This is a genomic window from Pasteurella canis, from assembly GCF_900454865.1.
GTDB lineage: Bacteria > Pseudomonadota > Gammaproteobacteria > Enterobacterales > Pasteurellaceae > Pasteurella > Pasteurella canis.
Window position 1 is genome coordinate 922,743 of sequence record NZ_UGTV01000015.1, and the last position, 57,671, is coordinate 980,413.

The window sequence follows — 57,671 nt, forward strand, 5'->3', positions numbered from 1 at the left end:
AGACTCAACAACATTAGAAATTTCCTTTGAAGTTTTATGGGCGAAGAATACCATAAACCTTTTTTCTTCCATAAATATTTTTATCTATTTACTACTTTTTACAGTAAAATAAAAATAATTTGATTTATAACTTAGGATTTTATTATGACAACCTCTGCATCTTTATTTCAACGTGCACAACACACTATTCCTGGTGGCGTAAACTCACCAGTAAGAGCCTTTAAGGGCGTTGGTGGTACTCCTATTTTCATTGAAAAAGCACAAGGTGCTTATATTTTTGACACAGAGGGAAAACAATATATTGATTATGTCGGTTCGTGGGGACCTATGATTCTGGGGCATAATCATCCCACTATTTTAAATGCTGTAATAAAAACTGCAGAAAATGGTTTAAGCTTTGGTGCACCGACACTATTAGAGATCGAACTTGCTGAATTGGTTTGCTCTCTTATTCCATCTATGGAAATGGTTCGTATGGTCAGCTCAGGGACTGAGGCAACGATGTCTGCCATTCGGCTTGCTCGAGGTTATACTAAGCGAGATAAAATCATTAAATTTGAAGGTTGTTACCACGGGCATGCTGATTCATTATTAGTAAAAGCAGGATCGGGGGCGCTCACGTTAGGACAGCCAAACTCTCCAGGTGTTCCAGCTGATTTTGCTAAACACACCTTGACCTGCCAATATAATGATCTTGAATCTGTCAAACAAGCATTTATACAATTTCCGAATGAAATTGCTTGTATCATCGTTGAACCTGTTGCTGGCAATATGAATTGTGTTCTACCTAAACCACATTTTTTACAAGGTCTACGAGAACTTTGTGATCAATATAATGCGGTATTTATTATTGATGAAGTTATGACAGGCTTCCGTGTTGCTTTAGGCGGAGCACAGTCTTATTACAATGTAAAACCCGATTTGACTTGCCTTGGCAAAGTCATTGGAGGTGGTATGCCAGTTGGCGCATTTGGTGGTAAAAAAGAAATTATGGAATATATTGCACCAACAGGTCCAGTTTACCAAGCAGGGACATTATCTGGTAACCCAATTGCCATGGCAGCTGGATTAGCTTGTTTAAATGAACTCAAACAACCAGGTAATGAACAACAGCTTACAGTACAGACTGAAAAATTAGCTTTAGGTCTAAAAACATTAGCAAAGAAACATCAAGTACCTTTTGTCGTTAATTACGTAGGCGGTATGTTCGGTTTATTTTTCACAGACCAAGAAGAGGTATCTTCTTATCAGGATGTCATGACATCTGACATACAAAAATTTAATAGTTTTTTCCATAATATGTTAGCAGAAGGTATCTACCTTGCACCTTCTGCCTTTGAAGCGGGCTTTATGTCTTTAGCCCATTCAGAGCAAGATATTGAACGTACTTTACAAGCTGCTGATATTGCGTTCGCCGCTTTAGCGGGTAATTAATCACAAAATATGACAAAAACAGACCGCACTTTTGTAAAGCAAATCTAAAGTGCGGTCATTTTTTCAGTGGCTTTACTGACTTTTTAGTGCAAGACTTGATAAAGTCGATCTTTCAATTTTGCTCTTTCAGTTGCAGTAAGCGCCTTATTCTGATGATTAGTCAAAATAAAGAAATCTTCAGCTCTTTCACCAATTGTGGTAATTTTTGCATTCAGCAAATTCAATTTTAACTCACTAAATACTTGGCTCACTTTAGCTAATAAACCCGTTTGATCTAGCGCAAATAATTCCATTTCAGTCTGTTCTGGACGGTTTTCTTTTAAAAAACGGATCTCTGTTTTTACGTTAAAATGAGCTAATTTAGGATTAGGCAATACTGTATTTTTTATCGGCTGAGTTGTGCTAAGTGCTTTAGTAAGTGCTTTTTCTAAACTACGACGACGCTCAAATTTTACTAATTGACCATCTAATTCGGTCACAATAAAACTATCAAAGACATATCCATCATGACTCGTTATAATTTGTGCATCATGAATACTAAATTTTTTTGCTCCAATTGTGGTCACGACGTTATTAAATAAATTAGGTTGATCTTTACAATACACAAAAACCTCTGTTCCACCCTCTGAAAATCGATTACTAATTTTCACTAATAATTCTTGATTTGACTCACATAATAATTGTGTATGCCATGCAATTTGTTTTGGTGTATTACGCAAAAAATATTCATCTGGACATCTTTGCCAGATTGCTATGATTTGTTGTTCGTTAATTTCCGTATTCTGAGCTAACAATGCTAATGCTTGCTGACGATGTGTATCAATTTTTTGCTGATGATCAAGTAAACAATCCATACCTTGATCAAATTGTTGACGGGTAAACTGGTATAAAGTAGCAATTAATGTACGTTTCCAGCTATTCCATAATGTTTCATTCGTTGCACAAATATCAGCAACAGTTAAACAAGTCAAATAATCTAAACGGACTTGGTTTTGTACTGTTTCTGCAAAATTTAATACCACTTCTGGATCATGAATATCACGTCTTTGTGCCGTCACGGACATTAATAAATGTTCTTTTACTAACCATACTAATGTCTGAATCTCACGCTGATCAAAACCATGTAACTGAGCAAATTCTGCAACATCAATAGCCCCTAATTCAGCATGTTCCCCTCCCCTCCCTTTTGCAATATCATGAAATAATGCAGCAATATATACTAAAGTGCGGTCGTTTAATCGTGGAAATATTTGACTGCACACAGGATGTATTTGCTGACTTTCGGGATCTAAAAAATGCTCTAACTTCAATAAAGTGCGTAACGTATGTTCATCAACAGTATAACAATGAAATAAATCAAATTGCATTAACCCTGCTATATGATGCCATTGTGGTAAATAAGCATTTAATACTCCATATTTGTGCATAGGTACGAAAGCTCGCTCAATAGCTTTAGGTTGATTAAATAAACGTAAGAATTTTTCTCGTGCAATCGGATAATCACTCAGGCATCTATCTAATTGCTTAAGTGAAAGGTGTAGCTGACGCAATGTTGAAGAATGTATTTCAGCTTGATGATATTGGGTTAAATGAAAAAAAAGATCGAGAATTATTTCAGGTTGTTGTATAAAAATCTGAGGCTGTCTTAAGCAAATTGCATTATTTACGCGTTGAAAATAACTATCTAAGATTTGTATTTGAACAGTATCGTCAGTTTGTAAAAAATGTTCATGATAATGTTTAACTAACAAATCACTTAATAAAGAAATTGTTTGTAGTGCTTGAAAAAATGCTTTCATCATCTTCTCTACACCATGATTTGATGAAGCATCAAATCCCAATAATTCGGCAACTCGGATTTGCCTCTCAAACAAAAGGCGATTGTCATAGCGTTTTAACATTAAATGTAACGCAAAACGTACTTGGAATAAAAACTGCTGACTTTCTTGTAACAACCCATATTCTTCAGGATAAATAAAGCCTGATTTTAAAATATCATCTAAATTTTTAGCACCAGTATGGCGTAATGCTATCCAATACAATAAATGTAAGTCACGTAATCCACCTGGACTATGTTTAATATCTGGTTCAAGGTTGTAACTGGTATTATTATAACGTTGATAGCGTAAAGTACGTTCTTCTGTTTTGGCATAAAAGAAAATATCGCATGGCCAAAAATCAGCTTGTTGTACAAGATTCATTAATTGCTTAAATTGCGTTTTATTACCAATTAAATAACGAGCTTCTAATAAATTGGTTGCAATAGTGATGTCTTGTTGTCCTTCAATGTTGCATTCAGATAAAGTACGCACTGCATGTCCCACATCAAAGCCACTATCCCATAAAAATTGAACAAATTGACTAATTTGATGACTTGTTTTCTGATCAAGCGCTTGTTCAGCTAAAATTAAAAAATCTAAATCTGATAGCGGAAACATTTCTTGACGACCATATCCCCCAACCGCAATAAGCGTTAACTGTGAGTTATCCGCTAATTGAAATCGTTGCCAAAGGTCACACAAAAGCTGGTCACAAAACAGGGTGCGATTCGCAATGAGCTCATATACTGAAAAACGGGCAAAATGTTGTTGCTCAAATTGTTTTAAATTTTCCTTCTGAATTTTAACCGCACTTGCTTGCAACTCTATCACTGGGGAATATGAAAAAAGCATACTTGCCTCAATATTAATATAAAAAATGGCTGAAAATTCAGCCATATTATCTAAGAGATTATTACAAATTCACCATAATACGTTCAATACGTCCTGTCGCGATTTCTTCATCACGAATTGTCATCACTTCACAACCAGTTTCAGTCACAACAAGTTGATGTTCATACTGTGCTGAATGACTACGGTCTTTGGTTTTCACAGTCCAGCCATCTCCCATTAAACGAACTTCTTTTTTACCAGCATTGATCATTGGCTCAATAGTAAACACCATACCCGGTTGTAATATAACACCACCATCATCTGCATAATAATGTAAAACTTGTGGCTCACAATGAAACTCAGATCCAATACCATGTCCACAATATTCTCGTACCACACTAAATCCTTGGCTTTCAGTATATTTTTGTACAGCACGACCAATCTCATTTAAACGAATACCTGGCTTAACAGTTCTCAAGCCAACATATAAAGCTTCTTGTGCTGCTTCACAAAGTTTCTGACTACGTACATTGGTTTCACCCACAATATACATTTTGGAGTTATCGCCAAAATATCCATCTTTGATCACAGTCACATCAATATTGACAATATCACCGTGCTTTAAAATTTTATCATCGCGCGGAATCCCATGACAGACGACTTCATTAATAGAAATACAAGTCGCTTTAGGAAAGCCATGGTAACCAAGACAAGCTGGAATAGTTTTTTGCTGCTCAACCATATATGAATGGCAAATACGGTCTAATTCTCCAGTGCTTACACCTTCTTTGACATAAGGTTCAATCATCACTAATACATCTGAAGCTAATTTACAAGCTTCGCGCAATTTCACAATTTCTTCTTCTGTTCTTAATGGAATTGCCATATTAAAATTTCTCTCCATAAAACTGACTTGTACAAGAATTATAACATTATATTCCTTAAAAATCCTTGATAAATTCTTGAACGGATTAGTCGGTTATTAGATAATACACAAATTCAGTTGAAATTATAGCGAGATAAATTATGACAGATATTTCTGTGCCATTAACCTTTACCGATGCGGCTGCAAATAAAGTAAAAACACTCATTAGTGAAGAAGAAAATCCGAACTTAAAATTACGTGTTTATATCACAGGCGGTGGTTGTAGTGGCTTCCAGTATGGCTTCACATTTGATGAAAAAGTTAATGACGGAGATCTCACTATTGAGAAATCAGGTGTACAATTAGTTATTGATCCAATGAGCCTACAATATCTTATCGGCGGAACAGTCGATTATACAGAGGGTTTAGAGGGCTCTCGTTTTATCGTTAATAATCCTAATGCTTCAACAACTTGTGGCTGTGGTTCATCATTCAGTATCTAATATGGATTTTCAATTTACTTCTCAGTTAGGCTCAATTATCGTGAAATGTTCTATGGAACACGAGGCGATAGCTAATTGGTTTAATAGTGAAGTGCGGTCAGATTCTAATAAAATTCAAGACCTACTTCATCGACTCCAACTACTTAAAGCACAAGAGGAATTTACTTTAATTGGTCACGAATATACGCTTTTTGTTAATCAAGAGGAAATCATGGTTCTTGCGAATAATTTGATGATTGAAAATGATCAACCACTTGAAGATGACTTTCATTATTATGATGAAGAAAGCATCGCTTTTTGTGGAACGGATGATTTTATTCATTTATTACAAGCTTATTTAGATTTTACTCAACCATAATTCTTCGACCTCATTCGAGAATGCCCTATGTCAAAAGTAAAAAAAGCCAAATCGACACGAAAAAAATCTTGGTTCATATTATTCATTAAACTCGCCTTCACTTTGACCTGTCTATTAACTTTCTATGCGGTGTATTTAGATTGGCAAATAAGAACTAAAATGAATGGGCAAATTTGGCGCCTCCCAGCTGAAGTATATAGTCGCATTGAGAGTATCCGCCTTGAAGATCACCTAACATTCGAACAAGTAAAACAATTATTACTTGATAACGAATACCGCCAGACTAAGCTGATTGCAGCACCTGGTGATTTCAAAGTTGAAGACAATACTATCGTGTTATTACGCCGAGCATTTCCTTTTCCTGTACAGCCTGAAGCACAGCGTGTTTTTCGTCTACGCTTTCAAAATGAGCACTTAAATGTTATTGAAGATTTAATTAACCAACATACTATTCCAGAATTTCGCCTCGCACCTAAATTAATTGCAATGCTACAATCAGACAAAGAAGAACGTCTTGCAATTACCTTACAAAATTATCCACGTTTGCTCATTGATGCTCTGTTATTAACTGAAGATCGTCGATTTTACCAGCACGAAGGTATCAGTTTACTTGGCATTGCACGTGCAACAATAACCAATATCCAAGCAGGACATACCGTTCAAGGTGGCAGCACCTTGACTCAGCAACTAGTCAAAAATCTTTTTTTGACGAATGAACGAACATTAACCCGCAAACTAAATGAGGCTTTAATGGCGGTCATTTTGGATTGGCGTTATGATAAAAATCGTATTTTAGAAACTTATCTGAATGAGATTTATTTAGGACAAAGTGGTGATATACAAATTCATGGTTTTGAATTAGCTAGCTATTTTTATTTTGGACGATCGACACGTGAAATTAGCCTTGATCAGATTGCGTTATTAGTTGGGATGGTAAAAGGCCCATCTTTATACAATCCTTGGCGTAATCCTAAGAATGCGATAGAACGCCGTAATGTTGTGTTAGCGTTGTTACGAGATCATAAAGTGATCGGCAACGAACTGTACCAAATGTTAATTCAACGACCATTAGGCGTACAAGAACGTGGGCAAATAACACGTAAATATCCAGCATTCATTCAAACACTACAAGCCGAACTACGTGAACAATTAGGTGAAAATAAGGCTAGTAATTTATTAGGCGCACGTATTTTTTCGACGTTAGATATCAAACAACAAACTCATGCCGAAAATGCTGTTGTCAATGCGACATCGACTTTGCAAGCTAAGCATAAAAATCCTCATTTACAAGCAGCTATGGTTATTGCTGACTATCGTTTAGGTGAAGTACGTGCATTAGTAGGTGGTTTACAAACACAATATGCGGGGTTTAACCGTGCATTAAGTGCCAAGAGACAAATCGGCTCCTTAGTGAAGCCTTCTATCTATTTAGCTGCACTTGCCCAACCCGAGCATTTTCGCTTAAATACTCCTATTCAAAACCAGCCAATCACAATTAATATTAAAGGTAGCCCACCTTGGCAACCACGTAATTACGATCGCAAATACAGTGGTCCAGTGATGTTTATGGATGCCTTAGCTCGCTCATTAAATATTCCAACTGTGAATATCGGTATGCAAGTTGGTTTAACTAATGTCATTGAAACACAGCAAAAAATGGGGTGGGATAAAGTAAAAATTCCAAAAGTACCATCAACTTTATTAGGTGCTTATGCTATTTCACCTTATGAAGTTACTCATTTATATCAAGTCATTGCAAACCAAGGTCAAAAAATTCCATTAGTGACGATTGACAGTGTCACTGATCAACAAGGTAATTTATTATATCAACGTCGTTTAGAACCAGAACCTGTCGTGCCAGCAGAAGCAGCTTACCAGACACTGTATGCTATGCAACAAACCGTTGAGCGAGGCACTGCACGTAGCTTGCAAACGCAGTTTGCCCATTTACACTTAGCAGGAAAAACAGGTACGACAAATGACGCACGTGATACATGGTTTGTTGGGATTGATGGCACACATATTGCCACAGTTTGGTTAGGGCGAGATGATAACGCTGAAACAAAATTGACAGGCGCTTCTGGAGCATTACAAGTATATAGAGACTACTTACAGCGTAATACTACACGTCCTCTGAATTTAGCCTCATTAGCTACAATAGAGTGGATAGGTATTAATGAACACGGTGCTTGGGACTGTACAAGTACACGTAAAATTCCTGTGTGGAGAAATAAAGAGCAATCTTTCTGTCAAACGACTGAATCTATACCATATAAACAAAATATTTGGGATGTATTAGGTCCAGAATACCAATCGCCAAACCTACCTGCTCCAGTAGAAGAAGCAACGGCAAATTAATACACAAAGTGCGGTTAAAATTCTGAAAATTTCAACCGCGCTTCATATTGCACAATAAATGACTTACAAGTTTTTCAGTTTATCCAAAGATGGAGCAAAATAGTAACTACCTGTCACGGCTTTAGTAAAGCCTAACAAGCGATCGGTTTTACCGTCTTTTTCACCAAACATATTCAACAACTGCTGTTCAATATTATATAAAGTTGCACAATAAGCAATAAAGAATAAACCATGCTTACCACTCGCTGTACCATAAGGTAAGCTCTGACGTAAAATCTTTAACCCAACACCATTCTCTTTTAAATCTGTACGTCCTACATGAGATGTATCTAATTTGTTATCTAATTCAACACTATCAGGCTTTGTACGACCAATAACAGTTTCCTGTTTTGCTGTCGTTAGCTTTTCCCATTTAGTTAAATTGTGTTCATAGCGTTGTGTAAATACATAACTGCCATCAATATCATCGCCTTGTGCAATTAATGCCACTTCAGCACGCTTAGCATCCTGTGGGTTTTCAGTACCATCAACAAATCCTGTAAAATCACGCTCTTCAATCCAGCGGAAACCATGAATCTCCTGTTGAACATCAATTGCATTTGCAAACGCTGCCATAGCTGCTTGTGCAACAGAAAAGTTAACATCTGGACGTAATGATTGAATGTGAACTAATAGATCATATTGTGTCGCAGGTGCAGAAGCATCGCCTTTACCTAAAGTCATAAAAGGCTTTAATTCTTGCGCACTCTTTTCGCCTGCTAATTGTTTCCAAACTTTATCACCAAATGCGACAACTGCACCCAATCTAGTATCTGGAAATTGTTGTTGTAATTGGGCTAACTTTTCACAAAACTGACGACTTGCCTCTGGAATTGCAGCTAAGTTTGTAATATTTGCCTCTAAATAAATTGCTGCTTTACAATGTTCTAATAATATACCACTTTGCGCTGTCATGTTATTCTCTCTCTATCAAATCTAAAAAGTGACTCAAATTATAAGCGGTTATGCGTTTTTCAACAAATAAAGTTAGATAAAAGATCATAACCGCTTAGATTAAACTAATAGTGGACAGCTGAACCAGTTGAAATCATTTCTAATTGCATATTTTCACTAAATAATAAGATATCATGGTTTCCTAAAACAGTTGCAGAATCACCCTCAATAGATAATGCCGTGCCTTCTGGTAAGGCATATACTTTTGAATTAGGATTAACGATCAGAAATTCAGCTAGCCTTTCCTCTCGACTCTCACCATTATGTCCTTGTGGCTTACCAGAAATAAAATGTGGATTTATTTGATGTGGAAATAAATTTAAGGCATCGAATGATGGAGGATAAGTAATTGGCATATCATTAGTTGTCATAATAGAACAACCAGCAACATTTGCTCCCGCACTCCAACCAAAATAAGGCGTGCCCGATTCAACTTTAGCACGGATTGCTTCAATCAAGTTATGCTCATACATCCCTTTTAACAAACAAAACGTATTCCCACCACCAATTGCAATCACATCAGCTTGCTCAATCATATCTACATGTTTTGCTGTGCGATGAACAGAAACGATATTCACTTGAAGTTCAGCTAGTGCTTTTTGTACTTTTGCTTCATATTCATCATAAGATTGACGTACACCTGCATAAGGAATGAAAGCGACTGTTTTCCCCTGATAATCAGCTAAAAATTGTTTTAACCACGGGATCGTATGGACTAAATAATCGGTTTGTTGGTATTTAGAACCACTCATTAATAACATTTTTTTCATCATAAGCCTCGCTGTATTTTACACTTAATTAATGCTCTCATTATGCAATGCCTCTCAAGAAAGATAAAAATAAAGTTATGTATTTCGTGAGCGAAATCACACAATCCTGTTGTGATGTTAAATTTCCGTTAAGTCAAATTTAAGAACTCTGATAAAACTTGTGCTTTCAATCACATTTTCAATATGTTCTGTTTATTTTTGTTGCGAAAAAAACTCATAAGCGCATAATTGCATTAACGAAGATAATAATCACTATCATTTAGGTTAGTTATATGAGCCGTTTTCACTGGATACGATATATTTTTTTCACTGTTATAGTTTTTCTCTTTTCTACTGCACAAGCCAAAGATAATTATGCACAATGGGTACAAGATATTGAAAGTCGCCTAGATAAAACTGCATTGTTATACCAGCAAAACAATATTGATGATGCGCGTACTGAAGTACAGATGGCGTATTTTGAAGTTTTTGAAAATCTAGAAGGTCCAATCCGAATTAATTTCTCCGCACAAAAAAGCTATCAAATGGAAGCCACTTTTGGCGAGATTCGTAAAATGATTGGTGAACAAAAACCACTTACGGAAATACAAAATAAAATTGATGGATTAAAAGCGGAGCTGCACGCTGTCTTGCCAGCTCTGACAGAAGGACATCAACTCAATGCTTCTGGACAACATGATGTTTATACTAATCAACACATTGCACAACATTGGCAACAAAGTTTTAAAATCATTGATGATTTATTAGCACAAGCTATTACAGCTTATGAAAATAGTGATTTTACTCAAGCTAAAAAACTCGTCCAGCAAGCACAATATGATGGTTTTAAAAACTCAGAAATGGAAATGTCAATTCGTCAAAACCGTTCAGCCGCAATTTCTGCAGGAATTAACCAACAGTTTTATGATTTGATCCGTTTGAGTGATAAACCTGATCAAATAAATCATCTAGGCTACCAAATCACAGTATTACTGCAAGATATTGAAGAGCAATTACCTGATTTACCAACCACACGTGAGCATCAAGTTGCACAATCATCAGCAGTGCAACTCACTGATGATACACTAAATCAAGATTGGAATAAGATCACGACTGAAATCAATCAAGGTATCCAACAAGCTATTACATTATATCAACAAGGTGATAGTAAAAAAGCAATGCTTACAGTACAAGATACTTACTTTGATGTGTTTGAAAGTAGTGGTATGGAAAATAAAATTGGCTCGCGTGATAGCCAATTTAAAGCTAAGCTTGAAGGCTATTTCACTCGCTTAGTCAGCTTAATTAAAGCGAATGCCAGCATAAATCAATTACAAGAACAGGCTACAGGTTTAGCACAAGACCTGAATAATGCAGTAGATATGCTACAAGGTGAAAACCAAAGCCATTGGTCGATGTTCCTTTATAGCTTACTGATTATTTTACGTGAAGGTCTAGAAGCATTACTCATTGTAGCTGCAATTATCACTTATTTGATCAAAAATAATCATCAAGACAAACTCCCTGTGATTCGCCAATCTGTATATATCGCATTAATAGGTAGCTTAATTACTGCAGCAATATTCCAGTTAGTCTTTTCAAATGCGGGTGCTAGCCGAGAGCTATTAGAAGGCTTCACTATGATGATCGCGGTAGTCATGTTATTCATGATGAGTTATTGGTTACTTTCTAAGGTTGAGGCACAAAATTGGAAACGTTATTTAGAAGGTAAATTATCTACTGCCCTAACTACAGGATCATTAGTTGGTTTATGGCTAACTAGCTTTTTAGCGGTCTATCGTGAAGGTGCCGAAACTGTCCTGTTTTATTATGCTTTAGCTGGTGATGCCACAACTGCTGTGAGTTATTTCTATCTTTTGGCGGGCTTTTTTGTTGGCATTATTATTCTGGCAATTTGCTACTTCATCATGCGCTATACCGTCGTGAAATTGCCATTAAAACCATTCTTTATGTTCACTGGCATATTTATGTATCTCATGGCATTTGTTTTTGCAGGAAAAAGTGTTCTTGAGTTAATTGAAGGTAAATTATTTGAACCCACCCTCATTACAGGTATCCCTGAAATTAGTTGGTTAGGTATTTATCCTTATGTTGAAACATTACTACCACAAGTTGTTCTAATTTTTGCAGCAATTTTTGCTTTGTTCTATATGAAGTATCAAAGTAATAAAGCTATTTAATATTATATATCAATACTTAAAGATTGAGAGGAGATTGAGTATGAAAAAAGCACTTTTCACAACAACCTTGTTAGCTAGCATTTTGGCTGCACCATCCGCATTGGCATTTAAAGAATATCCAATCGGTGAGCCAGTTGAAATGAATGGTATGGAAATTGCAGCAGTATATCTACAGCCAGTAGATATGGAGCCACGTGGTATGGGGCTGCCTGCAGCAAAATCTGATATTCACTTAGAAGCAGATATCCATGCGATTAAAGGTAATGTGAATGGCTTCGGTGAAGGTGAGTGGATGCCATATTTAACTATCAACTATACTTTAGTAAATACGGATACAGGTGAAAAACAAGAGGGAACATTTATGCCAATGGTAGCTGGCGATGGTCCACACTATGGTTTAAATATTAAAATGATGGGTGTAGGTAACTACAAATTGACATACCACATTGAGCCACCACCAAAAGCAGGTATGCACCGCCACACTGATGAAGAAACTGGTGTGGGTCGTTGGTGGAAACCATTTGATGTAAACTATGAATTTAAATACACAGGTTTAAATTGATAAAAAGATAAGGTGCGTGATAAACGCACCTTCGCTATTTGTTATCTACTCTTTTATATTTCCAATGACTATTTCCACATCAAAATAGTCATTGGAAATATTAGTATTTTCACTGAAATATCATTTCGGGCTGAATTCTACACGGATATATTATGAATTATTTTTTTACATTTTTATTGCAAAATCTACTACCTTTTGCCTTACTCCTTGGTTGTGCTTGGTCATATTATCCGCAAGTTAAAACCAAACCGCTTATTTGGATTTCTATCATCAGCTTTACTTTAGGAGTGATAACAATTCTTCATCTGCCAAGAAGTCAAACTGTCAATTTAATCCTAACAAGCTTTATCCTAGTTAGCCTAATTTTGTTTTATATTTGCCAATTTTTTCACACCTATAAAATAGCCTATCTATGGCACGTACTACTAACATTTATCGCAGGAGTTTTTTGGGGAAAAGATCCTAATCTTTCTGCAATTACCAACACCGATGTTATCAATACTGATTTTATTTTGCATAGTAGTGCAATTATTCTTGGCATCCTACTCTGCTTATTCGTTACAATCTGGATTAATATTTTATTAAAGCAATGCAAAATACAAAACAGACTAACTGTACTCTCTTATTTTATTACAACATTAGTGACATTACTTCTGATTACACCACTATTTGGCGATCTACTACTGACTTTAATGAAATTACAGATAATAGACTTAACAAAACCACGCCTTAGCTTCGTTGCTAAATCAGGTAATATAGCCAACTTCTTTAACTACATTCATACTGTCATATTATTTATTGTTATTCTTGCGTTTACTATCAATATTCACTTCGTGCGAAAACATGCGATGCAACAGGAGTCTCAACCGATCGAAAAACGCAAAAAACAAGCCGCACTTTTAGTGTCACATCGCTTAATTTTTTGGGGCATAGTCATCATTTTCTTAATATTAAGCACTCAACTTTACTGGGATAAAATCGCCTCCCAACCGCCACGTTTATCTGAAGCAACACCTGTTCAAATGGATAACAATAACCAAGTTTCTATTCCAATTGAGAAAGTAAAAGATGGTAAACTCCACCGTTTTGTTTGGATTGCTGATGATGGTAAAGCAGTACGCTTCTTCTTAATTAATCGTTTACCCGATCGCCTCAGTTTAGCCGCTGTATTTGATGCCTGTATTTTATGTGGTGATCAAGGATATGTGATGGAAGGCGATCAAGTCGTCTGTGTTGGCTGTGGTGTAAGAATGTTTATTCCTTCCATTGGTAAACCAGGTGGTTGTAATCCTGTCCCTATTGAAAATTGGCAACAAAATGATACACATGTGATTATTACGAAAAAAAGTTTAGAAGAGGGATTAAACTATTTTTCTACTATCGTCGAAATTGATGTTATTGATCCTGTTGATCATACTCAACTAAAAAATACGAAAACAGAACATAAATATAGCTATGAAGGTAAAACCTACTTCTTTGCTAATGACAAAAACCTCAATTTATTCCGCGAAGAGCCAGAAAAATATCTCAAAATTGAAGGAGGTCAATAATGTTAACTCGTATGCTCATTCAGTCTTGGCGCTTTGGTTTAAAACGTAAATTACTGGCTATTGTTACCATTTTCCTCGCTGCGGGCTTAGTCTCTGCCTTACTCGCAGTCTCTATTGATATTGGCGATAAAATGGCTCGCGAGCTAAAATCTTATGGGGCAAACATTTTAGTTGAGCCTGCCAGTAGTGCTATCCTGCCGCAAGATGTAAATGGAGCAAGCTCACTGGCAAGCCAAGACTTTCTTGACGAAAAAGAATTAGCCAATGTTAAAGACATTTTCTGGCGTAATAATATTGTTGGTTTCGCTCCACTTTTAAATGCAGAGGTACAGGCACAAAAAATCGATCAAAATGCAGTGCAAACAGTCCAAATTTTAGGCACATTCTTCGACCATCAAATTGCCATTCCCGATGAAGAGGATTATCACACAGGACAAAAGATCATTAGTCCATATTGGAAAGTTCAAGGCGAATGGGTAGATGATCGAAAAGATGATTTCACTGATCTCATCCCTGCTCTAATTGGTGAACAATTGTCAAAAACAACACAATGGCAACAAGGCGATCAAATACAACTTAACTATCAAGAGGCTGAATTTACTCATCAATTACGTGTTGAAATTAAAGGTATTCTTGCTACGGGTGGACAAGAAGAAAAACAACTTGTCCTGCCATTAAGTGCGGTACAAGATCTACTAGGTTTACAAGGTAAAATACAAGCAATTAAAGTATCGGCGCTTACCGTCCCTGAAAATGCACTTTCACGTAAGGCACGTGCAAATGTCGATGGACTAGATGCTGAAGAATATGACCGTTGGTATTGTACAGCCTATGTTTCCTCTATCTCACACCAACTTGAAGAGGCTATTTCAGGAGCTATAGTGCGTCCAATCTGGCAAGTTGCAGCATCTGAAGGTGTAGTCATTGAAAAAATTCAACTACTACTCGCTGTAGTCACAATTGCTGCCTTAATTGCTGCTGCAATGGGAATTGCCTCATTAATGACTACAACCATCATTGAGCGAAGCAAAGAGATTGGTTTGATGAAGGCTCTTGGTGCATATCAATGGCAAATTGTACTCTTATTTTATTGTGAAGCTATCATTAGTGGATTATTAGGGGGTATTGCTGGTTGTATCGCAGGTTGGGGATTAGCAAAATTTATTGGTACCACATTATTCGGTGCACCACTAGATTTTGCATGGATTGTGGTGCCTTGCGTATTAGTACTCTCAATACTTATTGCTCTAATCGGTACATGGTTCCCTGCACATCGTATTGCACGCTTGTATCCAGTGGAGGTGCTTTATGGTCGCCAATAAGTCAAAATCTATGTTTTGGCGTTTAATTTTACGCGCTTTACGTTTACGCTTGCAGCGTGTATTTATCATCTTTGCAGCCTTAACCGTTGGTGCCAGCATTGTCACCGCAATGGCTGCCGTCTATTTTGATATCAATACGAAAATGAGCCAAGAGTTACGTACTTTTGGGGCGAATTTCTATATTGGACCAACTACCAGTGGCTTAATTCAAGAACAACAATTACAACAAATCCTTACTCAAGCGCCGCAAGGTTTTATCACTGCAGCAAGCCCCTACTTATATGGTATTACACGCAGTGAACTAGAAAAAATTGTCCTCATGGGAGTATGGTTTGAAGATATGAAAACTTTAGCGCCCTACTGGCAAATTACAGGCTCACAAATTGGCGTCAATTTTGATGACCGTAATGCAATGATTGGTAAAACATTAGCAGAACGCTTAAATTTAAAAGTGGGAGATAAAATTACACTTAGTAAAAATGCTGTAGAAAAGCAGAGTTTTAATATTAAAGCTATCATTGAGTCAGGTGATGCTACTGACAATATGTTAATTGTCAACTTAGAATTTGCTCAAAATTGGTTAGAAAAAGAAGGGCAAGCAACAAACGCCTTATTAAATGTTAAAAATGATCAAGGACAAGTGGAAGCCTTTGCAACACAATTACAACAACATTATCCTGATTTAGAAATTCGCCCTATTCGTAAAGTTTCTGCTTCTGAAGGGCAAATTTTAGATAAAATTAAAGGCTTAATGGGTTTAATATCAATCGTTATCTTAATTCTTGCCACATTATGTGTGAATACAACATTAATTGCGATTGTTGGTGAACGAGCGAAAGAATTTGCATTACAAAAAGCATTAGGCGCTAAACAACAAGATATTATTAGGCAAATTGGCACAGAAACATTCATTATTGCACTTTGTGCTATTATCACGGGATTAATCATCGGCTATTTACTAGCACAAATTCTAGGATTGACTGTTTTCAAAGCCTATATTGATATGCGATTACCTGTTATACCTATTACGATTATCTTATCATTATTAGTCGCATTCATTGCTGTCATTGTACCAACACGACGCGCTTTAGATATCCAAACTGCCAATGTATTAAAAGGCGAATAATGTGCTATAACACGATTGTAAAAATATAATACAGTACAGCAGAAAACCTCCTGTAGTACTCACTTAGCAAAAGGTAGACTATGTCAAACTATGTCATTGAAACACAGCATTTATACAAACGATTTGATCAAGTGACCGCACTTGAAGATATCAATATCCAAATAAAAAAAGGTGAATTCGTTGCAATTATGGGGGCTTCTGGCTCAGGTAAAACTACATTAATGAACATTCTCACAGGCTTAGATACAGCGTCTGAAGGGAAAGTTATCTTAGATGGTATTGATGCGGCACAACTTGATGAGGTTGGTCGGCAACGTTTTCGGGCTGAAAAAATTGGTTTAGTATTTCAACAATTTCATTTAATCCCATATCTCACTGCACTTGAAAATGTCATGCTAGCTCAACACTACCATAGCGTGATTGATGAAGAGACAGCCAAAGTAGTACTAAAACAAGTAGGGCTAGATCATCGTTTTGATCATCGACCAAGTCAGCTATCAGGTGGGGAACAGCAACGAGTATGTATTGCCCGAGCATTAGTTAACCAACCACCTGTCATCTTCGCAGATGAGCCAACGGGAAATCTGGATGAAAAAAACGAACAACTCGTGCTAGATTTATTGATTGAATTGAATAAGCAAGGTAGAACTGTTGTCATGGTGACGCATAATCCAGAGCTAGGCAAGTTAACACATCGTACAATTTTCTTACAACATGGTAAATTTCTACGAGAAGAACATAATGAAAATTAATGACCTTCTAACTGCATTACTCAAACTCATACTGCTAAGTGTGGTCTGTTTTTCTTTGATGTCATGTAAAGAGCAACAAGCTGTTGTTGGGCAATCCGCTCCAGATATTGCAGCATTTGATTTACAAGGGAATAAAGTGAGTCTCTCTGATTGGAAAGGAAAAACGATTATCCTTAATTTCTGGTCTGAAACTTGTGGAATTTGTATTAATGAATTGAAATCATTTGAACAATTTATGCAAAATTACCCTAACAATAATTTACATATTATTGCAATGAATATTGATGGTGAGAAAATAGATACTCAAGCTACTGTAACTAAAAGGAAAATTCAGCTTCCAGTAGTTAAAGATCAGCTTAAGATCAGTGCAGAACGCTATCAATTAATTGGTACCCCCACCTCTTTCGTTATTGACCCAGAAGGGAAAATCCTTTATAAATTCGAGGGCTTAATTCCCCCTAAAGATTTACATTTACTCTTTAAAGGCTAAATAATGAAAAAAATTTACTCTACTCTATTAATTATGAGCTGCGCAATTTCAACAGCACAAGCAGAAGTAAGCGCAGAACGTGGAAAGCAATTATTCAAACCTTGTGCATTTTGTCATGGTAATAATGCGGAAAAATCAGCATTAAATCAATCACGGCCACTAAAAGACTTAGCGGCAAACGAGATTATCAATGCGTTAAAAGCGCGTAAAGATGGGCAAGTTGTAGGTGCTGGCAATGCCGCTAAATCTCGCTTATCTGATGAAGATATGCAAAGTATCGCGAAATTTATCGAAACATTAAAATAGAATTAACTTTGATGGCGTAATAATAGTACGCCATTTTCTTACACTTTCAGCTAAACAAAATCGTATGACCCGAATTAATCTTGTATCACCAACTGAACTTTGCGACCAGCACTTACTTGCAGAACATCGTGAATTAACTCGTATACCGAATGCAGTGGCAAAAGGAAAATATGATTTAACTGGTCAACCCGATGATTATAAATTAGGTACTGGACATGTTCGTTTTTTCTTTAATAAACTCACTTTTCTAAAAAAACGTTATGATTTATTACATCACGAATGTAAAGCACGTGGTTTTAATGTGCAATACATTTGGCCACAGAACTTACCTACTGATAAAAAATTGTGGTTAGATTATCAGCCAAGCGAACAGGCATTAAAAATAAACCAAGCACGTATTTTAGAAAGAATGCCTGCTAAAGCTCGATTTACACCTGCAAAATTATAGTTTAAATAACCAATCGTCTTCCTTTGGCATTTGCAAATAAAAACCTTGCTGTTGAATCTGTTCTAATACTTGTTTTTTATCTGCATTAACCAAAAGTTTATTGCCTGCGAGATTAAACATCATCACAAAAATAGGCACACCAAACGCCTCTCTTAATCCTTCTGGTACAGGATCAAATTGATCTCGCTTAGCAACATATAAATATGTCCCAACTCTTCGTTGACTTTTATAAATTGCACATAACATTGATTTACTTCCAATTTTGGCAAAAAAGATTTGCTGATCCTAACACAATTCTTTATGATTAAAACAGACAATTTGTTTATTTGGACTCAATTATGGCACAGGATATTGTAGAATTTCGCACAGGACAATTTTCATCAATTTTTATTACATTAAATAGCTCAAGTCTTACCGTCATCAAACGTTCATTAGCCCAAAAAGTCAAATCATCGCCATCTATTTTCCAAAATATTGCCGTTATCCTTCAATTTACATCCGCTCTTGAAAAAGTGAATTTAGAGATTCTAAAATCGCTTTTCGCAGAATTTAATATCCAAATTATTGGCGTATCTGATTGGAAAAACCACCTACAAAAAGAACTCATTATAGCAGCTGGTCTTCCTTTATTAGGAAAAAGTGGAGAATTTTCTGATATCTTACCTGAACCACGTTATTTACCCGTCAAAATCATCGATCAACATGTTGAAAATAAACAAGTTATTTATGCTAAAAATAGTGATTTAATTATTCATGGTAATGTTGAGCAAGGTGCTGAGGTCGCTGCTGATGGAAACATCCATATTTATGGAAAACTGTTAGGAAGAGCAATGGCTGGTGTAAATACTAATTCAGGCTCTGTCTATACTCAATACTTAAACGCTGAATTTATTGCCGTCAGCAGCCGCTTCCTATATCAAGAAAAGATACCTGCAGAATATCTATATAAAGCAGTACGTATTTTTGCTGAAAAAGATAAATTAAACTTTCAATATTTACTCAGCCAATAAAATAAATCAAAAAACCACCTTTTTCAAGGTGGTTTTTATCACTTAGAATTATTGTTTCGGTAAAACAACTTCTTCTGCTTTTTCTTTTACCTCTTCTTTCATTTCAGCTGCTTTTTCCGCTGTAGCATCTTTTGCTTCCGCCATCGCTGCTTTCGCTTCTTCCATTTTAACCGCAGCAGCTTCTTTCATTTCTGTGGCTTTTTCTGCTGCAGTCTCTTTTGCCTCTGTCATCGCTGCCTTCGCTTCTTCCATTTTAACAGCAGCAGCCTCTTTCATTTCTGTGGCTTTTTCTGCTGCAGTCTCTTTTGCTTCTGTCATTGCTGCTTTCGCTTCTTCCATTTTAACAGCAGCAGCCTCTTTCATTTCTGTGGCTTTTTCTGCTGCAGTCTCTTTTGCTTCTGTCATTGCTGCTTTCGCTTCTTCCATTTTAACAGCAGCAGCTTCTTTCATTTCTGTGGCTTTTTCTGCAGCGGAATCTTTAACTTCTTTTGCGGCTTCAACTACTGAGTTTTTCACTTCACCCGCTGCACTGACTACGGTCTCTTTTGTTTCAACAACGCTAGCTTTTGCCTTCTCTACTTCTTGACTCGCTTTGCTATCTTTATCAAAACAACCTGTTACAGTTAAACTCGCACCTAATACTAATGCAGCTAATACTGATTTTTTCATCATTTCTCCTAAACTTTACTAAAGTTTTCAAATAAAAAACTCACAAAGAATATCACTTTGCTGGATATAGTGTGTATTAAATTACATAAAAAAGAAATCATTATTTACATTTTTTACGAAACAAAAAATAATTTTTACAACAGTAAAATATTTGAATGAACAAATAACAAATTGAATTTAATGAAAAAATAGATAAATCTATTTATTTTATGTGAAGTAATGTAAATAATTGAACTTTCAAAATTGTTTAAATTTAATACAAAAATATTGAATACCATTACATTATCTTATGATAATGAATTATTCTGGATATTTTGTCTTTACTACAGTCCCCATCTCACCATCCCATTCAATTTGTGCAATAGTTGAAGGATAAAAGCTCACTGAATTACGCCCACATAATGCGGCAACAATTTCCCCCACTAAAGGTAAATGTGAAACGAGCAGAACAGATTCAATGCCTTGTTCAGCTAAAACACTAAGATAGCTCACGACAGTATGTGCATTGCCATAAGGTGTAATTGCATCCCAAGTTTCAACTTTGCTTAATAGCTGATCATTATGGATTTGATTGATCTGTTCAAAAGTTTGTTGTGCCCTAATATAGGGGCTCACAATTACATGTCCTAAAAGTGCGGTCGATTTTAGCCAAGTGCCTTGTGCAATAGCTTGCTGTATTCCACGACTATTCAAACAACGATCTTTATCGGATCTTGACATCAATTCTGCTTCACCGTGACGCATCACAAAAATATCCATAGAAAATTCTCAATAAGACAAAAACAAACTGAGCACAATAAGGCTCAGTTGATAAACCATGAAATGATCAATTTGTGCGAACAGCATCCGCAATTTCTTCTGCACATTGTTGAGCAAGCTCTCCATCTTCACACTCGACCATTACTCGAATTAATGGCTCAGTACCTGATTTACGTAATAAAATACGCCCTTTCCCAACAAGTCTTTTTTCAACATCGGCAGCAATAGCCTTTACTGCCTCTGTTTCAAGTGGATTAGAACCGCCAACAAAGCGCACATTAATTAATACCTGTGGAAACAATGGCACAGCACTTGCTAATTCATTTAAAGATAATTTATGCTGAACCATCGCGGTTAATACTGCTAATGAAGCAATAATACCGTCCCCTGTCGTATTTTTATCTGCAATGATAATATGGCCTGAATTTTCACCACCATATAACCAACCTTTCTCTTGCATTTTTTCTAACACATAGCGATCACCTACATTAGCACGCACAAATGGTATAGCAAGTTGCTTGAGTGCTAATTCAAGGCTCATATTGCTCATTAATGTGCCAACTACACCACCTTTTAGGTTACCAGCACGTAATGCTTCACGTGCAATAATAAATAAAATTTGATCACCATCTACTTTATTACCTAGATGATCAACCATAATTAAGCGATCCCCATCACCATCATAAGCTAAGCCAACATCCGCTTTTACTTCTAGTACTTTATCTTGTAATGCTTTAATATCTGTTGCACCACATTTTTCATTAATATTCATGCCATTGGGTTTAGTTCCGATCTCAATGACTTCTGCCCCTAATTCACGCATAACATTAGGTGCAATGTGGTAAGTCGCGCCATTTGCACAATCGACAACAATTTTATAATTTTCAAGGCTCAAATGTGCAGGAAAGGTTCCTTTGCAAAACTCAATATAACGACCAGCAGCATCAGTAATACGGCTCGCACGACCAAGATCAGCTGATTCAACGCAATCCATCGATTGGTCAAGCATTGCTTCAATCGCCTCTTCAACATCATCAGGTAATTTAGTTCCCTGTGCTGAGAAAAACTTAATTCCATTATCATAATAAGGATTATGTGATGCAGAAATAACTATCCCTGCTTCTGCACGAAAAGTACGTGTCAAATAAGCAATCGCTGGAGTTGGCATTGGTCCCGTAAATGCCGCAGATAGTCCAGCAGCAGCTAGACCAGCCTCTAATGCTGATTCGAGCATATAGCCAGAAATGCGAGTATCTTTACCAATTAATACAGTACGTGAACCTTGTGTTGCCAATACTTTACCCGCAGCCCAGCCTAATTTAAGTGCAAAATCAGGAGTAATTGGTGCGCTACCTACTTTTCCACGCACTCCATCTGTGCCAAAATATTTACGTTCTGCCATTTTAATTGTCCCTTTAATTAAATATATTGTTGTGTCTCTTGCCAAATTTTTAGTGCATCTGCTGTTTCGTCCACATCATGTACCCGCAAAATCTTTGCACCATTCATCGCAGCAATCAGAGCCCCTGCTACACTACCGATCATTCGTTGATCTACTGTTTTATTTAACACAGCACCAATCATCGACTTTCTTGACAACCCAGCCAATACAGGTCGCCCTGCTGTACAAAAGTGCGGTAAGTTTTGGAGTAATTTATAGTTATGCTCAACAGTTTTACCAAAACCAAATCCCATATCCCAAATGATATTTTCTTTACGAACACCAGCTTGGATACATTCTGCTGTACGTTGTTGTAAAAAAGAAAATACCTCTGTCACAACATCATCATATTGTGGAGCATTTTGCATTGTACGAGGCTCTCCTTGCATATGCATAAGACATACTGGTAAATCAAGCTGTACTGCTGTTTTTAACGCATTTTCTTCACGTAAGGCTCGAATATCATTAATTAAATCCATACCAACTTGTGCTGCGGCTTTCATGACTTCAGATTTTGAGGTATCTACTGAAATCCAACAATCAAAATTGTAACTGACTGCTTCAACAACAGGTATAACACGTGCTAACTCTTGCTCAAGACTTACTTCATCAGCCATCGGTCGTGTTGATTCGCCACCAATATCAATAATCGTCGCACCCGCTTTAAGCATTTTCTCTACATGAAAAAGCGCTTTATCCAAAGAAAAGAATTGTCCACTATCAGAAAAAGAATCAGGTGTAAAATTAAGAATACCCATAATTTGAGGAGTTGATAAATCTAGGACTTTATTATTCGCGTATAGTTTCATTGATTATTGCCATGAGAAAAATTGTTGCTAATTATAGCGAAATATGGACGGGGAAAAAATAACTTCTTACAAAACGAGTAATAAAGCTAACAAAAAAACCTCTTTAACTTGCATTAAAGAGGTTTTATCTATGAGGATTTAATTTATTCTAAGATTCTTTAGTTTCTGTCTCTTCAGCTTTTTCAACTGTACTGTCTTGTTCAGTATTGCTAGTTGATTTTGCTTGTGAACGTTCAGTTTCTTCCCAGCCTGATGGTGGCGTAACAGGTTGACGCTGCATGAGCTGTTCAATTTGTTCTTCTTCAATAGTTTCATATTTTACCAATGCGTCTTTCATCGCATGTAAAATATCCATATTATCAACTAAGATCTGTCTTGCACGCTCATAATTACGTGTCACAATGGCTCTCACCTCTTCATCAATCAGATGCGCTGTTTCATCAGACATATGTTTTGCTTTCGCCATTGAACGCCCTAAAAACACTTCACCATCATCTTCTGAATACAGAATAGGACCAAGTTTGTCAGAAAAGCCCCATTGTGTCACCATATTACGAGCAATATTAGTTGCTACTTTAATATCATTTGAAGCACCCGTTGAAATATTTTCTTCACCATAAATAAGATCTTCAGCTAAACGCCCAGCATACAGTGTAGATAACTTACTTTCCAATTGTTTTTGACTGATACTGACTTGATCGCCTTCTGGCAAAAAGAAAGTCACACCTAATGCACGGCCACGTGGAATGATCGTTACTTTATGTACAGGATCATGTTCAGGTACTAAATATCCAACAATAGCATGACCCGCTTCATGGTAGGCAGTAGATTCTTTTTGTTTCTCTGTCATAATCATAGTACGGCGTTCAGGTCCCATATTAATTTTGTCTTTCGCTTTTTCAAACTCAAGCATTGTGACTAAACGCTTATTCGTGCGTGCCGCAAATAAGGCAGCCTCATTAACTAAATTGGCTAAATCTGCTCCTGAATAACCAGGTGTACCTCTCGCTAATGTCATTGCGTCCACATCAGGTGCAATTGGCACTTTACGCATATGTACTTTTAAGATCTGCTCGCGACCGCGTACATCTGGCAAGCCGACAACAACTTGGCGGTCAAAACGACCTGGGCGAGTCAGTGCTGGGTCTAGTACATCTGGACGGTTAGTTGCTGCAATCACAATTACTCCTTCATTGCCTTCAAAACCATCCATTTCGACGAGCATCTGGTTTAAAGTTTGCTCACGTTCATCATGACCTCCCCCTAAACCTGCACCACGCTGACGACCAACAGCATCAATTTCATCAATAAAGATCAAACAAGGTGCATTCTTCTTCGCTTGTTCAAACATATCACGCACACGAGAAGCACCGACACCAACAAACATCTCAACAAAATCTGAACCTGAAATGGTAAAAAATGGGACTTTTGCTTCCCCTGCAATTGCTTTTGCTAATAATGTTTTACCTGTTCCTGGTGGACCAACCATTAAGATACCTTTAGGAATCTTACCGCCTAATTTTTGAAATTTGGCAGGATCTCGTAAAAAATCAACAATTTCACCTACTTCTTCTTTCGCTTCATCACAGCCAGCAACATCGGCAAAGGTCGTTTTGATTTGCTCTTGCGTCATCATACGCGCACGGCTTTTACCAAAACTCATCGCTTTGTTACCACCACCTTGCATTTGGCGCATAAAGAACAACCAAACCCCAATTAACAATAACATTGGGAACCAAGAAATTAAGATTTGTGAGAAGAATCCACGTTTTTCAGGTGGAGTACCTTCAATTTTGACTTTTTTATTTAATAAATCATTTAATAACTTGTCATCATTTAATGGCATCACAGTGGTATACTTTGAACCATCCGCTTTGGTCACATAAATTTCGTTGTAATCAAAACGAGCTTGACGAACCTGATCATTACCTAAATCAGTAATGAAAGTTGTATAGTCAGTGGAATTTCCTGACGAAGTCGAATTAAAGCCTTGGTATGCCGTCATCATCACGACAGCAACTACAATCCAAAGGACTAAATTTTTTACCATATCGTTCAAGGTTTAACCTCTTTTTGTCTAACGTTAATAATTTGTTGCAAGATTACTATATTTGTTATGAAATTGGAAATTATCTTATCAATAGCTAATATTTAGCGAAATGACTTTCAAAATTGAATTTTTCTAATATTTATAACCTGTTGCAACAATATACACCTCACGAGAACGTCCTCGAGAAGCCTCAGGTTTCCGTACTTTTACAACACTAAAGAGAGAGCGGATCTCTTTTAAGTATTCATCAAAACCTTCACCCTGAAAAACTTTGACGACAAAACTACCTTTTGTCGCTAATACTTGCTTACACATATCTAATGCAAGTTCTACTAAATACATAGCACGTGGAATATCAACTGACGGCATACCACTAAAATTTGGCGCCATGTCAGACATCACTACGTTTACTTTTCCTTCACCAACACGGTTTAACAAGGCTGATAACACATTTTCATCACGAAAATCACCTTGTAAAAAATCAACACCAGCAATGGGATCCATTTCTAGTATATCACAGGCAATAACACGTCCTTTATCACCAATTTGACTCACAACATATTGTGACCAACCGCCTGGCGCAGCACCAAGATCAACCACTGTCATGTCAGGCTTAAATAGACGATCTGTTTGTTGAATTTCATCTAATTTAAAATAGGCACGTGAACGCAATTTTTGCTTATGTGCTTTTTGTACAAAAGGATCTTTAAAATGTTCATTTAACCAGCGAGAAGAGCTTGCTGAACGTTTTTTCTTTCCCATAAATGACTTCTATTACCTAAATGTTTTTTGAATATGGGGCATTATACACAAGTTTCAAGGCTAATTTAGTAGAAAAAATAGATTACAGAATAAATTAAATTGCAAATTTCGCTTTTCTAGTTATTCGCAAATACAATTGATTTATAACAGCCCACACTTCTCTTGCTTACTTTGCCTTTAAACTGTCATAAAACTGTCATATTTCCTCTCTAAAATATCTCACGCTACTACAAAGTAGTGATTATAAACTTAAAAGGAGTAATATTTATGACCAAACGTGTAATGCTTTTATCTATTCTTTTAGGTGCATTCACTTTCACTGCTAATGCGGAAACAATTACGGGTGCAGGAGCATCTTTTCCTTACCCAATTTATGCTAAATGGGCATCAATGTATGAAAAACAAACTGGCCATAAAGTCAATTATCAATCTATTGGATCAGGAGGTGGACAACAACAAATCATTGCCAAGACAATTGATTTTGGTGCCTCAGATGATCCAATGAAAGCAGAACAACTCACACAACATCAACTTCTTCAATTTCCAGCAATTATTGGCGGTACAGTCCCTGTCATCAATATCCCTGAAATCAAAGCTGGAGAACTCAAACTGTCAGGTCAGGTACTTGCTGATATTTTTTTAGGCAAAATCAAAAAATGGAACGATCCTGCTATCGCTGCTCTAAATTATGGTATGGCATTGCCCGATAAAACGATCATTGTTGTGCATCGTTCAGACGGTTCAGGCACCACATTCGGTTGGACCAACTATTTATCTAAAGTGTCAACAGAATGGCAAGAAAAAGTAGGACAAGGTAAATCCGTGAAATGGCCAACAGGACAAGGTGGAAAAGGTAATGAAGGTGTTGCTGCTTATGTCAGCAAAATCAAATATTCCATTGGCTATGTAGAATATGCTTATGCTAAACAAAACCATTTATCTTGGACAGCTTTACAAAATAAAGCAGGTCAATTTGTTCAACCTTCAAGTGATAGTTTTATGGCAGCTGCAGCTAATGCTAATTGGGAAAGTGCGGTCGGAATGGGTGTGATTTTAACGAATGAAGAGGGAGAAAAATCATGGCCAATTACAGCAGCTAGCTTCATCTTATTACATAAAAATGCTGAAAAACCAGCGCAAACTAAATCAGTATTTGATTTCTTTGATTGGGCATTTAAACAAGGGAAACAAGCAGCAATAGAGCTTGATTATGTCCCCTTACCTGACGAAGTCATCAATAAAATTCAGCAACAATGGAAAACCGATGTAAAAGCAACGAATGGTACTGTTATTTGGCACTAGGGGCTTAGGGCAGATATCCTCTGCCCTTCTCATTAAAATAAGATTAAGAAGGTGATTATGTCACTCAATCATAAAACACAAACAGAACTGAACAAGCTAAATCATCATTTCATTGAGCTTTTTTTTAAAAACATGACACGCTTTTTTGCCGTATTCGTTTTTTTAATCTTAGCCGCTGTGATGATTTCGTTAATTATTGGAAGTTGGGATTCATTAAGTCAATTTGGACTCAGGTTTCTTTGGATAAATGATTGGAACCCCGTACAAAATAGCTATGGGGCACTAGTCCCAATTATTGGGACTTTGATTACTTCATTTTTAGCTCTGCTGATTGCTGTCCCTATTTCTTTTGGTATTGCAATCTTTCTTACAGAATTAGCACCAGAATGGTTGAAACGACCAATTGGTACTGCGATTGAAATGTTGGCTGCAATTCCTTCGATTATTTATGGGATGTGGGGGCTATTTATTTTTGTTCCACTCTTCCAAGAACACCTTCAACCAAGTCTGATCGATTGGTTTGGTGAGCTACCTATACTGCATTATCTATTTTCAGGCGCCCCTTTTGGTATCGGTTTATTCACGGCAGGTTTAGTCCTCGCAATTATGATTATTCCGTTTATTGCGTCTGTAATGCGAGATGTTTTTACAATTGTACCTGCAATCTTAAAAGAATCTGCTTATGGATTAGGAGCAACAACTTGGGAAGTCATGTGGAAAGTTGTATTGCCGTACACTAAAACAGGCGTTGTTGGTGGAATAATGCTTGGTCTTGGGCGTGCATTAGGTGAAACAATGGCTGTGACATTTGTTATTGGTAATGCCTTTCATTTACCTGAATCCTTATTTTCTCCCTCGACTTCTATTGCATCCTCCATCGCAAACGAATTTAACGAGGCAAGTGGTTTACAGAAAGCAGCCTTGATGGAGCTTGGTTTAATTTTATTCCTAATTACTACTATTGTGTTATCACTCTCCCGCCTCTTAATTATGCGTATTGAGAAAAAAGAAGGACGTCGCTAATGAGTAAAACTCACTTCCATTGTCGTAAACTCAAAAATAAATTTATGCTAACTCTCTCCTTTCTTGCCGTGGGATTTGGATTATTTTGGTTATGTTGGATTATTTTGACTTTGATTACTAAAGGCATTCCAGCACTTTCTATACAATTATTTTTACAGCCAACACCCGCCCCTAATGAATCGGGTGGTCTTCTCAATGCAGTTATTGGTTCTACCATGATGATTATCGTCAGTACCGCCATTGGGACACCTATCGGCATTCTAGCAGGTACCTATTTGGCAGAATACGGCCGTTATAGCAAATTAGCGAAAGTGACAAGGTTCTTAAATGATGTCTTACTTTCAGCACCGTCTATTGTGATTGGCTTATTCATTTATGCCATTTATGTGTCACAAGTGAAACATTATTCAGGCTGGGCTGGCTCATTGGCACTAGCGATGATCATGATTCCTGTTATCGTACGTACTACAGATAATATGCTCAATTTAGTACCTAATAATTTACGTGAAGCTGCTGCATCATTAGGTTGCCCACAATGGCGTGTGATAACGATGATTTGTTATCGTGCAGCACGTTCAGGGATTTTAACAGGTGTGCTCCTTTCTATTGCACGTATTTCAGGTGAAACCGCACCGTTGTTATTTACTGCTTTGTCAAACCAATTTACTTCATTCGATATGAATGGCCCAATGGCAAATATTCCTGTTGTGATTTATCAATTTGCTGCCAGCCCATTCCAAGACTGGAATGAACTTGCTTGGGCAGGTGCTACGCTGATCACCCTGTTTGTTTTATTACTCAATATTTTTGCTCGTGTTTTCTTCCCACAGAAAACGAAATAATCAATGGAGATACAAAGAATGACTAATCACATTGTAAAACCAGAAGAAACAAAATTAGAAATTACTGATCTTAACTTTTACTATAATGACTTTCACGCATTAAAAAACATCAATATGCGTATTGCTAAAAATAAAGTTACCGCTTTTATCGGGCCATCTGGTTGTGGTAAATCGACATTATTACGCTCATTTAATCGTATTTTTGAGCTCTATCCCAATCAACGTGCAACAGGTGAAATTAAATTAGATGGGGAAAACTTGTTAACATCCCCCATGGATATTTCCTTAATCCGTGCAAAAGTGGGGATGGTATTTCAAAAACCAACGCCTTTCCCTATGTCAATTTATGACAATGTAGCATTTGGTATCCGTTTATTTGAGAAATTAAGCAAATCTGAGTTAAATGATCGGGTAGAATGGGCATTAACTAAAGCAGCACTTTGGAGCGAAGTAAAAGATAAGCTTAATCAAAGTGGAGACAGCCTTTCGGGTGGGCAACAGCAACGCTTATGTATTGCTCGAGGAATTGCGATCAAACCTGAAGTCCTACTACTTGACGAGCCTTGTTCTGCATTAGATCCAATTTCAACAGCGAAGATCGAGGAATTGATCTCAGAGTTAAAACATGATTATACCGTTGCAATGGTCACACATAATATGCAACAAGCGGCACGCTGTTCGGACTATACTGCATTTATGTATTTAGGCGAGCTGATCGAATTTGATAAAACACAGCATATTTTTGATAAACCACGCATTCAGCGTACTGAAGACTACATTAAAGGACGTATGGGCTAACCCTATTGAGAATAATCCATTGCATCTGAAATGTATTTGATTACAATTTGTGATACCTAACCATCAAAAAGGATTTAATATGAAAAGCTTAAAATGCTTAGGTATCGTATTTGTTTTATTTTTTAGTCGTTATGCTTATACCTGCGATACCGATAAGCCAATCAAGTTAGGCGCATTAGATTGGGAAAGTGGACAATTCTCTACCGCACTTTTAGAGCTCATTTTACGTGAAGGCTATGGATGCCAAACAGAAACTGTACCAGGCGCAACAAACGCGTTAGAAACGGCTTTAGCTCAAGATGACATTCAAATTATTGCAGAACAATGGGTTGGTCGCTCTCCTATTATTGAACAAGCACTCTCTGAAGGAAAAGTCCAAATTATTGGTGACACACTCAAAGGTGGTGCCACACAAGGTTGGTATATTCCAGATTATGTGAAACAACAATATCCTGAATTAAATAATGTACAGGATCTTGCTCAATTCGCCACACTCTTTTCCGATCCTGAACAACCGAATAAAGCTCGTTTTCTAAACTGCCCAACAGGCTGGTCTTGTGAAATATTTAACACACATTTATTAAAAAATACGGGATTAAACCAACAATTTAATAATGTTCACCCTGGTACAGGTGCAGCACTTGATGCTGAAATTACATCAGCTTATGAACAACATAAACCGATTCTCTTTTATTATTGGCAACCAACAGGATTAATGGCTAAATACCCATTCGTTCCCCTTCATTTCCCTGACTATCAAGCTGAATGTTGGCTGGATTTATTACGCTCAGAAAGCAAAACAAATTGTATCAGTGGTTTCCCTCGCTCAAAACTCGCAATGTCAGTTTCTAGCCAATTTGCAATAAAACACCCTGATTTGTTGATGTTAATAAATAATATTCAATTTGAACCGCACATACTCAATCAAGCAATATTAGAAATGACAGAAAATAAACGAAATGGCTCTACACAAGCCTATATTTTCTTACAACAACATCCTCAATTATGGCAGCAATGGCTTTCTTCTAAAGCAGCTGAAAAGCTACAACAATACTTAGAACAAGGTGACAACAGCCATCATGCTCTGTTTCCATCATGGTCTGTCGCAGACAAACTCAATCGTTATTTGGTCAATACAGTACAAGATTATGGTAGCCATTTCCGCCAAGTCAGCCAGCTCTCCCTTGATTATTTACTCCTGCCTGTTGAAAAGCTACTTCAGTCGATGCCAGTATGGTTGATGTTATTACTTGTTGCATTTATTGGTTGGCATGCAACACGTAAGATCTGGTTTGCCTTGCTTTGTGTTGCGGGTTTCTATTTAATTGGTGCATTTGGACTTTGGTTGTCCTTGATGCAAACCCTCGCTTTACTTATTGTTTCAGCACTTTTCATCACATTACTTGGTATTCCAATTGGGATACTCATGGCATCAAACAAAAGGATACATCAAGTTTTACAGCCCATATTAGATGTTATCCAAACAATGCCAAGCTTTGTCTATTTAATCCCTGTTCTTATGTTATTTGGTATTGGTAAAGTGCCTGCATTATTTGCTACTGTTGTTTACGCCATTGCGCCACTCATTCGATTAACTGCACTTGGTATTCGTCAAGTGAGTCCACAAATGATTGAGGCAGCTCAATCTTTTGGTAGTACAAATTGGCAGTTATTATTATGGGTTCTGTTGCCTCAAGCAAAAACAAGTATTATGGCAGGTATCAATCAAGCCGTAATGATGTCTTTGGGGATGGTCGTACTTGCCTCAATGATTGGCGCCAAAGGCTTAGGTGAACATGTACTACAAGCGATTCAGACATTAAATATTGGACAAGGTGTTGAAGCAGGTGCAGCTATTGTTATTTTAGCGATTATAATTGACCGCATTACACAAGCTTATGGACGTGGTAAAAAATACTAGAGCAAAGAAAATGACACAAATTAGGTTTAACAATATCAATAAAATTTATGGTAGGGCATGCGATCAAGCACTCAACCTATTAAAAGAGAACGCCTCTAATGCAGACATATTTCAAGCAACAGGTTGCCAAATTGGTTTACGAAATATTAATTTAGAAATTAATGGAAATAGCATCTTTTGTATCATCGGTTTATCAGGTTCAGGTAAATCAACACTTGTACGTCATATCAACCGCCTCATCGAACCTAGCTCTGGTGAAGTTTGGGTGTGTGATACGAATGTGACCGCCTTAAATCAACAAGATTTACGCCAATTCCGACAACAGCGCATAAGTATGGTATTTCAACATTTTGGATTATTGCCACATTTAACCGTCAGACAAAATGTGGCTTACCCACTAAAAGTGCGTGGCATTGCAAAAAAAGAACGCCAACAACAAGCAGAGTATTGGTTAAATGAGGTTGGGTTAGCTGGATACGAAAAAGCCTATCCTATACAACTTTCAGGCGGCATGAGACAACGCGTTGGGCTTGCTCGAGCCCTAGCTGCTGATACGGATATCTTATTAATGGATGAGGCATTCTCGGCACTGGATCCATTGATTCGGATCAAGCTACAAGACCTTGTCTTAAACTTACAACAACGATTAAATAAATGTATCGTATTTATTACGCATGATATTGACGAAGCAATCAAAATGGGAAACCAAATTGCTATTTTAAATGAAGGTGAGTTAGTGCAAGTAGGAACACCACAACAATTACTACAGCATCCTACAAATGATTATGTAGCAGAATTTATGCAAACTGCGAAAGGCAATAATGTACGTTAAGAAAGCAGACAGCAGTTTACATAAACCAAGGGGGAAAAATGACAAAAATACTTGTTGTTGAAGATGAAAGTGCTATTCGAGAAATGATCGTTTTATTCTTGAGCCAGCAAGGTTACGAGATTCTAGAGGCATCAGATTATCAAAGTGCGGTCAAAAAACTTGCCGAAAAACCACAGTTAGTTCTGCTAGACTGGATGCTTCCTGGTCGCTCAGGAATCCAGTTTATTCAATATATAAAGAAACATGAAGACACTAATAAAATCCCTATTATTATGCTCACAGCAAGAAGTGATGAAGAAGATTGTGTTACTTGTTTAAACACAGGGGCTGATGATTACATAACCAAACCTTTTTCACCGAAAATATTACTTGCTCGTATTGATGCTGTTATTCGACGAGTATATGAGCAAAATAACCCTATTCTCGAAATTGATGGTCTCTGCTTAGATCAAAATGCTCTGCGTGTTTCTTATAACCAACAACTTATTAATCTCAGCTCCACCGAATTTAAATTACTCAAATTTTTTATGGAACACCCTGAAAAAGTCTATACAAGAGAACAACTACTGGATTTTATTTGGGGCAATGATATTTATGTAGAAGATCGTACAGTCGATAGCTATATTCGCCGTTTACGTCGAAGTCTAGAACCGTATGGATTTGAGCGTTATATTCAAACAGCTCGTGGAACAGGATATCGTTTTTCTAGCCAGATTCAGGATGACAGTAGATGAAAAGAAAATTTTCGATTAAGTATCTTTTAGTTGAATTAACAATAGCTATCAGTATTGCTACTCTGTTTTCCTATTTCACTCAATCTTTTCAATTTTGGCTCATAATCGTCTTACTTTGTTTGCTTGTTTGGCATCATTATAATGAATTTAAGCTACTCAAAATGCTGACCCCAGAAAGTGATCCAAGTATAAGGAAAACGCATTTATTAGATAATATTTCACAAACTGCGGCTTACTATAAGAGCAAAAATCGTCGCGAAAAAATTAAAACATTACGCCTACTGTCTAAACTTAATAAGAACATTCAATATTTACCTGATGCAATTCTCATTTGTGATGCCATGGGAAATATTTCTTGGTGTAATAATGCATCACAAGAAATGTTTTTATTTTACTGGCATAAGAAAATCCTCAATAAAAGCATATTTAGTGTGATTTTTTATCATGAATTTAAACAGTACTTTTCTCAGAATATACGTAAACGTCCGTTGGTGTTATTAACCAATGAAAATCGTTATATTGAGATCAATATTCATCAAGATGATAATCAATCTAGTGTGATTATCGCACGTGATGTCACTCAAATGATCCGTTTATTACACTCTCGCCAGACTTTTCTATCGAATATTAATCATGAGTTACGGACACCTCTTACTGTATTACAAGGGTATTTAGAATTACTAGAAACTGAACAAAATCAGACCGCACTTTCACAAAAAGCAATCCACGCGATGCAAGAACAAAGTAAACGCATGTCAAACTTATTACAACAACTTAATTTACTAGCTAAAATCGAAAATGCATCGAATAGCGAGCATCAAGTTGTCAATATGTCACGTTTAATCTCAAACTTAAAAGAAAATGCCGCTTTTTTAAACCAACACAATCACCAAATCAACTTTGAGATTACCCCCGATATTTATATTCTGGGCGATGATAACCAGCTACAAAGTGCAGTTTCGAATTTAATCTACAATGCGATTAAACATTCAGGTGAACATTGTCAAATTGATATCCGATGGCACTATTGTGAAGAGGGTGTAAAATTTAGTGTACAAGATAATGGAATTGGCATAGCCGAACATCATTTATATCATTTAACTGAACGTTTTTATCGGGTTGATGAATCACGCAATAATCAAACGGGAGGAAATGGATTGGGTTTAGCAATTGTTAAACATGCTCTCGAACATCACCACTCTCAGCTACATATTGAAAGTAAAGAGCAAAAAGGAAGCTGTTTTTCGTTTATTATTCCTTCTCAATTAATTCATGAAGTTCATCCATAATAAAAAATCTCTTAGCAGCTAAGAGATTTTTTATTTAGAAATGACAACTAAGCACTATTTTAGCATTATTTTTTCTTAAAACGCGCCGCACGCCCCACTTCTTCATCCAAGCTAATAATTTGTTTGAAGCTATTTAATAATTGTTCTTTATTTTTTGCCTCGTAATAATGATTGCCGACACATTTTTTCCAAGCAGTAACTTGATCTGCTGGTGGATTAAAACCAAATGCAACAAAGGCGATTCTTGTCGGTAGCTTATGATAATTTTTATCTTGTAAGGAATCTATTTTACCTTGAATTCGATGACATAGCCCTGCATCTATCAATTTCACTAATGTATCTTTTGACGGTTGGTTATCCGTACCATCTGATAGCACAAGTATAATACGTTGAGTATTAGTTTGTATTTTGTCAGGTTGTGCTTCTGCTGTTTTATTTTTATCCATCATGATATTTGCCCCAATAAGTAATCCTGATGTGACAGCCGTTCCCCCCTTTGGATTAACGCTTTCTAATGCATAAGATATATTTGGATTATTTTTATCAAACCACGCTTTCGTCGTTACAGTACCTTGATTCTCACCTAAACAAAAACGTTCATCCTTGAATTCAAATTCATAGTTTTTTTTATTCCCACTAAAAGTATCAATATCATTTAATGTCCTATTAACATCAAGAAATTTATTAAAAATGCGATTAATAGTTTCCCAATCTCCTATCCTCAATGCTTCTTTAAGTAAATCTTTAGGCTGAACTTGAATATCGCAAGTTTCATTTACATTTACGTAATTACTATTATTTAACTGACACTGAACTCCAGAAATAACGTTAGAATATTGATTATGAAAAAGGCGATATTTATCCTCTCTATCTAAAATAACTTTTTTAACAGTTAAACTTTTTTTTCCCTCTTCTAAATAATAAGGCAAAACACATTTCTCCGTATTATCTCTTTGTCTAGCCCCCGCAGCAAAAGTAGTAAATCCCATACGATTATATGGACTTATCCCTTCTGTCTCTTTGCTAGGTAGTAACATTTGAGAAATATCTTTCACAACATCACGAAGAATATCTATTTTTCTATTTGGATATTTTCCCTGAGGCAACTCATTTCCTCTTTCATCTCTCTCTTTTTGCCCCACTTCCCAAAGCATAGATTTCGAAAAATCCGACACTAGCATTAGATCAATAGGGGTCGTCAGACCATTTTCTTTCACCGCCATAGAGATACCCGAATACATTGGCAAACGTCCACCTTTAGTTTGTGGCTTAACTAACTGTTCACTTAATGGAATCCAAAAACGACGACGAATATTCCCATCCACAACACAACTTACTGATTTAGTCGGGCTTTGTTGTGCTGTTTTTGCAGCAATTGTTTGCTCACAATGATAATTAAAAGGTTCAGGAATAGTCACTGGTTGATCTTTCTCACTACCGCCTTTATTTTCAGAGCGTAAGTATACTTTTACCATTCCTTGAATCATTTCTTGATTACGCTTATCCTGTTGTGCATCGAGCAGTGACTTATAATTTTTTTGTTCTTCTACGGTAACTTTTTGATTTTTAACGTCTTGATGATGTGGATTTTTCCTAAATTGGTTATTTTCCGCAACGAGCATTAATGCTGCCTGTTCTGTTGCTTGAGAAAGTCTTGCTTTATCTAACAAAATCCCTGTTCCATCCACTGTAAAAGCCACTAATACAAGCAAAGGAAACGTTAATAATGCTGTCATAACAGCATAAACACCCTTTTGACTTTTATAAAAACGTTTAATCTGTAAATAATAGCGATAAATTAAATAATATTTTTTCATAATAAATCCATTTAACTTATTATTTCTCATCCCATGAGAAATAAAGATAAAATTAAAAATACATAATCATTAAAACCATATACTCAGTATCTTGTTAAACACAAAATAAAGAAAAGGAAGTAAGATAACATCGAATAGAAATAGAAGAACAAGGAAAGAAAATGTGTTTTTTCTAAAATGAATACGTTGGAACAATTGCTTACTCATCAATCTTAGTACCTCATAACCTAACAGAGATCAATATACATTATATGTGTTCAACTAATACTGTAGAATAAATATAGATGATATTAAATTTTAATCTAAAAGAAAAAACTAATAGAGTTAGATAAAAATTCTATTTCAATTCATCTATAAATAAAAATAAAATAATAGATTATAATAAAGTGGTCGTACCAGAAATTAAAAATAAAGCAAAATAAACATTAAAAATAAACAAAACCAGTTTAATTTAAAACCAGTAAGAAATATATGACTTTATATATAAAAATAAAAAGGAAATATGTATATCTATTTCCTCTTCAAATATAAGATAACATGCTCAATCATCTTGCTACAAACTATATACGTTTATTTAGTAATTTAAGCTTTGCCAAAAAAAGCGAGTATATTATGTCGAATCGCTTTTATCGGAAATTTCACTAATAATTGCCACTGTGCTTCAGTATAAAATTGATTATGAAATGGTCTTAAACGCTTATATACCTCAAAAGACTCCTCTCTACGCCCTAAACGATATAATGCCTCTGCCCAAATTAACTGTGCTTTAGCATACATAGTGATATCATCTTCTGCTGAGACCATCGTACAGGTCGCAATACATTCAGAATAACGCTTCAAATTCTTTAACAGTAAAGCCATATTCGTTTTAGCCGTAGCAAATAAACTCGCACCATCAGCTTGTTTAATTGTGTTAAGCAATTTTAGCGACTCTTCTACTTTATTTAAGCTAATCAGCACTGAACTTAAGAAAAGTTTGTCTTCTGCATCTAGAACTATTTGTTGAGAAAAGTCCAAATATAGCTGTTCTAGTTCATCAAATTTTTTCAAATAAATAAGCAAGTTTGCTAATTGCATTTGAGCTGAACGATACACCATTTTATTCTCATTAGGAATATGACGATAAATATCAAAAACATGCTCAAAGTTCCGTAACATCTTAGCGGGTTTCTCTCTTTCTAAGATCTCTAATAAAGCGGCTTTTTGAATTTGGAGTAAATGGTATAGCTCTGGTTCTGTTTGCTGATCAATATCCATTTTGTCTAATACTAATAGAGCTGCTTTCGTCTTTTTTTGTTTTGCTAACGCAATAGCTGGTCCTGCTACGCTTACAAATCGCTGGGTTATTTTGTCATCTAACATAATTAACTCGTTAAACCTCAAAAAAATGTTGTCTTAATTGCTGTAATTGATCGCGAACCGCCGCCGCTTTTTCAAATTCAAGGTTTTGTGCATATTTATACATTTGCTGCTCTAACTTCTTAATCTGTTGCTGATATTCTTTTGGTGTTTGTGGTAATTGATAAAGTGCGGTCGACTCTCCCGACTTTTTAGCCGTTTTATTGGCTTTTGCTTTATTATTTGCCCCCTGACCAATATCCAACAATTCACCAACTTTTTTATTTAGAGCTTGTGGAATAATGCCTCGCTCTTGATTATATTTCATTTGTTTTTCACGGCGACGATGCGTTTCACCAATCGCTTTTTCCATAGAGTTAGTTACACGATCTGCATATAAAATGGCTTTGCCTTTCAAGTTACGCGCTGCTCGACCAATAGTTTGTATCAGTGAGCGTTCTGAACGTAAAAAGCCTTCTTTATCCGCATCTAAAATAGCCACTAATGATACTTCGGGAATATCTAAGCCTTCTCTTAATAGGTTGATCCCTACTAACACATCAAATTCCCCTAAGCGTAAGTCACGAATGATTTCAACACGCTCGACCGTATCAATGTCTGAATGTAAATAACGCACTCGGATACCATGTTCATCAAGATAGTCCGTCAGATCTTCTGCCATTTTCTTAGTCAGGGTTGTCACTAATACTCGCTCATTTTGATCAGCTCTTTGACGTGCTTCAGAAAGCAAATCATCGACTTGAATAGCAACAGGGCGAATCTCGATCTCAGGATCCAGTAAACCTGTTGGACGTACAACTTGATCAATAATTTCTCCACCAGACTTTTCCAGCTCATAAGGTCCAGGTGTTGCGGATACATAAATAGTTTGTGGCGCTAAACGCTCAAACTCTTCAAAACGTAATGGTCGATTATCCAAAGCTGAGGGTAACCTAAAGCCATATTCAACTAATGTTTCTTTACGTGAACGGTCACCACGATACATACCACCAATTTGCGGGACTGTGACATGAGATTCATCAATAATTAATAACGCATCAGATGGCATGTAATCAAATAATGTTGGTGGTGGCTCTCCTTCATTTCGCCCCGAGAGATAACGTGAATAATTTTCAATTCCAGAACAATAACCCAATTCATTCATCATCTCGATATCAAATTGTGTACGTTGTGTAATACGCTGTTCTTCTAACAGCTTGTTATTTTCTAACAAGAATTTTTTACGCTCTGCCAATTCAGCCTTAATTTTTTCAATTGCATCTAAAATACGCTCACGAGGCGTCACATAGTGCGTTTTCGGGTAAATCGTATAACGAGGGACTGCACCGAAACTTGTTCCAGTGAGAGGATCAAATAAACTTAACCGTTCAATCTCATCATCAAATAATTCAATCCGTATTGCTCTGTCATCTGATTCAGCAGGAAAAATATCAATAATTTCCCCACGTACACGAAATGTGCCACGTTGAAATGCTTGATCATTACGGGTGTACTGTAATTCAGCTAATTTTGCTAATATTTGACGTTGGTTAATAATTGCTCCTGTTTGTAGATGGAGCATCATTTTGAGATAAGAGTCAGGATCACCCAAACCATAAATGGCAGATACAGAAGCAACAACAATAGTATCTCGGCGCTCTAAAAATGATTTTGTCGCTGACAAACGCATTTGTTCAATTTGATCATTAATTGAAGCATCTTTTTCAATAAAAGTGTCACTACTAGGCACATAAGCTTCTGGCTGATAATAATCATAATAAGATACAAAGTATTCCACTGCATTTTCGGGAAAAAATGCTTTCATTTCAGCATAAAGCTGTGCGGCTAATGTTTTATTAGGTGCGAGTAACATTGCTGGACGATTTAGCGTCGCAATCACATTCGCAATAGTAAAGGTTTTACCTGAACCTGTTACACCTAATAAAGTCTGATGACCTAAACCATTTTCTAAACCATCAATAAGTTGTTGAATTGCCTGAGGTTGATCGCCAGAGGGTTGAAAATCAGAGTGTAAAATGAAAGACTTTGTATTAATTTTTTGTGCCATATCGTCTCAACGGATCAGTTAAAAGTGCGGTCAATTTTAGCATAGTTTTACACGAAATCTTGTACTAAAAAATCTAGGTTTTACACAGACTTATAATTGTCAAGATTGAAACTTCACAAATTTGAAAAAAAATTTAAAAAATTTGCTAGAGTTTTTATAACTAATTGATAAATAAAAAAATGTTATTTTATAACCAATTAAGTGATGAAAGTGAATAATACTAGTAATGGCTTAGAGTTAGCGATTTTTTTTAACAACAACTCACAGAGTTATCCACAACCTCTGTGGATATAAAAATCATCTAAAAAAGTTGCATGTTTTTCTTTTTTTAAGGTTGACAAGGAATAATAAGCACATTATCATACGCCACCTAAATTCTTTGTGATACAGGATTTTTCCTCCTTAGTTCAGTCGGCAGAACGGCGGACTGTTAATCCGTATGTCGCTGGTTCAAGTCCAGCAGGAGGAGCCAATTTTTCTTTTGGTAGACTTTTATTTGTCTCCTTTTATAAAAGTTTATTTTTAACCAAAAGACTTTAAGCCCATATCCTCCTTATGGGCTTTTATTTTTTCATCAGTTCATCTTCTCTTTCTCTACTTTTGCATATATTATACGCGTCCAAATTTCACTATTTTTATAATAGGATTGTAGATGTTATTAGAAGCTTCTTTTGCTATTATTATCGGGTTAATTATTTTAGTTTGGAGTGCAGATCATTTTGTTGATGGCGCTGCAGCCTTAGCCCGCTATTTAGGAATGTCTCCATTATTGATTGGTATTTTAATTATTGGTTTTGGTACCTCAATGCCAGAGATGGTCGTCTCAGCACTTTCTGCATTTAATGGCAGTCCAGGTATTGCATTAGGTAATGCCTATGGTTCCAATATCACAAATATTGCGCTAATTCTCGGTTTAACTGCATTAATCAAACCATTAACCGTACATGGTAGCGTAATAAAAAAAGAGCTGCCAATATTGCTTGTTGTCACATTTATATCAGCTTATTTCTTACTTGATATGCAAATTTCCGTTTTAGAAGCTTGCATTTTACTAGGCTTTTTCATTATTTATGTGCTGTGGACAATTTGGTCAAGTAAAAAACAACGCGCATCTATCCAAGCCGCCTATGAGGAAGAAGGGGCAGAACAACACATATCACTAAAAGCATCCCTCTTTTGGCTAATTGGAGGACTTATTTTACTGATGTTGAGTTCTCAGTTACTCGTTTGGGGGGCGATAAAAGTCGCTAATTATTTAGGAGTAAGCGATCTTGTTATTGGATTGACTGTGGTTGCAATCGGAACCTCATTGCCTGAAGTAGCAGCTTCTATAGCAGCTGCGCGTAAAGGTGAAGTAGATCTTGCAGTAGGCAATATTATTGGTTCAAACTTATACAATACGTTAGCAGTTGTAGGATTAGCTGGCGTTATTATGCCAATTGAAGCAGAAAATGAAGTACTCACTCGTGATATGGTAGTGATGTCAGCCCTGACGATAGCATTATTTATCTTTGGTTTTATTGCCTACAAAAAACGCTATGCTCTAGGTCGATTAGTAGGTTTACTCTTTTTTACTAGTTACATCAGTTACACTATCTTTTTAATTCATAGCACAATTTGATACATCTTATAAAATGAAAAGCAGATCTTATGATCTGCTTTTTCCATTATTATGCATAAAAAAAGCAATTTACTGCAAATAGCCTTCATTGTATTTGTTTAAAATTAACGCATAAATAAAGCGGCTCCTCCAGTAGTAGATAATGTAGTGCCATACAATAAACTCGTTGCAAAAAAGACTAGTAAAACGCCAGCGAGCAACTTAATTAAACTTTCACTATTATGCGGTAAGCTTGATGAAAATTGGTACCATTTGCTAATTCGTAATGCACTATGCCTTGCATATAACACAATTAAAGCAAAACAAGATAAAGTCAATCCTGTTCCTATTGCCATTGCAAAAGTTGCGATAACTCCCCACAAATAGAGATCAAGCATATAAGCTAAAAACAAAATAAAAATCGCTCCTGAACATGGTCGCATACCAATACTACAGATCACTAAAAATTGTGATTTCCAATCCATCGCAGCTGCTAACTGAGTTTGATTGGGTAAGTGTTGATGACCACAACCACAAGATTGATGATGATCATGATGTGATGAAACTAACTGTTGCCCTACTTTAATTACATTTAGTGATGGGGTCTTAACGGAGAGAATTTGAGGTTGTTGTTTTCTCCTGCTTTTTACGTAAGATAAATAATAGTTTTTCCCATATTGATAACACCAACTTAATCCTAATAAAAATAACAAGAGAAAAGCTGTACGTTCTAACCAAAGTTGCGTTAATTTAAAATACTGAGAAGAAAGGTTAAGTAACACAACAATAATAGATGTTGCCGCCACAGCAACAGCACCTTGCATTAAAGAAGAAAGCAAAGTCAATTTCATACTAGTTTTTAGCTGCGTTTGATGAGTAGATAAATAAGTTGCAATGATGAATTTACCATGTCCAGGACCTAAAGCATGAAATACACCATAAAAAAAACTTATAATAATTAACCAACCACCCGCATACGCCTTATCTTCATTAATTTGATGTAAATAGCCTGACATTAACTGGTTAAAATCACGTTGCCAAATGGCTATTTTGAAAAATAAATAAGGAAATAAAAAATAAGCTGTAACACCTAATAATAACAAAATAATACTATACTTTATTGGAAAATTTATTCGCATATTAACATCACTTTTTGCGCAAATAGTACACCCAAAGAATCATCTTCATCACGCTGAGTTTGATCTAATGAATTCGCATATTGTTTAATTTTTGCATCAACTTGTGGTTCAACAACCTCTCCACGACAATGTGTAGAAATTTGTGAAAAATCGACCGCACTTTGCTTTGTTTGATCATAATACATTGAGACATAATAAGTAGGATCATATGTCAATAAAGTGAACTGATTATTCACTAACTCTTGGGGCTTAGACAACAAAAAATCAAAATAGTACATTACTTGGTTATTATTTGCTTTCATACCGTAATTTTGTGGTTTAGCGCTATATTTTACTTTATTTCCTTGCTTATCGAATAAATAGCTGAAATAGTGTTCATGTACAATGTTACCCATCACTTCATCAATTAATTTCTGTAATGCCTTTTTATTGCCTCTTGTTTGCCGAATATCATATAGCATCGTCGCAGAACTGGCTTCATCCAAAACCCATTCCATTGAAAATCCAGTTAACAGCCCTTCTTTCACTAATATTTTTGTTTTCATTTCAATAAATGCATGTGGATGTGCATGAAGATTAAATGAAAATAAGCTGATAAAAAATAAGAAAACACTAATAGAAAACGGTTTCATTCTATCCTATCTCCGAAATGTAAATTTACGTAACAATAGCTTATAAAAGTTAATAACATAATTCATTTTTGTTATAATAAATGCGTATTTTTTTACTAAAAATCACAAAAATAGTTACATTAAAGAGATTAAATACTTATTTAAAGTGATTTTTGTGACAAACTTCAAAAATAATGTAAAAATTGTTTCACATCAGTGTAAATTTATGTAAAATACAAACCGTCAAGTGATTGCTTGATATTCATAAAGTTCCTAAATAAAATAATCATAAATAGCTAAACTACTTTCCTACCCTCCAGTTCGGAGGGTTTTTTTTATCTCTAATTGGCTAATCTAGCAAATTTCAAGTAAAATAACCGCACTTTTTTTCTATTTTACAAGTATAACGAGAGAAATTATGTCATCACAATTTGTTTATACGATGCATCGCGTTGGCAAAATCGTGCCTCCGAAGCGTCATATTTTAAAAGATATCTCACTTAGCTTCTTTCCTGGCGCAAAAATCGGCGTACTCGGTTTAAACGGTGCGGGTAAATCGACTTTACTACGCATTATGGCGGGAATTGATAAAGAAATTGAAGGGGAGGCTCGCCCACAGCCAGGGATTAAAATTGGTTATTTACCACAAGAACCAAAATTAGATCCTCAACAAACTGTACGTGAAGCAATTGAAGAAGCCGTGAGTGAAGTGAAACAAGCATTAACTCGCTTAGATGAAGTGTACGCGCTTTATGCTGACCCAGATGCAGATTTTGATAAGTTAGCAGCAGAGCAAGCTAAATTAGAAGCGATTATTCAAACTCACGATGGACATAATCTTGAGAATCAATTAGAGCGAGCAGCTGATGCATTACGCCTACCAGATTGGGAGGCTAAAATCGAACATTTATCAGGGGGAGAGCGCCGCCGAGTCGCGCTTTGTCGATTACTGCTCGAAAAACCGGATATGTTACTACTAGATGAACCAACTAACCATTTAGATGCAGAATCTGTTGCTTGGTTAGAGCGTTTCTTACATGATTATGAAGGTACCGTTGTAGCAATTACTCACGATCGTTACTTCTTAGATAACGTTGCAGGTTGGATCTTAGAACTTGACCGTGGTGAAGGTATTCCTTGGGAGGGTAATTATTCTTCTTGGTTAGAACAAAAAGAAAAACGTTTAGCCCAAGAACAAGCTGCTGAATCTGCACGTCAGAAATCAATTGAGAAAGAATTAGAATGGGTTCGCCAAAATCCAAAAGGTCGCCAAGCAAAAAGCAAAGCACGTATGGCACGCTTTGAGGAACTCAATAGTGGCGAATATCAAAAACGTAACGAAACTAATGAACTATTTATTCCACCAGGTCCACGTTTAGGTGATAAAGTCATTGAGGTACAAGGACTCACTAAATCTTATGGTGATCGTACATTAATTGATAATCTTTCATTCAGTATTCCTAAAGGGGCGATTGTAGGTATTATTGGTCCTAATGGCGCAGGTAAATCCACTTTATTCCGTATGCTTGCGGGGCAAGAGCAACCTGATTCAGGTAGTGTTACTTTAGGTGAAACAGTCGTACTTGCTTCTGTTGATCAGTTCCGTGATGCGATGGATGATAAAAAAACAGTCTGGGAAGAAGTCTCTAACGGGCAAGATATTTTACGTATAGGCAACTTTGAAATTCCAAGCCGTGCTTATGTGGGACGCTTTAACTTTAAAGGCGTGGATCAACAAAAACGTGTAGGTGAATTATCTGGTGGTGAACGTGGTCGTTTACATCTGGCTAAACTCTTACAAGCTGGTGGTAACGTATTGTTATTAGACGAGCCAACTAACGATCTTGACGTGGAAACTCTACGTGCACTTGAAAATGCGATCTTAGAATTCCCTGGTTGTGCAATGGTGATCTCACATGACCGCTGGTTCTTAGACCGTATCGCAACTCATATTCTAGATTACGGCGATGAAGGAAAAGTCACTTTCTATGAGGGCAACTTCTCTGACTATGAAGAGTGGAAAAAGAAAACTTTTGGTGCCGATGCAATCCAGCCACATCGAATTAAATACAAACGTATTACTAAATAACGTCCAAAATAAACCGCACATTAAAGTGCGGTTTATTTTTGTGGAATTTTACCCAGTTATTTTATACGCTTTAAACGCCATAATTGATAAATATGAATAATGACTAAAAACGTATTCAATCCAGCGACAGGATATGCTTGAATTCGCAATGCATAGATTATAAAGAAAATTGCGCCTATCCCATTAATAACGCGTATAAAAACGATATTCTTAAATAAAAAAGAAATTGCGACTAATAATCCTGCAATATAGCCTAATAGCTCATTTACATTAAATTCCATGTTGCCTCTTTAAAATAAATTTTCTATCTCATTGATAACACTATGATAAATTATTTTTTTATTGACTTAAAGATCATCATAACTAGGCAAACGGTTGCTAGAAAGTAAATTCATTTATTTTTTAAGAAAAATTAATATAAATGTTTTTTTAGATTTCAAATAAAGATAAATTGAACTAAAAACATATATAAGCCAGTCCCTACTGCAATAGAAAGAAACATATTTTTCTGCCCAAAATGCAGTAATAACACTACTATACCAGCAACAAAATCAGGGATACCATGATGAGCATTCAGTATATCTACATTTTTATAGCAATATACAACTAACATACCAAACATTGCTGCTGGTAATACTTTACCTAAATATTGAATATAAGCTGGTATAGGTCTATTGGCAGGGAAAACCCAAAATGGCAGCCAACGAAAAAGCTGTACACCACATATTCCCATTACAATCGTAATAATTTGCTCAGTTAAAGTCATACTTACTCCACGCTCTCTAATTTTGCACTTAATTTCACACGACGTAAGGTTAATACAAGCCAAATCCCAATCAGAGTCGGTAGTAAGAAATGTTTTTCACCTACTATTAATAATGTAGTAAATGCAATACCTAAGCCTAATAAAGAGCTTTCATGTGAGCTTTCCTTACTCCATTGTTCTGCAAAAATAACTAAAAAAAGTGCAGTCATTGCAAATTCGATACCTGTTAAATCAAAAGGTAAAATTGAGCCAAATAATGCCCCTATTGCTGTACCAATTACCCAATAGAGTTGTAGATATAAACTAATGAAGAAAAAATACCAACCACGGTCAACATTTTGCGGCACTTTTGCCATATAGTTTAATGAGAATGCTTCATCCACTAATGTACTTATCAAATACCAACGTTTTTTACCCAAATAAGCTCCATATTTTTCTAACATAGAAATGCCATAAAAAATCTGTCGTCCACTAACCATTAATGTGATCAATAACACATTGAGGGGGGCAAAAGGTGCAACGAGTAATCCTGCGACAATAAACTCAACCGAACCAGCATAAATAAGTAATGCCATTAAAATAGGATAGATAGCCTCAAAACCAAGTGCCTTCATATAGACACCATAAGCAATCCCTAAAAATAAAAAACCAGATAAAATAGGTAAACTATAAGGAAATGCTGCTTTAGCAGCACTGAAAATTGGTCGCTCATTTACATCTAACATATTACTTATTCCAACACAGATAGACCTGGTAAAGTCGAAAAACTTTGTGCTTTCACTGTTTCATAAAAATCATCAACAAATGCAATCTTCGCATCAATCTCACGAATAGCTGCATATAAATTACTATGTAATCCTACTTCTGTAATTTGACGTGCGACTAAATAACCTCGATCTAAATAAGGTTTTGCTGCCCAAAAAGGTAATGCTGCAATTCCTCTTTTACTTGCAACTAATTGGATTATTGCAATAGTGAGTTCACTTGTACGACGAATAGGATTAATCCCTTTTGGATGTAATACTTTACGTAATAAATCCAGCATATCATCAGGAACAGGATAAGTGATTAGCGTTTGATCAGCAAAATCTTCTGCTTGCCACACAGTTTTATGTGCCAAAGGATGATCCTTTGCACAAAGCCCAACCATTTCATAAGAAAATAATGGCTTATGTATAATACCTGTAGTTTCTTCAATTTCAGAAACCACTGCCCAATCAGCACGATGAGTCAATAATAAACCAACCGCATCCGTATGAAAGCCTGACACGATATCTAGTTCAACTAATGGCCAATTTTGACGAAATGAGTCCATTGCAGGCATTAACCAATCAAAACAAGTATGGCATTCTACTGCAATACGTAATTCACCTGCTTCACCTTGTTTAACTTGAGAAAGATCTCGCTCTGCCTCGATCACTTTCGGTAAGATTTCATTAGCCAGTTTAATTAAACGCTCACCCGCTGGAGTAAACCGCAAAGGTTGTGTTTTACGTTCAAATAGCGGTAGCCCATAATGCTCCTCTAGTAATTTTAATTGGTGCGAAAGTGCGGACTGAGTTAAATATACACGTTTAGCTGCCAGAGACACACTACCTGTTTCTTTAAGTGCAAGTAATGTTTTAAGGTGACGTAATTCTAAAAAAATTGGTTTCATTAAAATAATTCATAAAAAAGTAAAAGAATTGAGATTCCTATCATATATTAAAATGGATAAAAAAGAATAAAGTGCGGTTATTTTTTCACAATTTTTCTCTCGTATCTCTACTCTGTGAACTTTCATTCAAATAACAACACAAACGTCACATCACTACACTCTCAAAAGCTATGACAGAACTTTTTAACTAAGTTAAATATATTTAAAATTCACCGCACTTTTTCCTTAACAAACCTATATCATTAAAAATTTTCATGTTATCTGTGAAAATTATGATGTTGCATAATATTAAAAAGTCCGCCATTCTACATTAAAACAGACGTTTAGACGTCCAATTTTAAAATAAATAATATCACTTTAAGAGGAATTACTATGACAACATCTCATATCGCAGGCTTTCCGCGTGTTGGAGCCAAGCGTGAACTTAAATTTGCCCAAGAACGTTATTGGCGCGGTGAAATTAATGAACAAGATTTATTAGAAATTGCACAAAAATTACGAGCAATCAACTGGCAGCACCAAGCGAATGCGAACACTGATTATGTTTCTGTTGCTGATTTTACATTCTATGATCATATTCTAGATCTACAAGTTGCTACAGGTGCTATTCCTAGTCGCTTTGGCTTTGATAGCCAAAATTTAAGCTTAAATGAATATTTTCAACTTGCTCGAGGTAATAAAAATCAATTTGCTCTTGAAATGACAAAATGGTTTGACACTAACTACCACTATCTCGTACCAGAATTGACTAAACAGACAAAATTTAAAGCAAACCCAACGCATTATGTACAACAAATTCGCGAAGCAAAAGCATTAGGTTTGAAATGTAAACCTACTATTGTTGGACCATTAACTTTCCTATGGCTTGGTAAAGAAAAAGGTGACCGATTCAATCGTTTTGAACTCCTCGCAGAACTGCTGCCTGTCTACATAGATATTCTGAATGCATTAACCGCTGAAGGCGCTGAGTGGATTCAAATTGATGAACCAGCTTTAGTCGTAGATTTACCAGATGAGTGGCTTGATGCTTATAACGCGGTATATACAATATTAAGCGAGACTGTTAACGCGAAACTACTTATCGCCACTTACTTTGGTTCAGTAGCAGAACACGCAAAACTACTCAAATCATTGCCTGTAGCAGGAATACATATTGACTTAGTACGAGCACCAGAACAACTTGTTGCATTTGAAAACTATGACAAAGTGCTTTCTGTTGGAGTAATTGATGGACGCAATATTTGGCGATCGAATTTACATGAGGTACTAGATATTCTTGAACCGTTAAAAGCAAGATTAGGAGAAAATCTTTGGATCGCACCAAGCTGCTCATTACTTCATACACCTTATGACCTTGAAGTTGAAACACAGCTCAAAGCAAATAAACCTGAACTGTATGATTGGCTAGCCTTTACATTACAAAAAATACAAGAATTACGCATTATTAAAACTGCACTTGAACAAGGTCGTCTTGCCGTTCAAGCTGAACTTGATGCAAGCCAAGTGGCGGCTAATACTCGTGAAAATAGTCGCGAGATTCATCGTCCCGAAGTCACTGAACGTTTAGCTAACTTACCAATCAATGCAGACCAACGTCAATCACCTTTTGCAGAACGTATTATCAAACAAAATGCTTGGTTGAATTTACCTAAACTCCCAACAACTAATATTGGCTCATTCCCACAAACTGTTGAAATTCGTCAAGCGCGAGCTAAATTTAAGAAAGGTGAACTTAGTCTAATAGATTATGAGTCGGCAATGAAAAAAGAAATTGAATTTGTTATACGTCGCCAAGAAGAGCTTGAACTTGATGTATTGGTGCATGGAGAAGCAGAACGTAACGACATGGTGGAATATTTTGGTGAATTATTGGATGGATTTGCATTCACAAAATTTGGCTGGGTACAAAGTTATGGCTCACGTTGTGTCAAACCGCCCATCATTTATGGTGATGTAGTACGTCCACAACCGATGACAGTACGCTGGTCTAAGTATGCGCAAAGTCTGACCAATCGAGTGATGAAAGGCATGTTAACTGGTCCAGTGACGATTCTACAATGGTCATTTGTACGTAACGATATTCCTCGTTCCACCGTATGCAAACAAATTGCAGTCGCACTTTCTGATGAGGTATTAGATTTAGAAGCAGCTGGTATCAAAGTAATTCAAATTGATGAACCTGCAATTCGCGAAGGTTTACCACTAAAACGCGCAGATTGGGATAGTTATCTCCAATGGGCAAGCGAATCATTCCGTTTAAGTGCAATGGGCTGCCAAGATGACACACAGATTCATACCCATATGTGTTACTCTGAGTTTAACGATATTTTACCTGCAATTGCCAGTTTAGATGCGGATGTGATCACGATTGAAACGTCACGTTCTGACATGGAATTATTAACGGCATTTGGAAATTTCAAATATCCAAATGACATTGGACCAGGTGTGTATGATATCCATAGCCCACGTGTACCAGAAGCAAACGAAATTGAACATTTGTTACGCAAAGCGCTCAAGGTTATTCCAGCAGAGCGCCTATGGGTTAATCCAGATTGTGGCTTAAAAACACGCGCTTGGCCTGAAACTATTGCTGCATTACGAGTTATGGTTGAAGTAACTAAAAAATTACGTGCAGAACTTAGCTAAATTTACCAATTGCTCCTAACATATTGCTCCCAATAGCGTCAATGCTGGGGGCTTTTTTATTGATAAATGAAATCAAAAATATTGACGAAGGCGTGATTCCTACTCAAAATACGGCATTATTTCTTGTCCACAACTTAGGGTGTAATAATGGATTCACTTACACAATTTGTTTTAGGTTCTGCTATACAAGGTGTTGGCATGGGAAAGTATCAAGGACGCAAATCGTTAGTTTACGGTGGGTTACTTGGTACACTTCCTGATTTAGATGTATTTATTCGCTATGCCGATCCTATTTCTTCTATGACTTATCATCGTGGTTTTAGTCATTCGATTTTCTTACTAACCGCACTTGCGTTCTTAATTACATGGATTACATTTAAGCGAAAAAGTCATTTACCTTTTACCTTTCGAAGGTTATTTCTAACGCTCACCTTAGTACTTATCACACACCCTATTATTGATGCTATGACGGTCTATGGTACTCAACTTTTTTGGCCGCTACCATTTGAACCGATTACTTTTTCAACTGTTTTTGTGATCGATCCAATTTATACTTTGCCATTAGTGTTCACTTGTATCTGGGCATATTGCAAGAAACTAGACAGCCGTTCAGTAACAGCTATGTCCATTGCACTCTTATTTGGTTGTATATACTTTACTATTGGTTTTCTTGGGCGCAGTTACCATGAGCAACGCGTTGAAAACATGTTGACTCAACAAGGTATTGAAGTAGACAAAGTATTAGCCACACCGACTCCATTTAATACTGTGCTTTGGCGTGTACTTGCTATAGATAAACAAGGTAATTTATATGATGCAATAAGTGGTTGGCTTGATAATGGCTCTCCCGAATTCATTAAAATCCCATTGAATCTTGAATTAAAAGCAAACATTATTGCCGATTCACCACAATTACAACGTTTAGAATGGTTCAGTGGCCATTGGATTCATTATGAACAAATTGAAGATCAACTTATCGCAAGTGATACTCGAATGGGCTTAGCGGGTCAGTTTAACTTCCGCTTTGTCGTAGCTGAAAAGCAGAATCAAGAATGGAAAGCCATTCTACCAATTCAATACCCAACAGCTACTTATCATATCAACAAGACAATCTTGGTAAAATTTTGGCAACGTATTTGGTCAGACGACGAGCCTCTTCCTTTAGAAGACTGGGCAAGGCTATGACTTGTTTTAAACTAATCAAAGTGCGGTCAAATTTTTTATATTTCTACCGCACTTTGTGTTAACAAATACATAAAACACTTACTATTTATAATATCTAGATAGTGACTATCCGATAACTCAAACCTACACCAACAAGAATACAGTCTTGCATTATTGACTATTTTCCCTCCATAGACTTTAACAAAAAACTTATGTATTCCCATCATAAATGCCATCCTTGGCTAAAATAATTACATTTCCTACTGTAAATTGCTTTGCTTGTAGAGAGTCTATGTCTGATTAGCTATTTAGTTTCCCAACTAATTCTTTAATACTTGTGCCATTATCCATATGTAAATATGTTGCTATCCTATGCTCTGAATGATGTCGTTCTGTTGATAATTCATCGCGATATATTCATCTCTAAAAAGGTAAATACTTTTACTTATTTGTATTTTTTCGACCCCTTTAGCAATATCAGTTTTGATCTTTTCTACAAGCTATATTATGTAATTAACTATATACTGTCGGCATGTGGTATCTCTCACTATTTTAGTAAATAATTGACCAAAGTTAGACTGTTCCTTATTAACCAGTGAAATATCCCTTCTTGTTGACCACGAGTGTTTCTTATCTCCAGTAAGCATGCTTTTTTTAGTGGTATTCAGTTCACCTGCTTTGATGTCTTTCTCTCATCAAACAGTTACCCCGATATTTACTCCCTAATATTCATCTTTGTTGAACCTGTTTTAAATTTTCTGGTTATTCTAGATTGACAGCATCCTTGCTGTCTTTACCATCCATGAAATTTTAATTTACTTTTGCTTTATCAACATATCCTACTGTTACCAGCATGCTAATAACTGTAGGATATAGTTCCTTTCTTTCCATTATAAAGGGCATCATTTTTTAGATTATTCAAGCGATTATGCTGAATAATTTCATTCACAATTTTTGGAATATCAATATAAGATTGAGTTGGTAAAGAGAAAAATAGAAGTGAGGCTAAAGTAATTAATAGGGATTTAAGTAGCTCTTTATTTAAACTAATTTTAGTTATAGAAGAAAAAAATAGTCTATTATGTTCTTTGATTAATTTATCTTTCCTTATTTTTGATGACATTATTCTATTTTCAATAATGTAAGAGATGTAATTCATAAAGTTCCTTTTTGTATATAAAAATAAGCAGCTCAAAAAATAAATAATTAAAAGTAAATTAATTTATACTTTCCAAAAACATGGGGCGCGTATTCTACTCATCTCTTAATATAATGTCCAAAATAAAAATAGAGGAAAATGTTCAAGAGATGAGTTTATATACAAAGTGAGTTTTAATTATAATCTAATAACGTTCTGGCCATATTTCTTGTACAGGAATACCAATAAAATCAGCGATTATTTTTTCACCTTTAGGGTATTTTCGATCTAATGCATTATTAAGTGTTCGGGGATGTAAACCTGCTTGAATTGAAAGTTGAGCGAGTGAACTGCCTTTTTCCTTAATTGCAGCAATAATATATGCACGGTGCATATTCTTTTTACTCTTTTTCATTATGTGATATCCTTATGACTTAAATTAATACATGCTTTAGCACACATGTGAGTAACTGATAAGAACTATACAATCATTTTAAAAGGAACTCAATAGTTCTTTTCAATAAATTTATTCCTTTGCTTGAATTACAAGCAATATAATAGAGTTAAAGCATCACAAAATTAACATCACTCGAGTTCCTTAAAAGGTTTTTATGCAGAACTATCAAGAATGGTTTTCAATAAAAGAACTCATGGAAAAAGGATTATATTTACCTTCATCCGATAAAGGTATTGTAAAAAAAGCAGCCCGTGAAGGCTGGAAAAAGCGCCAAAGAGAGGGAGTTAAAGGAAGAACATTTGAATACCACTATTCTTCATTTCCAGTGGCTGTACAAAAACAACTCGGGTTGTATGATGAAAATAATCCAACAAATACATCCACTTGTCTTAATGATATCGATGAGAAAACGCATCATTATTCAACTCAGCTACAGATTACACAAGCCATAAATACAGCACAACAGATACAAATTCCTGTTTACCATCATCTTACGACAAATTGTTTTAAACATTCAGCTGATGATTATATTGGCTTAAATCCACAATGGTTAAGTTTGAGAGGAATTACACCTAATCAGCTTGTATTTGTAATTGCTTCAGGTGATAGTATGCAGCCTACTATTCATAGTGGCGATATTTTATTGATTAACCGAGCAATCACAACACCTAAAGATGGTGAAATTTATCTCATGCGTTTTGGTAAACAAATATGGATAAAGAGAATTCAAGGAGTACCAAATGGTATTCGCTTAATTAGTGATAACCAGATTATTTATCCACCTATTGAGTTGAATCTTGAAACAGCTGAAAACTTTGAAATTATTGGTCGAATTGTCTTTATAGGTCATCATTTAATTTAATTTTGAAAAAAGAATATTGATTTTACTTTTGGTTAACTTTTATTTGAATACTATAAAAATTAGCTATTAAAAATAAAATTTTTATTACAAAATTAAATTAATATAAATAAATTAACTTAAGTAAAGACATATATAATTCAATTTTTAATTTAAAATAATTATAAAAAGACGAGATTTTATCTTTATTTTATTCTATAAAAAATCTGCACTTAAACTGAATAATTCTTCTAGTCTAAGTGCAGATCTTATTTTGTTTTATCTTAAATAAAACTTAACGCCAAGATTTATATTGATTAATAAGACCATTTGTTGAACTATCATGACTTTCAACTCTATCATTATTAGCTAGCTCAGGTAAAATACGATTTGCTAATTGTTTACCTAACTCTACGCCCCATTGGTCAAAGCTGTAAATATTGAAAATCACGCCTTGTACAAAGATTTTATGCTCATACATTGCAATTAATGCACCTAATGTAAATGGTGTAATTTTTTGAACCAAAATTGAGTTAGTAGGTTTATTACCAGTAAATACTTTAAATGGCACAATATCTTTTACATCATCTAATGATTTACCAGCTTTTACAAATTCAGCTTCGACTTCCTCTTTGGTTTTACCAAATGCTAATGCTTCAGTCTGTGCAAAGAAGTTAGATAAGAGTTTTTGGTGATGATCTGCTAATGGATTATGCGTTTGCGCTGGAGCGATAAAATCACAAGGGATTAATGTAGTACCTTGGTGAATTAATTGATAAAACGCGTGTTGACCATTGGTACCAGGTTCTCCCCAGATAATTGGACCTGTTTGATAGTTATTAATTACCTCACCATTGCGATCAACATATTTACCATTGGATTCCATATTACCCTGTTGGAAATACGCAGCAAAACGGTGTAAATATTGATCATAAGGTAAAATCGCTTCGGTTTGTGCGCCTAAGAAATTGGTATTCCATAAACCGACTAACGCTAATGTGGTTGGGATATTTTGTTCAATCGGCGCAGTACGGAAATGCTTATCCATTTCATGTGCGCCTGCTAAAAGCGCTTCAAAATTATCAAAACCAATAGATAATGCAATAGATAAGCCGATCGCAGACCACAATGAATAGCGACCGCCTACCCAGTCCCAAAACTCAAACATATTATTGGTATCAATACCAAATTCAGCAACCGCTTTCCCGTTAGTTGAAAGTGCCGCAAAATGCTTTGCCACGTGCTCTTCTTCTTTTGCACTTGCTAAAAACCACTCACGAGCAGACAATGCATTAGTCATTGTTTCTTGTGTGGTAAACGTTTTTGACGCCACTAAAAATAATGTTGTTTCTGGGTTTACTTTTTTCAACACCTCTGCAATGTGTGTACCATCAACATTAGATACAAAGTGTAAATTCAAGTGATTTTTATATGGACGTAAGGCTTCGGTCACCATATAAGGCCCTAAATCTGAACCACCGATACCAATATTAATTACATCAGTAATTGCTTTGCCTGTGTAGCCTTTCCACTCTCCTGAAATCACACGATGGCAGAAGTCTTTCATTTTTGCTAACACGGCGTTCACTTCTGGCATCACATCTTTACCATCAACCAAAACAGGGGTATTAGAACGGTTACGAAGTGCTGTGTGTAATACAGCGCGATCTTCCGTTTTATTGATTCTAGCCCCAGTAAACATCGCTTCAATCGCCTCTGATAATGCACATTCATTTGCTAACTGGCGCAATAATCCCAATGTTTCTTTCGTCACATTATTTTTTGAGAAATCCACTAATACTTCATTATTAAAAGATAATGAATAATTCGCAAAACGATCTTTTTCTTGTGCAAAAAGTTGTTGAATTGTGACATCACTTTGTGCTTTATGATGCTGCTCTAATGCCTTCCAAGCATTAGTTTTTGTCGGGTTGATGTTTTTCATTATTGTTTTCCTTATTTTGCAAATATAACAAGATAATTAAATTAATTAATCCACATATTCTGTTAATACACGAGGCGTTAACTTGGTAATAAGTTCATAACTGAGCATACCACTAATTTGTGCTATTTCCTCAATTGGTAACTGTTTACCCCATAAAATTACTTCATCGCCTACTTTATCTTGGCTTTCCAAACCTAAATCAACTGTTAACATATCCATAGACACTTTACCCACTATTGGTACACGACGACCATTTAAATACACAGGTGTACCTGTTGGTACATCTCGTGGATAACCATCCCCATAACCAATTGCCACTACACCAATTTTTGTCTCTTTATCACTCACCCACACACCGCCATAACCCACTGGCTCACCTTTTTTGTGTGGTTTAATCGAAATTAACGAAGAAGTAAGCGTCATAACAGGAGTAAGATCATATTCTTGAGCGGGAATATTCACTGGTGAAATACCATACATAATAATACCAGGGCGAATCCACTCTAAGTGAGAATTTTCCCAAAATAAGATTCCACCTGAGGCTGCAATACTACGCTCACCCTGTTTGTCTTTTGTCGTGTGTAAGAAACGGTTTAATTGAAGTGCGGTGTAATCTGAGTTAATTTCATCAGCTCGGCTAAAATGACTAACAAAGCCAATATTCGCATCAACATTTGGAGAGTTTTTTAACGCTTGATAAAACTCGTCTACTTGAGTTAAATCAACACCAAGTCGATGCATGCCTGTATCAATTTTCAACCAGACTTTGATTGGATTGGGTAATTCGGCTTTTTGTAATGCTTGTAATTGTTCAATATTATGTACTACAGTTTGAATATTATTTACTGCTAAAATCGGTAAGTCTTTACTACAAAAAAAGCCTTCTAATAACAAAATAGGCTTAGTAATACCATTAGAACGTAATCTTAACGCTTCTTCTAAACGGGCAACGCCAAAGCAATCGACCATTTCCTCTACTGCAGATGAAACAAAAACGACACCATGCCCATAAGCATTGGCTTTGACTACCGCAATAATTTTACTATTGGGAGCTTTTTGTTTAATAGTTTGGATATTGTGTTTTAAAGCAACAGAACTTATTTTGGCTGTTGCAGGTTTCATGTTCATTAATAATCGTCTCTCATGTCTCGTTGTTCAGCTAAATTATCAAAGCGAGAATATTGTCCTCTAAAGGCAAGTCTAACTCGTCCAATCGGACCATTACGTTGTTTACCAATAATAATTTCTGCAATCCCTTTATCCTCAGAATTTTCGTTATACACTTCATCACGATAAATAAACATGATTAAGTCAGCATCTTGCTCAATAGATCCTGACTCACGTAAATCTGAGTTAACTGGGCGTTTATCAGCACGGTTTTCAAGCGTACGGTTCAGCTGTGACAAAGCAATAACAGGTACTTCTAATTCTTTTGCAAGCGCTTTTAAAGAACGAGAAATCTCAGCAATTTCTAAAGTACGGTTATCCG

53 protein-coding genes and 1 tRNA gene (2 of these 54 cut by a window edge) are annotated in these 57,671 nt (G+C 36.0%); 28 read left to right on the plus strand and 26 right to left on the minus strand.

The genetic code is table 11. The annotated features are described in order from the left end of the window. On the minus strand, positions 1 to 14 hold the 5' portion of the coding sequence (gene wecA, locus DYE19_RS04955; RefSeq protein WP_160531943.1) for a UDP-N-acetylglucosamine--undecaprenyl-phosphate N-acetylglucosaminephosphotransferase. It extends 1,063 nt beyond the left edge of the window; only the first 14 of its 1,077 coding nucleotides appear in the window; the start codon lies at positions 12 to 14; its stop codon lies beyond the left edge, outside the window. Between the two features lie 130 nt (positions 15 to 144). On the opposite strand from wecA, the gene hemL reads away from it, so the two are divergent. Then, entirely contained in the window at positions 145 to 1,434 is a 1,290-nt protein-coding gene (gene hemL / locus DYE19_RS04960; protein WP_115322824.1) for a glutamate-1-semialdehyde 2,1-aminomutase, read from the plus strand. 83 nt (positions 1,435 to 1,517) lie between these two features. Here hemL and glnD read toward each other — a convergent pair whose 3' ends face one another. Beyond that, positions 1,518 to 4,106: a bifunctional uridylyltransferase/uridylyl-removing protein GlnD gene (gene glnD / locus DYE19_RS04965; RefSeq protein ID WP_115323579.1), complete on the minus strand. Its 2,589-nt coding sequence runs from the start codon at positions 4,104 to 4,106 to the stop codon at positions 1,518 to 1,520. A 61-nt stretch (positions 4,107 to 4,167) separates the two neighbouring features. Beyond that, positions 4,168 to 4,971 carry a type I methionyl aminopeptidase gene (gene map / locus DYE19_RS04970; RefSeq protein WP_049215029.1) on the minus strand — a complete coding sequence of 268 codons (804 nt, stop codon included), beginning with the start codon at positions 4,969 to 4,971 and terminating at the stop codon, positions 4,168 to 4,170. A gap of 140 nt (positions 4,972 to 5,111) precedes the next feature. Here map and erpA point away from each other — a divergent pair, with 140 nt between their 5' ends. Genes erpA through mrcB form a run of 3 tightly spaced genes read left to right on the plus strand, consistent with a single transcriptional unit; the run spans position 5,112 to position 8,169 of the window. After that, a complete protein-coding gene (erpA, locus tag DYE19_RS04975; protein WP_115322825.1) occupies positions 5,112 to 5,453 on the plus strand; it encodes an iron-sulfur cluster insertion protein ErpA in 342 nt (113 codons plus the stop codon). Position 5,454: 1 nt separating this feature from the next. Next, positions 5,455 to 5,811: a YacL family protein gene (locus tag DYE19_RS04980; RefSeq protein ID WP_115322826.1), complete on the plus strand. Its 357-nt coding sequence runs from the start codon at positions 5,455 to 5,457 to the stop codon at positions 5,809 to 5,811. Between the two features lie 27 nt (positions 5,812 to 5,838). Continuing rightward, positions 5,839 to 8,169, plus strand: a complete 2,331-nt coding sequence (gene mrcB / locus DYE19_RS04985; protein ID WP_115322827.1) for a penicillin-binding protein 1B — start codon at positions 5,839 to 5,841, stop codon at positions 8,167 to 8,169. A 63-nt stretch (positions 8,170 to 8,232) separates the two neighbouring features. On the opposite strand, the gene DYE19_RS04990 is transcribed toward mrcB, so the two are convergent. Further along, positions 8,233 to 9,123, minus strand: coding sequence for a Dyp-type peroxidase (locus tag DYE19_RS04990; RefSeq protein ID WP_115322828.1), 891 nt, complete (start codon positions 9,121 to 9,123; stop codon positions 8,233 to 8,235). Positions 9,124 to 9,227: 104 nt separating this feature from the next. After that, complete coding sequence (gene pepE / locus DYE19_RS04995; RefSeq protein WP_115322829.1) at positions 9,228 to 9,932, minus strand: dipeptidase PepE; 705 nt, start codon at positions 9,930 to 9,932, stop codon at positions 9,228 to 9,230. A 272-nt stretch (positions 9,933 to 10,204) separates the two neighbouring features. Here pepE and DYE19_RS05000 point away from each other — a divergent pair, with 272 nt between their 5' ends. The 9 genes from DYE19_RS05000 (at position 10,205) to DYE19_RS05040 (ending at position 18,668) form a co-directional block, all read left to right on the plus strand. Next, positions 10,205 to 12,112 (plus strand): FTR1 family iron permease, encoded by a 1,908-nt coding sequence (locus tag DYE19_RS05000; RefSeq protein WP_115322830.1) that lies wholly within the window; start codon positions 10,205 to 10,207, stop codon positions 12,110 to 12,112. 40 nt (positions 12,113 to 12,152) lie between these two features. Beyond that, positions 12,153 to 12,674 carry an iron transporter gene (locus DYE19_RS05005; protein ID WP_115322831.1) on the plus strand — a complete coding sequence of 174 codons (522 nt, stop codon included), beginning with the start codon at positions 12,153 to 12,155 and terminating at the stop codon, positions 12,672 to 12,674. A 152-nt stretch (positions 12,675 to 12,826) separates the two neighbouring features. Next, the gene (locus DYE19_RS05010; protein WP_115322832.1) at positions 12,827 to 14,224 is read left to right on the plus strand and encodes a Fe-S-containing protein; all 1,398 of its coding nucleotides are present in this window, start codon (positions 12,827 to 12,829) and stop codon (positions 14,222 to 14,224) included. Beyond that, positions 14,224 to 15,546 (plus strand): ABC transporter permease, encoded by a 1,323-nt coding sequence (locus DYE19_RS05015; protein ID WP_115322833.1) that lies wholly within the window; start codon positions 14,224 to 14,226, stop codon positions 15,544 to 15,546. The genes DYE19_RS05010 and DYE19_RS05015 overlap by 1 nt, the downstream gene beginning before the upstream one ends. Then, positions 15,533 to 16,672, plus strand: a complete 1,140-nt coding sequence (locus tag DYE19_RS05020; protein WP_115322834.1) for an ABC transporter permease — start codon at positions 15,533 to 15,535, stop codon at positions 16,670 to 16,672. The genes DYE19_RS05015 and DYE19_RS05020 overlap by 14 nt, the downstream gene beginning before the upstream one ends. 80 nt (positions 16,673 to 16,752) lie before the next feature. Further along, positions 16,753 to 17,424, plus strand: coding sequence for an ABC transporter ATP-binding protein (locus DYE19_RS05025; protein ID WP_115322835.1), 672 nt, complete (start codon positions 16,753 to 16,755; stop codon positions 17,422 to 17,424). Continuing rightward, positions 17,414 to 17,914, plus strand: coding sequence for a TlpA family protein disulfide reductase (locus tag DYE19_RS05030; protein ID WP_115322836.1), 501 nt, complete (start codon positions 17,414 to 17,416; stop codon positions 17,912 to 17,914). Before DYE19_RS05025 ends, DYE19_RS05030 begins: the two co-directional genes overlap by 11 nt. A 3-nt stretch (positions 17,915 to 17,917) precedes the next feature. Then, positions 17,918 to 18,220: a c-type cytochrome gene (locus tag DYE19_RS05035; RefSeq protein ID WP_115322837.1), complete on the plus strand. Its 303-nt coding sequence runs from the start codon at positions 17,918 to 17,920 to the stop codon at positions 18,218 to 18,220. 64 nt (positions 18,221 to 18,284) lie between these two features. Next, on the plus strand, positions 18,285 to 18,668 hold the full coding sequence (locus tag DYE19_RS05040) for a pyrimidine dimer DNA glycosylase/endonuclease V (protein ID WP_115322838.1): 384 nt from the start codon (positions 18,285 to 18,287) through the stop codon (positions 18,666 to 18,668). Here DYE19_RS05040 and DYE19_RS05045 read toward each other — a convergent pair. Continuing rightward, a complete protein-coding gene (locus DYE19_RS05045) occupies positions 18,663 to 18,914 on the minus strand; it encodes a YcgL domain-containing protein (protein ID WP_049215059.1) in 252 nt (83 codons plus the stop codon). The two genes, DYE19_RS05040 and DYE19_RS05045, sit on opposite strands and share 6 nt — an antisense overlap. Positions 18,915 to 19,006: 92 nt before the next feature. Here DYE19_RS05045 and minC point away from each other — a divergent pair, with 92 nt between their 5' ends. Beyond that, positions 19,007 to 19,678 carry a septum site-determining protein MinC gene (gene minC, locus DYE19_RS05050; protein WP_115322839.1) on the plus strand — a complete coding sequence of 224 codons (672 nt, stop codon included), beginning with the start codon at positions 19,007 to 19,009 and terminating at the stop codon, positions 19,676 to 19,678. Between the two features lie 48 nt (positions 19,679 to 19,726). Here minC and DYE19_RS05055 read toward each other — a convergent pair whose 3' ends face one another. The 6 genes from DYE19_RS05055 to rlmE form a co-directional block, all read right to left on the minus strand. Further along, on the minus strand, positions 19,727 to 20,347 hold the full coding sequence (locus DYE19_RS05055) for a hypothetical protein (RefSeq protein WP_115322840.1): 621 nt from the start codon (positions 20,345 to 20,347) through the stop codon (positions 19,727 to 19,729). 300 nt (positions 20,348 to 20,647) lie between these two features. Beyond that, the gene (gene sixA / locus DYE19_RS05060; RefSeq protein ID WP_049215065.1) at positions 20,648 to 21,106 is read right to left on the minus strand and encodes a phosphohistidine phosphatase SixA; all 459 of its coding nucleotides are present in this window, start codon (positions 21,104 to 21,106) and stop codon (positions 20,648 to 20,650) included. Between the two features lie 67 nt (positions 21,107 to 21,173). Beyond that, positions 21,174 to 22,508 (minus strand): phosphoglucosamine mutase, encoded by a 1,335-nt coding sequence (gene glmM / locus DYE19_RS05065; RefSeq protein WP_115322841.1) that lies wholly within the window; start codon positions 22,506 to 22,508, stop codon positions 21,174 to 21,176. A 17-nt stretch (positions 22,509 to 22,525) separates the two neighbouring features. Then, a complete protein-coding gene (gene folP / locus DYE19_RS05070) occupies positions 22,526 to 23,356 on the minus strand; it encodes a dihydropteroate synthase (protein WP_115322842.1) in 831 nt (276 codons plus the stop codon). Positions 23,357 to 23,504: 148 nt separating this feature from the next. Then, complete coding sequence (gene ftsH, locus DYE19_RS05075; RefSeq protein ID WP_049215071.1) at positions 23,505 to 25,406, minus strand: ATP-dependent zinc metalloprotease FtsH; 1,902 nt, start codon at positions 25,404 to 25,406, stop codon at positions 23,505 to 23,507. A gap of 132 nt (positions 25,407 to 25,538) precedes the next feature. Next, positions 25,539 to 26,168, minus strand: a complete 630-nt coding sequence (gene rlmE / locus DYE19_RS05080) for a 23S rRNA (uridine(2552)-2'-O)-methyltransferase RlmE (RefSeq protein ID WP_115322843.1) — start codon at positions 26,166 to 26,168, stop codon at positions 25,539 to 25,541. A 267-nt stretch (positions 26,169 to 26,435) separates the two neighbouring features. Here rlmE and pstS point away from each other — a divergent pair, with 267 nt between their 5' ends. The 8 genes from pstS to phoR all read left to right on the plus strand — a co-directional run bounded on the left by pstS (position 26,436) and on the right by phoR (position 34,909). Then, the gene (gene pstS / locus DYE19_RS05085; RefSeq protein WP_049215075.1) at positions 26,436 to 27,470 is read left to right on the plus strand and encodes a phosphate ABC transporter substrate-binding protein PstS; all 1,035 of its coding nucleotides are present in this window, start codon (positions 26,436 to 26,438) and stop codon (positions 27,468 to 27,470) included. Positions 27,471 to 27,527: 57 nt separating this feature from the next. Further along, positions 27,528 to 28,493, plus strand: coding sequence for a phosphate ABC transporter permease subunit PstC (gene pstC / locus DYE19_RS05090; protein ID WP_049215077.1), 966 nt, complete (start codon positions 27,528 to 27,530; stop codon positions 28,491 to 28,493). Beyond that, a complete protein-coding gene (gene pstA, locus DYE19_RS05095; RefSeq protein ID WP_049215079.1) occupies positions 28,493 to 29,335 on the plus strand; it encodes a phosphate ABC transporter permease PstA in 843 nt (280 codons plus the stop codon). Before pstC ends, pstA begins: the two co-directional genes overlap by 1 nt. An 18-nt stretch (positions 29,336 to 29,353) precedes the next feature. Then, positions 29,354 to 30,133, plus strand: a complete 780-nt coding sequence (gene pstB / locus DYE19_RS05100) for a phosphate ABC transporter ATP-binding protein PstB (protein ID WP_049215081.1) — start codon at positions 29,354 to 29,356, stop codon at positions 30,131 to 30,133. 79 nt (positions 30,134 to 30,212) lie between these two features. Then, entirely contained in the window at positions 30,213 to 32,054 is a 1,842-nt protein-coding gene (locus DYE19_RS05105) for a glycine betaine ABC transporter substrate-binding protein (protein ID WP_115322844.1), read from the plus strand. Positions 32,055 to 32,064: 10 nt separating this feature from the next. After that, positions 32,065 to 32,886 carry a quaternary amine ABC transporter ATP-binding protein gene (locus DYE19_RS05110; RefSeq protein WP_115322845.1) on the plus strand — a complete coding sequence of 274 codons (822 nt, stop codon included), beginning with the start codon at positions 32,065 to 32,067 and terminating at the stop codon, positions 32,884 to 32,886. Positions 32,887 to 32,924: 38 nt separating this feature from the next. Beyond that, positions 32,925 to 33,620: a phosphate regulon transcriptional regulator PhoB gene (gene phoB, locus DYE19_RS05115; RefSeq protein ID WP_115322846.1), complete on the plus strand. Its 696-nt coding sequence runs from the start codon at positions 32,925 to 32,927 to the stop codon at positions 33,618 to 33,620. Further along, positions 33,617 to 34,909: a phosphate regulon sensor histidine kinase PhoR gene (gene phoR / locus DYE19_RS05120; RefSeq protein ID WP_115322847.1), complete on the plus strand. Its 1,293-nt coding sequence runs from the start codon at positions 33,617 to 33,619 to the stop codon at positions 34,907 to 34,909. The genes phoB and phoR overlap by 4 nt, the downstream gene beginning before the upstream one ends. A gap of 65 nt (positions 34,910 to 34,974) precedes the next feature. On the opposite strand, the gene DYE19_RS05125 is transcribed toward phoR, so the two are convergent. The 3 genes from DYE19_RS05125 to uvrB form a co-directional block, all read right to left on the minus strand. Then, a complete protein-coding gene (locus DYE19_RS05125) occupies positions 34,975 to 36,726 on the minus strand; it encodes a TadE/TadG family type IV pilus assembly protein (protein ID WP_226690941.1) in 1,752 nt (583 codons plus the stop codon). Positions 36,727 to 37,308: 582 nt separating this feature from the next. Next, positions 37,309 to 38,088, minus strand: coding sequence for a tetratricopeptide repeat protein (locus tag DYE19_RS05130; protein ID WP_115322849.1), 780 nt, complete (start codon positions 38,086 to 38,088; stop codon positions 37,309 to 37,311). Positions 38,089 to 38,098: 10 nt separating this feature from the next. After that, on the minus strand, positions 38,099 to 40,132 hold the full coding sequence (uvrB, locus tag DYE19_RS05135; protein ID WP_115322850.1) for an excinuclease ABC subunit UvrB: 2,034 nt from the start codon (positions 40,130 to 40,132) through the stop codon (positions 38,099 to 38,101). A 396-nt stretch (positions 40,133 to 40,528) separates the two neighbouring features. On the opposite strand from uvrB, the gene DYE19_RS05140 reads away from it, so the two are divergent. Then, positions 40,529 to 40,604: transfer RNA gene (locus tag DYE19_RS05140), tRNA-Asn, on the plus strand. Positions 40,605 to 40,784: 180 nt separating this feature from the next. Further along, positions 40,785 to 41,753 carry a calcium/sodium antiporter gene (locus DYE19_RS05145; protein ID WP_115322851.1) on the plus strand — a complete coding sequence of 323 codons (969 nt, stop codon included), beginning with the start codon at positions 40,785 to 40,787 and terminating at the stop codon, positions 41,751 to 41,753. Positions 41,754 to 41,857: 104 nt separating this feature from the next. Here DYE19_RS05145 and zevB read toward each other — a convergent pair whose 3' ends face one another. Continuing rightward, positions 41,858 to 42,871, minus strand: coding sequence for a zinc transporter permease subunit ZevB (gene zevB, locus DYE19_RS05150; protein WP_115322852.1), 1,014 nt, complete (start codon positions 42,869 to 42,871; stop codon positions 41,858 to 41,860). After that, complete coding sequence (gene zevA / locus DYE19_RS05155) at positions 42,862 to 43,503, minus strand: zinc transporter binding subunit ZevA (RefSeq protein WP_049215094.1); 642 nt, start codon at positions 43,501 to 43,503, stop codon at positions 42,862 to 42,864. Before zevA ends, zevB begins: the two co-directional genes overlap by 10 nt. A 397-nt stretch (positions 43,504 to 43,900) precedes the next feature. Between zevA and ettA the strand changes: the two genes are divergently transcribed. Next, on the plus strand, positions 43,901 to 45,571 hold the full coding sequence (gene ettA, locus DYE19_RS05160; RefSeq protein WP_049215095.1) for an energy-dependent translational throttle protein EttA: 1,671 nt from the start codon (positions 43,901 to 43,903) through the stop codon (positions 45,569 to 45,571). Positions 45,572 to 45,627: 56 nt separating this feature from the next. Here the strand turns inward: ettA and DYE19_RS05165 are convergent, their stop codons facing one another. The 4 genes from DYE19_RS05165 to DYE19_RS05180 form a co-directional block, all read right to left on the minus strand. Beyond that, complete coding sequence (locus tag DYE19_RS05165) at positions 45,628 to 45,852, minus strand: YgjV family protein (protein ID WP_115322853.1); 225 nt, start codon at positions 45,850 to 45,852, stop codon at positions 45,628 to 45,630. 155 nt (positions 45,853 to 46,007) lie between these two features. Continuing rightward, positions 46,008 to 46,337, minus strand: a complete 330-nt coding sequence (locus DYE19_RS05170) for a branched-chain amino acid transporter permease (protein ID WP_115322854.1) — start codon at positions 46,335 to 46,337, stop codon at positions 46,008 to 46,010. 2 nt (positions 46,338 to 46,339) lie between these two features. Then, complete coding sequence (gene azlC, locus DYE19_RS05175; protein ID WP_049215098.1) at positions 46,340 to 47,062, minus strand: azaleucine resistance protein AzlC; 723 nt, start codon at positions 47,060 to 47,062, stop codon at positions 46,340 to 46,342. A gap of 5 nt (positions 47,063 to 47,067) precedes the next feature. Further along, complete coding sequence (locus DYE19_RS05180; RefSeq protein WP_115322855.1) at positions 47,068 to 47,994, minus strand: LysR family transcriptional regulator; 927 nt, start codon at positions 47,992 to 47,994, stop codon at positions 47,068 to 47,070. Between the two features lie 372 nt (positions 47,995 to 48,366). On the opposite strand from DYE19_RS05180, the gene metE reads away from it, so the two are divergent. Both metE and DYE19_RS05190 read left to right on the plus strand, forming a co-directional pair. Further along, a complete protein-coding gene (gene metE / locus DYE19_RS05185; RefSeq protein ID WP_115322856.1) occupies positions 48,367 to 50,640 on the plus strand; it encodes a 5-methyltetrahydropteroyltriglutamate--homocysteine S-methyltransferase in 2,274 nt (757 codons plus the stop codon). A 147-nt stretch (positions 50,641 to 50,787) separates the two neighbouring features. Beyond that, positions 50,788 to 51,825: a metal-dependent hydrolase gene (locus tag DYE19_RS05190; protein ID WP_115322857.1), complete on the plus strand. Its 1,038-nt coding sequence runs from the start codon at positions 50,788 to 50,790 to the stop codon at positions 51,823 to 51,825. A gap of 835 nt (positions 51,826 to 52,660) precedes the next feature. Here DYE19_RS05190 and DYE19_RS05195 read toward each other — a convergent pair. Continuing rightward, positions 52,661 to 52,963: a hypothetical protein gene (locus DYE19_RS05195; RefSeq protein WP_115322858.1), complete on the minus strand. Its 303-nt coding sequence runs from the start codon at positions 52,961 to 52,963 to the stop codon at positions 52,661 to 52,663. A gap of 184 nt (positions 52,964 to 53,147) precedes the next feature. Next, positions 53,148 to 53,357, minus strand: a complete 210-nt coding sequence (locus DYE19_RS05200) for a helix-turn-helix domain-containing protein (RefSeq protein ID WP_049215104.1) — start codon at positions 53,355 to 53,357, stop codon at positions 53,148 to 53,150. A 196-nt stretch (positions 53,358 to 53,553) separates the two neighbouring features. Here DYE19_RS05200 and DYE19_RS05205 point away from each other — a divergent pair, with 196 nt between their 5' ends. Then, positions 53,554 to 54,261 carry a helix-turn-helix domain-containing protein gene (locus DYE19_RS05205; protein ID WP_115322859.1) on the plus strand — a complete coding sequence of 236 codons (708 nt, stop codon included), beginning with the start codon at positions 53,554 to 53,556 and terminating at the stop codon, positions 54,259 to 54,261. A 271-nt stretch (positions 54,262 to 54,532) separates the two neighbouring features. On the opposite strand, the gene pgi is transcribed toward DYE19_RS05205, so the two are convergent. The 3 genes in view from pgi to DYE19_RS05220 are tightly spaced (at most 45 nt apart) and all read right to left on the minus strand, a layout consistent with a single transcriptional unit that may run on beyond the window. Next, positions 54,533 to 56,182, minus strand: a complete 1,650-nt coding sequence (pgi, locus tag DYE19_RS05210) for a glucose-6-phosphate isomerase (protein WP_115322860.1) — start codon at positions 56,180 to 56,182, stop codon at positions 54,533 to 54,535. A gap of 45 nt (positions 56,183 to 56,227) precedes the next feature. Next, on the minus strand, positions 56,228 to 57,304 hold the full coding sequence (gene alr, locus DYE19_RS05215; protein WP_174694532.1) for an alanine racemase: 1,077 nt from the start codon (positions 57,302 to 57,304) through the stop codon (positions 56,228 to 56,230). A 5-nt stretch (positions 57,305 to 57,309) separates the two neighbouring features. Next, positions 57,310 to 57,671, minus strand: the 3' end of a protein-coding gene (locus DYE19_RS05220) for a replicative DNA helicase (RefSeq protein ID WP_115322862.1). Its footprint extends 1,042 nt past the window's final position; 362 of the gene's 1,404 nt are visible here — the last part of the coding sequence; its start codon lies off the right edge, out of view; the stop codon is at positions 57,310 to 57,312.

What these genes read in the sequence shown, in the direction of transcription:
- DYE19_RS05145 (WP_115322851.1), top strand. Translation starts at nt 40,785, where the DNA reads ATGTTATTAGAAGCTTCTTTTGCTATTATTATCGGGTTAATTATTTTA.
- DYE19_RS05055 (WP_115322840.1), bottom strand. Translation starts at nt 20,347, where the DNA reads ATGAAAAAATCAGTATTAGCTGCATTAGTATTAGGTGCGAGTTTAACT.
- uvrB (WP_115322850.1), bottom strand. Translation starts at nt 40,132, where the DNA reads ATGGCACAAAAAATTAATACAAAGTCTTTCATTTTACACTCTGATTTT.
- ftsH (WP_049215071.1), bottom strand. Translation starts at nt 25,406, where the DNA reads ATGGTAAAAAATTTAGTCCTTTGGATTGTAGTTGCTGTCGTGATGATG.
- minC (WP_115322839.1), top strand. Translation starts at nt 19,007, where the DNA reads ATGGCACAGGATATTGTAGAATTTCGCACAGGACAATTTTCATCAATT.
- pepE (WP_115322829.1), bottom strand. Translation starts at nt 9,932, where the DNA reads ATGAAAAAAATGTTATTAATGAGTGGTTCTAAATACCAACAAACCGAT.
- DYE19_RS05130 (WP_115322849.1), bottom strand. Translation starts at nt 38,088, where the DNA reads ATGTTAGATGACAAAATAACCCAGCGATTTGTAAGCGTAGCAGGACCA.
- alr (WP_174694532.1), bottom strand. Translation starts at nt 57,304, where the DNA reads ATGAAACCTGCAACAGCCAAAATAAGTTCTGTTGCTTTAAAACACAAT.
- DYE19_RS05195 (WP_115322858.1), bottom strand. Translation starts at nt 52,963, where the DNA reads ATGAATTACATCTCTTACATTATTGAAAATAGAATAATGTCATCAAAA.
- DYE19_RS05000 (WP_115322830.1), top strand. Translation starts at nt 10,205, where the DNA reads ATGAGCCGTTTTCACTGGATACGATATATTTTTTTCACTGTTATAGTT.
- zevA (WP_049215094.1), bottom strand. Translation starts at nt 43,503, where the DNA reads ATGAAACCGTTTTCTATTAGTGTTTTCTTATTTTTTATCAGCTTATTT.
- metE (WP_115322856.1), top strand. Translation starts at nt 48,367, where the DNA reads ATGACAACATCTCATATCGCAGGCTTTCCGCGTGTTGGAGCCAAGCGT.
- DYE19_RS05045 (WP_049215059.1), bottom strand. Translation starts at nt 18,914, where the DNA reads ATGTTATGTGCAATTTATAAAAGTCAACGAAGAGTTGGGACATATTTA.
- DYE19_RS05125 (WP_226690941.1), bottom strand. Translation starts at nt 36,726, where the DNA reads ATGAAAAAATATTATTTAATTTATCGCTATTATTTACAGATTAAACGT.
- sixA (WP_049215065.1), bottom strand. Translation starts at nt 21,106, where the DNA reads ATGGATATTTTTGTGATGCGTCACGGTGAAGCAGAATTGATGTCAAGA.
- ettA (WP_049215095.1), top strand. Translation starts at nt 43,901, where the DNA reads ATGTCATCACAATTTGTTTATACGATGCATCGCGTTGGCAAAATCGTG.
- DYE19_RS05020 (WP_115322834.1), top strand. Translation starts at nt 15,533, where the DNA reads ATGGTCGCCAATAAGTCAAAATCTATGTTTTGGCGTTTAATTTTACGC.
- DYE19_RS05005 (WP_115322831.1), top strand. Translation starts at nt 12,153, where the DNA reads ATGAAAAAAGCACTTTTCACAACAACCTTGTTAGCTAGCATTTTGGCT.
- DYE19_RS05205 (WP_115322859.1), top strand. Translation starts at nt 53,554, where the DNA reads ATGCAGAACTATCAAGAATGGTTTTCAATAAAAGAACTCATGGAAAAA.
- azlC (WP_049215098.1), bottom strand. Translation starts at nt 47,062, where the DNA reads ATGTTAGATGTAAATGAGCGACCAATTTTCAGTGCTGCTAAAGCAGCA.
- DYE19_RS05040 (WP_115322838.1), top strand. Translation starts at nt 18,285, where the DNA reads ATGACCCGAATTAATCTTGTATCACCAACTGAACTTTGCGACCAGCAC.
- erpA (WP_115322825.1), top strand. Translation starts at nt 5,112, where the DNA reads ATGACAGATATTTCTGTGCCATTAACCTTTACCGATGCGGCTGCAAAT.
- DYE19_RS05200 (WP_049215104.1), bottom strand. Translation starts at nt 53,357, where the DNA reads ATGAAAAAGAGTAAAAAGAATATGCACCGTGCATATATTATTGCTGCA.
- DYE19_RS04980 (WP_115322826.1), top strand. Translation starts at nt 5,455, where the DNA reads ATGGATTTTCAATTTACTTCTCAGTTAGGCTCAATTATCGTGAAATGT.
- hemL (WP_115322824.1), top strand. Translation starts at nt 145, where the DNA reads ATGACAACCTCTGCATCTTTATTTCAACGTGCACAACACACTATTCCT.
- DYE19_RS05105 (WP_115322844.1), top strand. Translation starts at nt 30,213, where the DNA reads ATGAAAAGCTTAAAATGCTTAGGTATCGTATTTGTTTTATTTTTTAGT.
- DYE19_RS05035 (WP_115322837.1), top strand. Translation starts at nt 17,918, where the DNA reads ATGAAAAAAATTTACTCTACTCTATTAATTATGAGCTGCGCAATTTCA.
- pstS (WP_049215075.1), top strand. Translation starts at nt 26,436, where the DNA reads ATGACCAAACGTGTAATGCTTTTATCTATTCTTTTAGGTGCATTCACT.
- DYE19_RS05015 (WP_115322833.1), top strand. Translation starts at nt 14,224, where the DNA reads ATGTTAACTCGTATGCTCATTCAGTCTTGGCGCTTTGGTTTAAAACGT.
- glmM (WP_115322841.1), bottom strand. Translation starts at nt 22,508, where the DNA reads ATGGCAGAACGTAAATATTTTGGCACAGATGGAGTGCGTGGAAAAGTA.
- mrcB (WP_115322827.1), top strand. Translation starts at nt 5,839, where the DNA reads ATGTCAAAAGTAAAAAAAGCCAAATCGACACGAAAAAAATCTTGGTTC.
- pstA (WP_049215079.1), top strand. Translation starts at nt 28,493, where the DNA reads ATGAGTAAAACTCACTTCCATTGTCGTAAACTCAAAAATAAATTTATG.
- pstB (WP_049215081.1), top strand. Translation starts at nt 29,354, where the DNA reads ATGACTAATCACATTGTAAAACCAGAAGAAACAAAATTAGAAATTACT.
- DYE19_RS05190 (WP_115322857.1), top strand. Translation starts at nt 50,788, where the DNA reads ATGGATTCACTTACACAATTTGTTTTAGGTTCTGCTATACAAGGTGTT.
- DYE19_RS05025 (WP_115322835.1), top strand. Translation starts at nt 16,753, where the DNA reads ATGTCAAACTATGTCATTGAAACACAGCATTTATACAAACGATTTGAT.
- DYE19_RS05110 (WP_115322845.1), top strand. Translation starts at nt 32,065, where the DNA reads ATGACACAAATTAGGTTTAACAATATCAATAAAATTTATGGTAGGGCA.
- rlmE (WP_115322843.1), bottom strand. Translation starts at nt 26,168, where the DNA reads ATGGGAAAGAAAAAACGTTCAGCAAGCTCTTCTCGCTGGTTAAATGAA.
- pstC (WP_049215077.1), top strand. Translation starts at nt 27,528, where the DNA reads ATGTCACTCAATCATAAAACACAAACAGAACTGAACAAGCTAAATCAT.
- DYE19_RS05180 (WP_115322855.1), bottom strand. Translation starts at nt 47,994, where the DNA reads ATGAAACCAATTTTTTTAGAATTACGTCACCTTAAAACATTACTTGCA.
- folP (WP_115322842.1), bottom strand. Translation starts at nt 23,356, where the DNA reads ATGAAACTATACGCGAATAATAAAGTCCTAGATTTATCAACTCCTCAA.
- phoB (WP_115322846.1), top strand. Translation starts at nt 32,925, where the DNA reads ATGACAAAAATACTTGTTGTTGAAGATGAAAGTGCTATTCGAGAAATG.
- DYE19_RS05165 (WP_115322853.1), bottom strand. Translation starts at nt 45,852, where the DNA reads ATGGAATTTAATGTAAATGAGCTATTAGGCTATATTGCAGGATTATTA.
- DYE19_RS04990 (WP_115322828.1), bottom strand. Translation starts at nt 9,123, where the DNA reads ATGACAGCGCAAAGTGGTATATTATTAGAACATTGTAAAGCAGCAATT.
- DYE19_RS05010 (WP_115322832.1), top strand. Translation starts at nt 12,827, where the DNA reads ATGAATTATTTTTTTACATTTTTATTGCAAAATCTACTACCTTTTGCC.
- DYE19_RS05170 (WP_115322854.1), bottom strand. Translation starts at nt 46,337, where the DNA reads ATGACTTTAACTGAGCAAATTATTACGATTGTAATGGGAATATGTGGT.
- glnD (WP_115323579.1), bottom strand. Translation starts at nt 4,106, where the DNA reads ATGCTTTTTTCATATTCCCCAGTGATAGAGTTGCAAGCAAGTGCGGTT.
- phoR (WP_115322847.1), top strand. Translation starts at nt 33,617, where the DNA reads ATGAAAAGAAAATTTTCGATTAAGTATCTTTTAGTTGAATTAACAATA.
- pgi (WP_115322860.1), bottom strand. Translation starts at nt 56,182, where the DNA reads ATGAAAAACATCAACCCGACAAAAACTAATGCTTGGAAGGCATTAGAG.
- DYE19_RS05030 (WP_115322836.1), top strand. Translation starts at nt 17,414, where the DNA reads ATGAAAATTAATGACCTTCTAACTGCATTACTCAAACTCATACTGCTA.
- zevB (WP_115322852.1), bottom strand. Translation starts at nt 42,871, where the DNA reads ATGCGAATAAATTTTCCAATAAAGTATAGTATTATTTTGTTATTATTA.
- map (WP_049215029.1), bottom strand. Translation starts at nt 4,971, where the DNA reads ATGGCAATTCCATTAAGAACAGAAGAAGAAATTGTGAAATTGCGCGAA.